Below are 45,865 nucleotides of genomic sequence, written 5' to 3'. Positions count from 1 at the left end.
GCCCGAGGAGCGCCCGGCCGCGGCCCTGGAGCTGGTCCGCGCCGCGGTAGCCGCCGTGCTCGGCCACACCGGCACCGAACACATCGACGCCACCCGCGCCTTCAAGGACCTCGGCTTCGACTCCCTCACCGCCGTCGAACTGCGCAACCGCCTCCAGACCGCCACCGGACAACGCCTCCCCGCCACCCTCGTCTTCGACTTCCCCACCCCGGCCGCGCTGGCCGCCCACCTTCTCGACCAGCGCTCCCCCACCCCGGCCCCGGCCGCGACCCGCCCCGCCGCCGACGAGCCGATCGCCATCATCGGCATGGCCTGCCGCTTCCCCGGCGGCATCCACACCCCGGACCAGCTCTGGCAACTCCTGGCCGAGGGCGGAGACGCCATCGGCGACTTCCCCACCGGCCGCGGCTGGAACCTCGACGACCTCCTCGACGGCGGCCGCTCGCTGGCCCGCCAGGGCGGCTTCATCCACGACGCCGACCAGTTCGACGCCGACTTCTTCGGCATCAGCCCGCGCGAGGCGGCCGCGATGGACCCGCAGCAGCGGATCCTGCTGGAGACCAGCTGGGAGACCTTCGAGCACGCCGGGATCGACCCGCACGGCCTGCACAACAGCCAAACGGGCGTCTTCCTCGGCGTCATGTACAACGACTACGGCAGCCGCCTGGTCCACGCCGACCGGCCACTGACCGAGTACGAGGGGTACCTCGGCAACGGCTCCTCCGGCAGCGTCGCGTCCGGCCGCATCGCCTACACCTACGGCCTCCAGGGCCCGGCCGTCACCGTCGACACGGCATGCTCGTCGTCGCTGACCGCGATCCACCTCGCCGCTCAGGCCCTCCGCAGCGGCGAATGCACCCTGGCCCTGGCCGGCGGCACCACCGTCATGGCCGCACCGACCGTCTTCACCGAGTTCACCCGCCAACAAGGCCTCGCCCCCGACGGCCGCTGCAAACCCTTCGCCGACGCCGCCGACGGCACCGGCTTCTCCGAAGGCACCGGCCTGCTCCTCCTGCAACGCCTGTCCGACGCCCGCCGGGCCGGCCGCACGATCCTGGCGGTGGTACGCGGGTCGGCCGTCAACCAGGACGGCGCCTCCAACGGCCTCACCGCCCCCAACGGCCCCTCCCAGCAACGCGTCATCAACCAGGCCCTCGCCAACGCCGGCCTCCGCCCATCCGACGTCGACGCCGTCGAGGCACACGGCACCGGCACCACCCTCGGCGACCCCATCGAGGCCCAAGCCCTCCTGGCCACCTACGGCCAGGACCGCACCGAACCACTCCACCTCGGCTCGATCAAGTCGAACATCGGCCACACCCAGGCCGCCGCGGGCGTGGCCGGGGTCATCAAGATGATCCTGGCCCTCAACCACGACCTGCTACCCAAGACCCTCCACGTCGACCAGCCCACCACCCACGTCGACTGGACCACCGGCAACATCGCGCTCCTGACCGAGCCCGCGCCCTGGCCCCGCACGGAACGCCCACGACGGGCCGGCATCTCATCCTTCGGCCTGTCGGGCACCAACGCCCACGTCGTCATCGAGCAGGCGCCCGAATCGGCAACGCCCGAGGCCTCGGCCGGCGGTCCCGTCTCCTGGCACCTCTCGGCCCGGACCCGCGGCGCGCTCCACGACCTCGGCCGGCGCCTGCTGGGGAGCCTGGACCACAACCCCGCCGACATCGCCGCGACGCTCGGCAGCCGGGCCGCGTTCGAGCACCACGCCACCGTCATCGGCCACACCACCGACGACCTCCGCAGTGGCCTCGAAGCCCTCGCGGCCGGGCAACCGGCGGCACATCTGGTCACCGCCCACACCCCCGAGCCCCACGGCAAGCTCGCATTCCTGCTGCCGGGTCAGGGCGCCCAGCACGCGGGCATGGGCCACGGCCTCTACACCACCTACCCGGACTTCGCGGCCGCGTTCGACACCATCGCCGGGCACCTCGACCTACCCATGCACGACATCATGTGGGGCAACCAAACCCACCTGCTCAACCAGACCCTCTACACCCAGACCAGCCTCTTCACCCTGCAAATCGCCCTGCACCACCTCCTGCGGGACACCTTCGGCATCACACCCGACTACCTCCTCGGACACTCCGTCGGCGAAATCGCGGGCGCACACCTCGCGGGCATCCTGACCCTGCCGGACGCCTGCCGACTCCTCCTCGCCCGGGCCCAGCTCATGCAAGACCTGCCCGCCGGCGGAGCGATGGCCGCCATCCAAGCCACCCCAGACGAAATCGACGACAACACCGTCAGCATCGCCGCAGTCAACAGCCCGACCAGCACCGTCATCTCCGGCGACCGGAACAACGTCGAGACAGTCGTCCAACGGTTCAAGGCCCAGGGACGCAAAGCCACCAACCTCGACGTCTCACACGCATTCCACTCCCACCGCATCGAACCCATCCTCGAACCACTCGACACCATCGCCTCCGCACTGCCACACCACGAACCGCACATACCACTCATCGCCAACCTCACCGACGAACGCATCGACGGGCACTACTGGGCACGGCACGCACGGCAAACCGTCCAGTTCCACGACGGCGTCCGGTACCTGCGGGAGCACGGCGTCACCCGGTACCTCGAACTCGGGCCCAGCACGACCCTCACCACCCACGTGGACGACGGGGTCACCGCCGCCACGCTCAACCCGAAACAGCCCGAAGACCTCGCCCTCCTCGGCGCGCTCGCCGGACTGGACCTGCGGCACCGGGTGAGCGGCCGGCACGTCGACCTGCCCACGTACCCGTTCCAGCGCCGCGCCTACTGGCTCAACCCGCCGGCCCGCCGGGCCGAGCCGCACCGGCTCGGGCAGCGGTCCACGGACCATCCGCTGCTGCCGACCGCCGTCGAGCTCGCCGACAACCGGACCGTGTTCACCGGGCGGATCGGCGCCGCCGACCCCGAATGGCTGGCCGACCACACGGTGCTCGGCACCACGCTGCTGCCCGGCACCGCGATGCTCGACATGGCCCTGCACGCGGGCCGGCAGGTGGGCTGCGACCGGGTCGACGAGCTGACGCTGCGGGCGCCGATGGTCCTGCCGGCCGAGGGCGGCCTGGCGATCAGGGTCGCGGTCGATGCCCCCGACGAGGACGGCCGCCGCGCGATCGCCGTGCACGCCCGCCCCGACGGCGCCGAGGAGTGGGCGCGGCACGCGGAAGGCACCCTCGGCCCGGGCGATCCCACCGGCGCCGGCCCGGGGCTGACGAGCTGGCCGCCGCCGGGCGCCGAGGCGGTGCCGGTGGAGGGGCTGTACGAGGCGTTCGCGGGACGGGGGTACCAGTACGGGCCGCTGTTCCGGGGCCTGCGCGCGGCCTGGCGGGATGGGGCGGGCCTCTACGCCGAGGTGCGGCTGCCCGACGGGACCGGCGCCGACGGCTTCGGGCTCCACCCGGCGCTGTTCGACGCCGCGCTGCACGCGATGGCGGTGGACGCGACCGGCGACACCGTGCGGGTGCCGTTCGCCTGGCGGGGCGTGTCCCTCGTAGGTACCGGAGCGACCTCGCTGCGGGTCCGCCTGACCACCGCCGAGGACGGGACCGTGGCCCTGACGTTGGCGGACGGCGCCGGGGCACCGGTCGCGACCGTGGAGGCGCTCGTCGCCCGCGAGATCGACGCCGACCAGCTCCGGGCCGCCGACTCCCGCCCGCAGCCGCTGTACGCCGTCGACTGGATCCCGGCCCCCGCCGGATCGTCCGCGCCCGATCCCGTCTTTGCCCCGATCACGACCGGCGACGGGGACCCGATGACCGAGCTGGACGCCGCGGCGGAACGCACCCTGGCGCTGCTGCAGGAGTGGCTTGCGGACGACCGCTCGACCGCCGGCCCGCTCGTCCTCGTCACCCGGCGCGCGGTGGCCACCGGACCGGGCGAGGCCGTCGACATCGCGGCCGCGCCGGTCTGGGGTCTGGTCCGCTCCGCCCAGGCCGAGCACCCCGGCCAGTTCGTGCTGCTCGATCTCGACACCGATCCTGCGCGGATGCCGGCGTTGCCCCCGGGAGAGACGCAGGTGGCCGTGCGGGACGGGCGGGTCCTGGTGCCGCGGCTGGTCAAGGCCCGGGTGCCCGATGAGGCGCCGCCCGCCTTCGACCCCGGCGGCACCGTGCTCGTCACCGGCGGGACCGGGGCGCTCGGCGCGCTGGTGGCCCGGCATCTCGTCACCGCGCACCGGGCGCGGCGGCTGCTGCTGGTCAGCCGGAGGGGGCCGGACGCGCCCGGGGCGGCCGGGCTGCGCGACGAGCTGCGAGCGCTCGGAGCCGAGGTCACGATCGCGGGCTGCGACGTCGGGGACCGGCTCGACCTGCAGCGGCTGCTCACCACCGTGCCGACCCAGCACCCGCTGACCGCGATCGTGCACACGGCCGGGGTGCTCGACGACGGCACGATCGCCGGGCTCACCCCCGAGCGGCTGCGGGCCGTGGCGCGGGCCAAGACGCGCGGCGCGTGGCTGCTGCACGAGCTGACCCAGCACATGGCACTGGACGCGTTCGTGCTGTTCTCCTCGGCGGCGGGGACGCTCGGCGGGCCGGGGCAGGGCAACTACGCGGCGGCCAACGCGGGGCTCGACGCGATCGCGCAGCATCGGCGCCACCTCGGGCGGCCCGCCGTGTCCCTGGCCTGGGGGATGTGGGCGCAGGACAGCGGGATGGCCGGGGCACTCGACCGGCAGGACACGGCCCGGCTCGGGCGCAGCGGCCTCGTGGCGCTGAGCGCGGCCCAGGGGCTGGCGCTCTTCGACGCGGCGCTGCGGCTGGACCGGCCGGCCTCGGTGCCGGCCCGGCTCGACCCGGCGGTGCTGCGCGACCTGGCCGCGACCGGCGCCCTGCCGCCGCTGCTGCGCGGCCTCGTCCCCGCGGCGACCGCCGGCAACACGAACGGGGCGGCGGCGGACTTCGCCGCGATGCCCGAACCGCAGCGGCGCGAGGCGCTGCTCGACCTGGTGCGCGCGAACGTCGCGATCGTGCTCGGCGGGGACCGGCCGGCCGCCGTCGAGCCCGGCCGGGCGTTCAAGGAGCTCGGCTTCGACTCGCTCACCGCGGTCGAGCTGCGCAACCGGCTCAACGCCGCGACCGGGCTGCGGCTGTCGGCCACCGTGCTGTTCGACCACCCGAGCGCCGCGGCGCTGGCCGGCCACCTGGCCGGCGAGTTCGCCGCCCAGGAGGGCCCGGCGGACGGCGCGGAGGCAGCGGTGCGCGAGGCCCTCGCCGGCATCCCGTTGCGGCGCCTGCGCGAGGCCGGGCTCCTCGACGGGCTGCTGCGTCTCGCCGGGCTGCCCGCCGAGACGGCCGGGGCACCGGAAGCGCAGGCCGCCGCGGCGCAGGACATCGACACCATGGACGCCGGCGACCTGATCCGGCTCGCTCTCGAAGGCAGTGACCGATGACCGCTTCACAGCAGGAAACGCAGGACGTCGTCCAGGCGCTCAGGGCGTCGCTCAAGGAGACCGAGCGGCTGCGCCGGCAGAACCGGGAGCTGGCCGCCGCGGCCGCCGAGCCGATCGCGATCGTGTCGATGGCGTGCCGGTTCCCGGGCGGGGTGGCCACGCCCGAGCAGCTGTGGGACCTGCTGGCCGAGGGGCGCGACGCGGTCACCGAGTTCCCGGCCGACCGCGGCTGGGACCTCGACGCGCTGTTCGACCCGGACCCGGACCGGGTCGGCTGCTCGTACACCAGGGAGGGCGGCTTCCTCACCGACGCGGGCGCCTTCGACGCGGCGTTCTTCGGCATCAGCCCGCGGGAGGCGCTCGCCATCGACCCGCAGCAGCGGCTCCTGCTGCAGGTGGCGTGGGAGGCCCTCGAGCGGGCCGGGATCGACCCCGAGACCCTGCGGGGCAGCCCGACCGGGATCTACGCCGGCGTGATGTACAACGACTACGGCGGCCGCCTGATCGACCGGATCCCCGAAGGGTTCGAGGGCTACATCGGCAACGGCAGCGCCGGCAGCATCGCCACCGGCCGCGTCGCCTACACCCTCGGCCTGGAAGGGCCGGCGGTCACCATCGACACCGCGTGCTCGTCCTCGCTCGTCGCGCTGCACCTGGCGGCCGAGGCGCTGCGCCGCGGCGACTGCACGCTCGCGCTGGCCGGCGGCGTCACGGTGCTGGCCACCCCGAGCACGTTCGTCGAGTTCAGCCGGCAGCGCGGCCTGGCGCCGGACGGGCGGTGCAAGGCCTTCGCGGGCGCGGCCGACGGGGTCGGCTGGGCCGAGGGCGTCGGCCTGGCGCTGGTCGAGCGGCTCGCCGACGCCCGCCGCCTCGGCCACCCCGTCCTCGCGGTCATCCGCGGGTCGGCGGTCAACTCCGACGGCGCCTCCAACGGCCTGACCGCCCCCAACGGCCCGTCGCAGCAGCGGGTCATCCGCCGGGCGCTGGCCAGCGCCGGCCTGCGCCCGTCCGACGTCGACGCCGTCGAGGGCCACGGCACCGGCACGACGCTGGGCGACCCGATCGAGGCGCAGGCCCTGCTGGCCACCTATGGGCAGGACCGCGCCGCCCCGCTGCACCTGGGCTCCGTCAAGTCCAACCTCGGGCACACCCAGGCCGCGGCCGGGATCGCCGGGGTCATGAAGCTGGTCCTCGCCCTGCGCCACGAGCGGCTGCCGAGGACCCTGCACGTCGACGCGCCCAGCCCGCACGTCGACTGGGAGAGCGGCAACGTCCGGCTGCTGACGCAGGCCGTGCCGTGGCCGCGCAACGGCCGCCCGCGCCGGGCCGGCGTCTCCTCGTTCGGCGTGAGCGGCACCAACGCCCACCTGATCATCGAGGAGCCGCCCGCCGCCGAAGACCACCCGGCGCCCGCGCCCCAGACGCCATGGATCGTCAGCGCGCGCACCCCGGAGGCGCTTCGCCGGTACGCGGGAAGACTCGCCGAGCACGCCGGCGCGGACCCCGGGGACGTCGCGTACACCCTGGCCGGGCGGACCTCGTTCGCGCACCGGGCCGTCATCCTCGACGACCACCGGCGCGGCCTCGCCGCCCTCGCCGCGAGCGAGCCCCACACCGTGCTGCCCGACACCGTCGTCACCAACGCGAACGCCGCCGCGCCGGGCAAGCTCACCTTCGTCTTCCCCGGCCAGGGGTCGCAGTGGCCCGGGATGGCGGTCGACCTGGCCGCCGCCGACCCGGCGTTCGCCGCCCACCTCGACGCCTGCGCCGCCGCCCTCGCCCCGCACATCGACTGGGACTTCGCCGCGGCCCTGCGCGACCCCGCCATGCAGGAGCGCACCGAGGTCGTCCAGCCGGTGACGTTCGCCGTCGTCGTGGCGCTCGCCCGCCGCTGGCTCGACTTCGGCGTGCGGCCCGACGCGGTCATCGGCCACTCCCAGGGCGAGCTCGCCGCCGCCCACGTCGCCGGGATGCTGAGCCTGGCCGACGCGGCGAAGATCGTGGCGGTCCGGGCCAAGGCGCTCGCCCGGCTCTCCGGCATCGGCGGCATGGCCTCCATCCCGCTGCCGGCCGACGAGATCGAGCTGCCGGAGGGCGCGGTGATCTCGGCGCTCAACAGCCCGTCCACCACGGTCGTGTCCGGGTTGGCGGCCGTCGTCGACGCGCTGCTGGCCACCTATCCGCGGGCCCGGCGGGTCAACATCGACTACCCGTCGCACAGCCCGCACGTCGAGGCGCTGCGCGAGCAGGTGCTCACCGACCTCGCCGGGGTCACCGCCGCACCCGGGGACATCCCGTTCGTCTCCACCGTCACCGGCGAGCCCGTCGACCACCGGCGGCTGGGCGCCGAGTACTGGTACGACAACCTCAGACGCCCGGTCCGCTTCCACCCGACGCTGCGCGCGCTGGCCGACCGCGGCCACAACGCCTTCATCGAGGTGAGCCCCCACCCGGTGCTCACCATCGGGATCACCGAGACCCTCCCCGACGCGCACGTGCTGCCCACCCTGCACCGCAACCGGCCCGGCCCGGAGCAGTTCCGCGCCGCGCTGGCCCGCGCGCACGCCGCCGGCCTGCCGGTGCGCTGGCCGCGGGCCGGGCGGCTCGTGGACCTGCCGACGTACCCGTTCGAGGAGCGCTCCTTCTGGCTGGCCGCCAGGCCCGTCGCCGGGCTCGGCGGCACCGGGCACCCGCTGCTGACGGCGGCGGTCACCACCCCCGAGCCGGAGCTGACCGTCCACACCGGGCGGCTGTCCACGGCCACCCACCCGTGGCTGTCCCAGCACGCCGTGGGCGGGACCGCGCTGCTGCCCGGCACCGGCCTGATCGAGCTGGCCCTGCACGCCACCCCGCCCACCCACTCGCTGCGGGAGCTGGTGCTGGAGGCCCCGCTGCGGCTGCCGCCCGGCGGGGTGCAGGTGCAGGTGACCGCGGACGGGAAGGGCGCCGTGGCCGTGTACTCCCGCGCCACCGACGACGACCCGTGGACCAGGCACGCGGCCGGCTCGACGGTGCCGCAGGAGGAAGCGGTTCCCCCGCGACATCAGGAAAAGGGGCAGCCGCTCGACCTCGACGGGCTCTACGAGCGCTTCGCCGAGCACGGGTACGACTACGGCCCCGTCTTCCGCGGCCTGCGCGCCGCCTGGCGCAGCGGAGAGGACATCGTCGCCGAGGTCGCGCTCCCGGCCGACCAGCAGGCCGACGCCTACGGCATCCATCCGGCCCTGCTCGACGCCGCCCTGCACGCGCTGGCCGTGGACACGCGGACGGCCGAGGTGGCGGTGCCGTTCCTGTGGGAGGGGGTCACGCTGCACGCCCGCGGGGCCGGCGCCCTCAGGGTCCGGCTGACCCGGCTCGGCCCGGACCGGCTCGCCCTGGAGGCCACCGATGCCACCGGCGCGCCCGTCCTATCCGTGCGCTCGCTCTCCGTCCGCCCCATCGACCCCGCCCAGCTGGCGGCGCCGGCCATCGACCGGGAGGCGCTGTTCCACCTGGAGTGGGTGCCCGCGGCGGACGAGCGGCGGGACGCATCCGGGGCCGAACTGCTGACGGGAAACACCGTCACGGACGTCCTCGACCGGCTCCAGCGGTGGCTGAGGGACCCGCCGGCCGGCACCCGGCTGGCCGTCGTCACCACCGGCGCGGTCGCCACCCACCCCGGCGAGCACGTGCCGGACCTGGCCGGCGCCGCCGTCTGGGGCCTCGTCCGCAGCGCACAGGCTGAGCACCCCGGGCAGTTCGTCCTGCTCGACCACGACGGGGCCGGCGAGGAGGCGGTCCGGGCCGCGCTGGCCCGCCCCGAGCCGCAGCTGGCCATCCGGCAGGGCGTCGCGCTCGCGCCGCGGCTGGCCCGGGCCGACCGGCTGCTGAGCCCGCCGGACGGGCCGTGGGAGCTCGGGATGCGCGGCGGCGGGACCATCGAGTCGGTCGACCTGCTGCCGGTCGAGGCGCGCCCGGGCGGGCCGGGGCCGGGCGAGGTCACCGTCGCGCTGCGGGCCGCCGGCCTCAACTTCCGCGACGTACTGATCTGCCTCGGGATGTACCCCGGGAAGGCCACCATCGGCGGCGAGGGCGCCGGCGTCGTGCTGGCGGTCGGCGAGGGCGTGACCCGCTTCGCGCCCGGCGACCGGGTGATGGGCATGTTCCCCGAGGCCGGCCCGCGGGCCACCACCGACGAGCGGCTGCTCGCCCCCGTCCCCGACGGCTGGAGCTTCGCCGAGGGCGCCTCCGTGCCGGTCGCGTTCCTCACCGCCTACTACGGCCTGGTCGACCTGGCCGGCCTGCGCCCGGGCGAGACGCTGCTGCTGCACGCGGTGACCGGCGGGGTCGGGATGGCCGCCACCCAGCTGGCCCGGCACTGGGGCGTGGAGGTCTACGGCACGGCGAGCGCGGGCAAGCGCGCGGTCGCGCTCGCGCAGGGCTACGACGACGCCCACCTCGGCAACTCCCGGACGCTGGACTTCGCCGGGCAGTTCCTCGCCGCCACCGGCGGCCGGGGCGTCGACGTGGTGCTCAACTCACTGGCCCGCGACTACGTCGACGCCTCGCTGCGCCTGCTGCCGCGCGGGGGCCGGTTCGTCGAGATGGGCAAGACCGACGTGCGCGACCCGGACCGCGTCGCCGCCGACCACCCGGGCGTGCGCTACCGGGCCTTCGACGTCACCGATCCCGGCCCGGACCGGCTCGCCGAGATCTTCGCCGAGCTGACGCCGCTCTTCGCCGCCGGGGCGCTGCGGCCGCTGCCGGTGACCGCGTGGGACATCCGGCGGGCCCCGGAGGCGCTGCGGTACCTCAGCCAGGCCCGCCACACCGGCAAGCTCGTCCTGACCATCCCCTGCCCGCCCGACCCGGACGGCACGGTCCTCATCACCGGCGGCACCGGCGTGCTCGGCACCCTGATCGCCCGGGACCTCGTCGAGCGGCACGGGATGCGCCACGTGCTGCTCGCGAGCCGAAGCGGCGGCACGACAGAGCTCGGCCCGGAGGTCACCGTGGCCGCCTGCGACGCCGCCGACCGGGAGGCCCTCGCCGCGCTGCTCGCCGGCATCCCGGCCGAGCACCCGCTGACCACGGTCATCCACGCGGCGGGCGTGCTGGCCGACGCCACCGTGGACGCCCTCACCGCCGAGCAGGTGGATGCGGTACTGCGCCCCAAGGCCGACGCCGCCCGGCACCTGCACGAGCTGACGCGCGACCTGGACCTGGCCGAGTTCGTGCTGTTCTCGTCGGCGACGGGCACCTGGGGCGCGCCCGGCCAGGCCAACTACGCCGCCGCCAACGCGGTGCTGGACGCCCTCGCCCAGGACCGTCGGGCGCACGGCCGACCGGCGGTCTCGATGGGCTGGGGCCTGTGGGCGCCGGCCAGCGGGATGACCGGCCACCTGGGCCGGGCCGACCTGGCCCGGCTGCGCCGCAGCGGCGTGCGGGCGCTGTCCGCCGAGGAGGGGGTGGCCCTCTTCGCCGCGGCCCGCGGCGCCGACCGGGCGGCGGTCCTGCCGCAGCGCATCGACCTGGCCGCGATCCGCGCCGCGGCCGGCGAGGGCGAGGTCCCGCACCTGCTGCGCGGGCTGATCGGCAGGCCCCAGCGGCGGGCGGCCGCCGCCGCGCCCGTCGAGTCGATGGCCCGGTCGCTGGCCGCGCTGGCCGGGCCGCAGCGCCGGGCCGCGCTGCTGGACCTGGTGCGCGGCCACGTCGGGGCGGTCCTCGGCTACGGCGACGCCGACCCGGTCGAGCCCGCCAAGACCTTCAAGGAGCTGGGGTTCGACTCGCTGGCCGCGATCGAGCTGCGCAACCGGCTGGGCGGGGCGACCGGCCTGCGCCTGCCCGGCTCGCTCGTGTTCGACCACCCGACGGTGGAGGCTCTCGCCGTACACCTGGCGGATGAACTCGGCGGGGCACCGCAGGCCGCCGAGGCGCCCGCCGTCCTGACCGACCTGGACCGGGTCGCGGCCGCGCTCGCCGCCGGCGTCGTCGACGAGGCGGTGCGGGCCGGGGTGACCGAGCGCCTGCGGGCGATCTGGCGGTCCTGGAACGCGGCCGAGCCCGGGGCCGGGCGGCCCGACCTCGACGACGTCACCGACGACGAACTGTTCAGCGCCCTCGACGACGAGCTGGGGATGGACCGATGAGCAACGAGGAGCGGCTCCGCGACTACCTCAAGCGCACCACGGCCGAGCTGCGGCAGGTCCGGCAGCGGCTGCACGACGTGGAGGCCCGCGAGCACGAGCCGATCGCGATCGTGTCGATGGCGTGCCGCTTCCCGGGCGGGGTGCACACCCCGGAGGAGCTGTGGGAGCTGCTGGCCGCCGGGCGGGACGCGATCGCCGGCTTCCCGGCCGACCGCGGCTGGGACCTCGACGCACTCTACGACCCCGACCCGGGCCGGTCCGGCTGCAGCTACGTGCGCGACGGCGGGTTCCTGCCCGACGCCGGCGACTTCGACCCGGCGTTCTTCGGCATCAGCCCGCGCGAGGCCCTCGCCACCGACCCGCAGCAGCGGCTGCTGCTGGAGGGGGCGTGGGAGGCGCTGGAGCGGGCCGGGATCGATCCCGGGACCCTGAAGGGCAGCGCCACCGGGGTCTTCGCCGGGGTGATGTTCGCCGACTACGCGCACGAGGCCGAGGACTTCGACGGGTACCTCATGACCGGCTCGCTCACCTCGGTGGCGTCCGGCCGGGTGGCCTTCACCCTCGGCCTGGAAGGTCCCGCGGTCACGGTCGACACGGCCTGCTCCTCGTCGCTGGTCGCCCTGCACCAGGCGGTGCAGTCGCTGCGGCGCGGCGAGTGCGACCTGGCGCTGGCCGGCGGGGTCACGGTGATCGCCCAGCCGCACCTGTTCGTCGAGTTCAGCCGCCAGCGCGGGCTCTCGCCCGACGGGCGGTGCAAGGCCTTCGCGGCCGCCGCCGACGGCACCGGCTTCTCCGAGGGCATGGGCCTGGTCGTGGTCGAGCGGCTCGGCGACGCCAGCCGTCTGGGCCACCCGGTCCTCGCCCTCATCCGCGGCTCCGCGGTCAACCAGGACGGGGCCAGCAACGGCCTCACCGCCCCGCACGGCCCGTCCCAGCGCAAGGTGATCCGCCAGGCCCTCGCCGACGCCCGGCTGCAGCCCGCCGACGTGGACGCCGTCGAGGCGCACGGCACCGGCACCACGCTCGGCGACCCGATCGAGGCCCAAGCGTTGCTGGCCACCTACGGGCAGGACCGGGACGAGCCCTTCCGCCTCGGCTCGATCAAGTCCAACCTCGGGCACACGCAGGCCGCGGCCGGCATCGCCGGGGTCATGAAGATGGTGCTGGCGATGGGCCACGGGGTGTTGCCGCCGACCCTGCACGTGGACGCGCCCAGCCCACACGTGGACTGGACGGCCGGCCGGGCCGCGCTGCTGACCGAGGCCGTGCCGTGGCCGGCCGGCGAGCGGGTGCGCCGGGCCGGCGTCTCCTCGTTCGGGGTGAGCGGCACCAACGCGCACATGGTGCTGGAGGAGCCGCCGCGGGACCTCGAGGCGCCGCGGCCCGGACCACGGCTGCCCTGGATCCTCAGCGCCCGTACCCCGGAGGCGCTGCGCGAGCAGGCCCGCCGGCTCGCCGGGCACCTCGACGCCCACCCCGGCCTCGACCCCGCCGACGTCGCCCGCACCCTGGCCAACCGGGCCACCTTCGAGCACCGGGCGATCGTCCTCGACGACCTGCGGGCCGGCCTCGGCCTGATCGCGGAGGCAGAGCCGGGCGCGGCGCTGCCGGAGACGATCGTGCGCAACGCCTCCACCGCCCTGCCGGGCAAGGTGGTGCTGGTTTTCCCCGGGCAGGGCTCGCAGTGGCCGGGAATGGCGGTCGAGCTGGCCGAGCGGGACCCGGCCTTCGCCGCGCATCTCGACGCCTGCGCGGCCGCCCTCGCCCCGCACGTCGACTGGGCGCTGGCCGACGCGCTGCGCGACCCGGCGCTGCAGGAGCGGGTCGACGTGGTGCAGCCCGCGCTCTTCGCCGTCGTCGTGGCCCTCGCCCGGCGCTGGCTCGACCTGGGCATCCGGCCCGACGCCGTCATCGGCCACTCCCAGGGCGAGATCGCCGCCGCCCACATCGCGGGCGCGTTGAGCCTGGAGGACGCCGCCCGGGTGGTCGCCCTGCGGGCCCGCGCGCTGACCCTCGTCGCGGGCACCGGCGGCATGCAGTCCGTCCAGCTCCCGGCCGACCGGATCGAGCTGCCCGAGGGGGCGTGGATCGCCGCGCACAACAGCCCGGCCACGACCGTGGTCGCGGGCGCCGTCGAGGCCCTGGACCGGCTGCCGGGCAAGCGGATCCCGGTGAACTACGCCAGCCATACGCCGCACATGGAGCCGCTGCGGGAGCGGATCCTGGCCGACCTCGCCGGGATCGAGCCGAAGCCTGCCGAGATCCCGTTCTACTCGACCGTCACCGGGGAACTCGCCGACACCACGACGCTGGACGCGCAGTACTGGGCCGACAACCTCAGCCGCCCGGTCCAGTTCCGGCAGACGTTGGAGCGGCTGGCGGGGCTGGGGCACTGGACCTATCTGGAGGCGAGCCCCCACCCGGTGCTCACCGCCGTGATCCAGGAGACCCTGCCCCGGGCCGCCGCCATCGGCACCCTGCGCCGCGACGCCGGCGGCCCGGACCAGCTCGTCGCCGCGGCCGCGCAGGCCCACGCGCGCGGGGTCGTGCCGGACTGGGCCGCGCTCGGGCCGGGCGGGCGGCAGCTGGACCTGCCGACGTACCCCTTCGAGCGGGCCACCTACTGGCTGGCCGCGCGGCCCGGCGCCGACCCGGCCGGGCTGGGCCTGCGGCCGACCGGCCACCCGCTGCTGGGCGCCGCCGTGGCCACCGCCGAGCCCCCGCTGACCATCTACACGGGACGGCTGTCGCTGGCCACCCACCCGTGGCTGTCCCAGCACGGGGTCAACGGCACGACCATCGTTCCCGGCGCCGCGCTCGTCGAGCTGGCCTTGCACGCCGGTCACCGGCTGGACGAGCTGACCCTGCAGCAGCCACTGGTCGTGCCGGAGCGCGGCGACGTGCGGCTGCAGATGGTCATCGGCGCCCCCGACCCGCAGACCGGCCGCCGCACGGTCGAGATCTACTCGCAGACTGACATCTCCTCGCAGACCGGCGAGGACGAGCCATGGACCCGGCACGCCACCGGGCTCATCGGCCCTTCGTCCGAGGAGCCGGCGGAGGACCTGGCCGCCTGGCCGCCGCCCGGAGCCGTACCCCTGGACGTCACCGACCTCTACGACTCCCTCGCGGCCGCCGGATATGACTACGGGCCGCTGTTCCAGGGCGTGCAGGCGGCCTGGTCGGCCGGCGACGCCCGGTACGCCGAGGTCCGCCTGCCGGACGACACCCCGGCCCGGGGCTTCGCCCTCCATCCGGCCCTGCTGGACGCCGCCCTGCACGTGGCCGCCGCCGACAGTCCCAGCGACGACAAGGTGCGCCTGCCGTTCTCCTGGACCGGGGTGACGCTGCACCGCAGCGGCACCGACGCCACCGCGGTACGGGTCCGGCTCGACATGCGGCAGCACCGGGTGCGCATCGCCGACGCGCTCGGCGAGCCGATCCTCTCCATCGACGGGATCGTCCTGCGCGCGATGGCGGCCGAGCGGCCCGACGCCCTGTTCCGCGTGCACTGGACCGCCGTCCAGCCCGCCGAGGCGGCGCGAGCACCGGAGCTGCTCCACTGTCCACAAGGGGCCGACGCGCCCGCCTGGGCGCTGGAGGCGCTGCAGACCTCCACGGCCGAGCGGCTGGTCGTCGTCACCCGGGGCGCGGTCAACACCCGGCCCGGCGAGGACGTGCCCGGCCTCGACCAGGCGCCCGTCTGGGGCCTGGTGCGCACCGCCATGACCGAGCAGCCGGGCCGGTTCGCCCTGCTCGACCTCGACGGCGGGCCCGACCCGGATCCCGGGCTGATCGGGGCCGCGCTGGCCGCGGGCGAGGACCAGCTGGCCTGGCGGGACGGGGTGCTCCTCGCGCCGCGGCTCACCCGGGCCGCCGAGCAGCCCGCGCTCACCCCGCCCGACACGCCCGCCTGGCGGCTCGAGACCACCGGGACCGGGACCCTCGACAAGCTCGAGCTCGTGCCGTTCGAGGCCGCCACCGGGCCGCTCGGGACGGGGCAGGTGCGCATCGCGCTGCGGGCCGCCGGGCTCAACTTCCGCGATGTGCTCATCTGCCTCGGCATGTACCCGGGCCAGGCCCTCGTCGGCGCGGAGGGCGCGGGCGTCGTCACCGAGGTCGGGACCGGCGTCACCGGGTACGCACCCGGCGACCGGGTCATGGGCCTCATCTCCGGTGGCATCGGGCCGGTCGCCGTCGCCGACCACCGGCTGCTCGCCCGCATCCCCGACGGCTGGACGTTCGCCCAGGCGGCAGCCGTGCCGGTCGCGTTCGTCACCGCGTACTACGGGCTGGTCGACCTGGCCGACCTGCGGCCCGGCGAGTCCCTGCTCGTCCACGCGGCGGCCGGTGGCGTCGGCATGGCCGCCGTGCAGCTTGGCCGGCACCTGGGCGCCGAGGTCTTCGGCACGGCGAGCGCCCGCAAGTGGCCGGCGCTGCGCCGGCTCGGCCTGCCCGACGAGCGGATCGCCAACTCCCGCGACCTCGCCTTCGCCGAGCGATTCCCCACCGTCGACGTGGTCCTCAACTCGCTCACCGGGGACTTCATCGACGCCTCGCTCGGGATGCTCGGACCGGGCGGCCGGTTCATCGAGATGGGCAAGACCGACGTCCGCGCCGGCCTCGGCCCCGGCTACCACCCGTTCGACCTCAGCGCCGTCTCCCCCGACCGGGTGCGGGAGATCCTGGCCGAGCTGACGGGGCTCTTCGCCGCGGGCGAGCTGGCCCCGCTGCCCATCGCAGCGTGGGACGTGCGCGAGGCGCCGGAGGCGATGCGGTACTTCAGCCAGGCCCGTCACACCGGCAAGCTCGTCCTGACCGTCCCCCGCCCGCTCGACCCGGACGGCACGGTCCTCATCACCGGCGGCACCGGCGTCCTCGGCACCCTGCTCGCCGGGCACCTGGTCGACCACCACGGCATGCGCCACGTGCTGCTGGCGAGCCGCAGCGGCGGCGCATCGCCCGCGCGTCCCGAGATCACGGTGGCGGCCTGCGACGTCGCCGACCGGGAGGCGCTGGCCGAGCTGCTGGCCGCCATCCCGCCCGAGCGCCCGCTCACCGCCGTCGTCCACGCCGCCGGGGCGCTCGACGACGGTCTGATCGGCGACCTGAACCCGGAACGTCTCCGAACGGCGCTGCGGCCCAAGGCTCTCGCCGCCGCCCACCTCGACGAGCTGACCCGCGACCTCGACCTCGCCGCGTTCGTCTCCTACGGCTCGGTGTCCGGCGTGCTCGGCTCCCCCGGTCAGGGCAACTACGCCGCCGCCAACGCCTACCTCGACGCCCTCGCCCACCACCGCCGGGCCCAGGGCCGGCCGGCCACCTCCCTCGCCTGGGGATTCTGGGCCGAGGCGACCGGGCTGACCGGGCACCTCGACGAGGCGGACCGGCGGCGGATGGCCCGCGGCGGCATCGCGCCGCTGAGCACCGAGGCGGGGCTGGCCCTCTTCGACGCGGCGTACGGCGGGGCGCGGGCCGCGGTGGTCCCGGCCCAGCTGGACGCGGCGGCGCTGCGGGCCCGCGCCGGCGAGCTGCCCGCCATCCTCAGTGGCCTGGTGCGCGCGCCGGCCGCCCGCCGCCCCACCACAAGCTCCTCGCTGCCGCGGCGGCTGCGCGGGCTGGACCCGGGCGAGCAGCGCAAGGCGGTGCTGGAGCTGGTCCGGGCCAACATCGCGGCGGTGCTCGGGCACGCCTCCCCGGACACCGTCGACGCCGAGCGGCCGTTCAAGGACCTCGGCTTCGACTCGCTGACCGCGGTCGAGCTGCGCAACCGGCTCAACGCGGCGACCGGGCTGCTGCTGCCGGCGACGCTGGCGTTCGACTACCCGACGCCGGGCGCGCTGGCCGGCTTCGTCCGCGACGAGCTGCTCGGGACGGTGGCGGACTCCGGTGGTACCGCCAAAGCCACCACGGAAACCGACGAGCCCCTCGCCATCGTCGGCATGGCGTGCCGGTTCCCCGGCGGCGTGCGCTCCCCCGACGACCTGTGGCGGCTGCTGGACGCCGGCGCCGACGGCATCACCGGCTTCCCGGCCGACCGCGGCTGGGACCCCGAGGCCCTCTACCACCCCGACCCGGACCACGCCCGCACCAGCTACGTGTGGGAGGGCGGGTTCGTGCACGACGCCGGCGACTTCGACGCGGCGTTCTTCGGCATCTCCCCGCGCGAGGCCGCGGCCACCGACCCGCAGCAGCGGCTGCTGCTGGAGACCGCGTGGGAGGCGGTGGAGCGGGCCGGCATCGACCCGCTGAGCCTGCGCGGCAGCCGCACCGGGGTGTTCGCCGGGCTCATCGCGCAGGAGTACACCTCCTCGCGGCACGAGACGGCGGAGGAGCTCGAGGGCTACTTCATGGCCGGCAACACGGCCAGCGTCGCCTCCGGCCGCATCGCCTACGTGCTCGGGCTGGAGGGCCCGGCCATCACCGTCGACACCGCCTGCTCGTCGTCGCTGGTCGCGCTGCACCTGGCCGGCCAGGCGCTGCGCCGCGGCGAGTGCGACCTGGCGCTGGCCGGCGGGGCCACCGTGATGGCCCAGCCCAGCGTGTTCGTCGAGTTCAGCCGGCAGCGGGGGCTGGCGCCGGACGCGCGGTGCAAGCCCTTCGGCGCGGGCGCGGACGGCACCGCGTTCGCCGAGGGGGCCGGGCTGGTCGTGGTCGAGCGGCTCAGCGACGCGCGGCGGCTCGGGCACCCCGTCCTCGCCGTTGTGCGCGGCTCGGCGGTCAACTCCGACGGCGCCTCCAACGGCCTCACCGCCCCCAACGGCCCCTCCCAGCAGCGGGTCATCCGCCAGGCCCTGGCCAACGCCGGCCTGCGCCCGTCCGACGTCGACGCCGTCGAGGCGCACGGCACCGGCACCACCCTCGGCGACCCGATCGAGGCGCAGGCCCTGCTGGCCACCTACGGGCAGGAGCGCGCCGAGCCGCTGTACCTGGGCTCCATCAAGTCGAACATCGGGCACAGCCAGGCCGCGGCCGGCATCGCCGGGGTCATGAAGATGGTGCTCGCGCTGCGGCACGCGCGCCTGCCGCGGACGCTTCGGGCCGAGGCGCCCAGCCCGCACGTCGACTGGACCGCCGGCCGCGTGGCGCTGCTCGCCGAGGCCGTCGACTGGCCCGATCCGGGCCGCCCCCGGCGGGCCGGGGTCTCCGCCTTCGGCATCAGCGGCACCAACGCGCACCTCATCCTGGAGCAGGCCCCGCCCGCGGACGCCGCACCGGAGCCGGTGCCGGGCCCGCCGGTGATCCCGTGGGTGCTGTCCGCCCGCGACTACGACGCCCTGCGCGAACAGGCCGACCGGCTGCGCGCGGCGGCCGCGCGGGCCGACCCGCTCGACGTCGCCTTCTCGCTGGTGCACCACCGGTCCGCCTTCGCCCGCCGCGCGGTGGTGCTGGGCACGGACCGCGACGAGCTGCTGGCCGGGCTCTCCGGCGCCGGCGGCGGCGCGGTCGCCGAGCCGGGGCGGCTGGCGGTGCTGTTCACGGGGCAGGGCAGCCAGCGGCCGGGGATGGGCCGGGAGCTGTACGCCCACCACCCCGCCTTCGCCGCCGCCCACGACGAGGTCTGCGCCCGCCTCGACGTGGACGTCAGGGCCATCCCCGACGACGAGCTGCACCTGACCGGCAACGCCCAGGCGGCGCTGTTCGCGCTGCAGGTCGCGCTGTTCCGGCTGGTGGAGTCGTTCGGCGTGCGCCCGGACCTGCTCCTCGGCCACTCCGTCGGCGAGCTGGCCGCCGCGCACCTGGCCGGCGCGATGTCGCTGGACGACGCCTGCCGGCTGGTGAGCGCGCGGGGCCGGCTGATGCAGCGGCTGCCGGCCGGGGGCGCGATGGTCGCCCTGGAGGGCACCGAGGAGGACGTGCGGCCGTACCTGGGCGAGAAGGTCGCCCTCGCCGCGGTCAACGGGCCGCGCGCGGTCGTCGTCTCCGGCGACGAGGACGCGGTGCTGGCCCTCGCCGAAGGGTGGCCCGGGCGGACCCGGCGGCTGCGGGTCAGCCACGCCTTCCACTCCCACCGCATGGACGGCATGCTGGCCGACTTCCGCAAGGTCGCCGAGGGCCTCGCCTACCACCCGCCCGCGATCCCCGTCGTGTCGAACGTGACCGGACGGCCGGTCGAGGAGTTCTCCGCCGACTACTGGGTGCGCCAGGTGCGCGAGCCGGTGCGCTTCCTCGACGGGGTGCGGCACCTGCACGCCGAGGACGCGCGGCTGTACCTGGAGCTGGGGCCGGACGCGGTGCTGTCGGCGCTCGGGCGGGACTGCGTCGACGGCGCGGCCTTCGTGCCGGCGCTGCGGGCCGACCGGCCGGAGACGCGCACGCTGCTGACCGCCCTCGGGGAGCTCTTCCGCGCCGGGGTACCCGTCGACTGGGCCCCGGCGGTGCGCGGCGGGCGGGCGGTGGAGCTGCCGACGTACGCCTTCCAGCGCAAGCGCTTCTGGCTCACCGCCGCCGGCCGCCCCGACGCCGCCGGGCTCGGCCTCGACGCCGCCGCCCACCCGCTGCTCGGCGCCGCGCTCGACAACGCGGCCCGCGACGAGGTGGTGCTCACCGGGCGGCTCGGCCGGCGGGAGCAGCCGTGGCTGGCCGACCACACCGTCGGCGGCACCACGCTGCTGCCCGCGACCGCGTTCGTGGAGCTGGCCCTGGCCGCGGGCCGCCGGACCGGCCTGGAGCGGATCGAGGAGCTCACCCTGGAGGCCCCGCTGGCCCTGCCGGCCCGCGGCGGCGTGCGGGTGCAGGTCACCGCCGGGCCGGACGGCATCGCCGTGCACTCCCGGGCCGACGAGGCCGCGGCCTGGACCCGGCACGCCACCGGCCGCCTCGGGCCGTGGGCCGAGCCTTCCGCCGGACCGTCCGCCCAGTGGCCGCCGCCCGGCGCCGAGCCGGTGCCCGTCGAGGACCTCTACGACCGGATGGCGGACGGCGGCTTCGGCTACGGCCCGGCGTTCCGCGGGGTGCGGGCGGCCTGGCGGCACGGCGAGGACGTCTACGCCGAGGTCGTCCTGCCCGACGGGCTCGACGCGGCCGGCTACGGCATCCACCCGGCCCTGCTCGACGCGGCCCTGCACCCGGTCGCCCTGCTCGGGTCCGGGCCGTCCTCGTTGCGGCTCCCCTTCGCCTGGACGGGCGTCGCGTGGCACGGCGGCGGCGCCACCGCCCTGCGGGTCCGGCTGTCCCCGCGCGGCGGGGAGTCCCTGAGCCTCGCCGTCGCCGACGAGACCGGCGCCCCGGTGCTGAGCGTCGAGTCCGTCCTGCTGCGGCCGGTCTCCCCCGGGCGGCTGGCCGCCGCCCGCACCGCCGCGATGTACGTCCTGAACTGGGTCGAGGCCCCCGCCTCGGGCCACGCCGCCGACGTGACCGTGGTGCGGCCGGGCACCCCGCACGAGGCCCTGGCGCAGGCCCAGGCCTGGTTGGCCGGCGACCGGGAGGGCCGCCTGGCCTTCGTGACCCGGGGCGCGCAGACGGACATGGCGCAGGCCGCCGTCTGGGGGCTGATCCGCTCGGCCCAGTCGGAGCACCCGGGCCGGTTCGTCCTGGCCGATCTCGATGCGAACGCCCCCTTGCCGGACACCGCCCCCTTGCCGGACACCGCCTCCTTGCCTGACACCGACGAGCCGCAGTTCCGGCTTCGGGGCGGGCGTCTCCTGGTGCCCCGCCTGGCCCCGGCCGGGCCCTCGGAAGGCTCGACGCCCCTGGACCCGGACGGAACGGTCCTGATCGTGGGCGGCACGGGCGCGCTGGGCACCCTGCTCGCCCGGCACCTGGTCGACCGGCACGGGATGCGGCACGTGCTGCTCGCCAGCCGCAGCGGCAAGGCGCCGGACCTCGGGCCCGAGATCACCGCGGCCGCCTGCGACGCCGCCGACCGCGACGCCCTCGCCGGGCTGCTGGCCACGGTGCGACGTCCGCTCACCGCGGTCATCCACCTGGCCGCCGTGCTCGACGACGGGATCGTGACCGCGCTGACGCCCGAGCGCCTCGACGCCGTGCTGCGCCCGAAGGTCGAGGCCGCCCGGAACCTGCACGAGCTGACGCACGACCTGCGCGCGTTCGTGCTGTACTCCTCCCTCGCCGGCACGGTCGGCAGCCCCGGGCAGGCGAGCTACGCGGCGGCCAACGCGGCGCTGGACGCCCTGGCCGCGCACCGGCGCGCGCTCGGCCTGCCCGCCACCGCGCTCGCCTGGGGCGCCTGGGCGAGCGGGGGCCTCGCCGCCGAGCTGAGCAACGCCGACCGGGCCCGGCTGCGCCGCGGCGGGCTCGTCCCGCTGGACCCCGAGGAGGGCCTCGCGCTCTTCGACGCGGCGCTGGCCGACCCGCGCCCGGCGCTCGTACCGGCCCGGCTGGACCTCGCCGCCCTGCGCGCCCAGGCCGACGCCGGGACGCTCAACCCGGTGCTGCGCGGCCTGGTCCGGCCCGGCCGCCGCCCGGCCGCCGGGAGCCCGAGCCTGGCCCGGCGCCTCGCCGGGCTGTCCGGTCCGGAGGCCGACCGGCTGGTCGCCGACCTCATCCGCGGGCACGTGGCCGTGGTGCTCGGCCACGCCGGCGCCGGCGCGGTCGACCCCGAGCGACCCTTCACCGAGCTGGGCATGGACTCCCTCGCCGCGGTCGAGCTGCGCGACCGGCTCACCGCCGCGACCGGGCTGCGGCTGCCGGCCACCCTGGTCTTCGACTACCCGACGCCGGCCGCGCTGGCCGGCTACGTGCGCGAGCACGTCGCCGCCGAGGCGCCCGGCGGTGCGGCCGAGCTCATGGCCGAGCTGGACCGGCTGGAGGCCGCGCTGGCGAGGGCGAGCGTCGCCGGCGGCGGCCGGGCCGAGGTCGGGCGGCGCCTGCGGGCCGTGCTGGCGGCCTGGGACGAGCCGGCCGCCGCGGCGCAGGACGACGTCGAGGCGCGCATCCAGGAGTCCAGCGCCGACGAGATCTTCGCCTTCATCGACCAGCAGCTGGGCCGCGGCGGGGAGGAGACCCGATGAGCGAGGAGAAGCTGACCGAGTACCTCAAGTGGGTCACCACCGACCTGCACAAGACCCGCCACCGCCTGCAGGAGGTGGAGGACCAGGCCCGGGAGCCGATCGCCATCGTCGGCATGGCCTGCCGCTACCCGGGCGGGGTCGCCACCCCCGAGCAGCTGTGGGACCTCGTCGCCGCCGGCACCGACGCGGTCACCGGCTTCCCGCAGCGGCGCGGCTGGAACGCCGAGGCCCTCTACGACCCCGATCCCGAGCGGCTCGGCGCCACCTACTGCCGCGAGGGCGGCTTCCTGCACGACGCCGACGAGTTCGACGCCGGCTTCTTCGGGATGAGCCCGCGCGAGGCCCTCGCCACCGACCCGCAGCAGCGGATCCTGCTGGAGATCGCCTGGGAGGCGGTGGAGCGGGCCGGCATCGACCCGCTGAGCCTGCGCGGCAGCCCGACCGGGGTGTTCGTGGGGCTGATGTACACCGACTACGCCGCCCGCCTGCGCCACATCCCCGAGGAGCTGGAGGGCTTCCTCGGCAGCGGCAGCGCCGGCAGCGTGGCCTCCGGGCGGGTCGCCTACGCGCTCGGCCTGGAAGGCCCGGTGCTGACCGTGGACACCGCCTGCTCGTCGTCGCTCGTCGCGCTGCACCAGGCGGCCCAGGCGCTGCGCCGCGGCGAGTGCTCGCTCGCGCTGGCCGGCGGGGTCACGGTGCTGTCCACCCCGGCGGTGTACATCGAGTTCAGCCGCCAGCGCGGGCTGGCACCCGACGGGCGCTGCAAGTCCTTCGCCGCCGCGGCGGACGGCACCGGCTGGGCCGAGGGGGCCGGCATGGTGCTCGTCGAGCGCCTACGCGACGCGCGGCGGCTCGGCCACCCGGTGCTCGCCGTCATCCGCGGCTCCGCGGTCAACTCCGACGGCGCCTCCAACGGCCTGACCGCCCCCAACGGCCCCTCCCAGCAGCGGGTCATCCGGGCCGCCCTGGACGGCGCGGGGCTGCGCCCGAGCGACGTCGACGCCGTCGAGGCCCACGGCACCGGCACCACCCTCGGCGACCCCATCGAGGCCCAGGCCCTCCTGGCCACCTACGGCCAGCGCTCGGGCAACGAACCCCTCCGGCTCGGCTCGCTCAAGTCCAACCTCGGACACACGCAGGCCGCCGCCGGCGTCGGCGGCGTCATCAAGATGGTCATGGCGCTGCGCCACGAGAGCCTGCCGCCGACCCTGCACGTCGACGCGCCCACCCCGCACGTCGACTGGGCCGCGGGCGACGTGCGGCTGCTCACCGAGGCCGTGCCGTGGCCGGCCGGCGAGCGGGTCCGGCGGGCCGGCGTCTCGTCGTTCGGCATCAGCGGCACCAACGCCCACCTGGTGCTGGAGGAGGCCCCGCCGCCGGAGGCGCCCGAGCCGCCCGCGGACGCGAGGCCGCCGGTGCTCGCGTGGGTGCTCTCGGCCCGCGACGTTGGCGCGCTGCGCGAGCAGGCGGCCCGGCTGGACGCAGCGGTGGCCGGCGAGGATCCGGTCGACGTCGGGCATGCGCTGGCCACCACCCGGTCCGCGCTCGAGCAGCGGGCGGTGGTCCTCGGCGACGGCCGCGACGGGCTGCGGGCCGGGCTGCGGGCGCTGTCGCGCGGCGAGCCGTCGCCCGACGTCGTGCAGGGAAGCGTCCAGCGGGGCGGGCTGACCGCGTTCCTGTTCACCGGCCAGGGCAGCCAGCGGCCGGGCATGGGCCGCCGGCTGGCCGCCGCCCACCCCGCGTTCGCCGACGCCCTCGACGAGACGCTGGCCCTCCTCGACCCGCGGGTGCGGGAGGCGATGGACACGGAGGCGGTGCACCGGACCGAGTTCGCGCAGCCCGCGCTGTTTGCCGTCGAGGTCGCGCTGTTCCGGCTGCTGACCGGCTGGGGGCTGCGGCCCGACCTGCTCATCGGGCACTCCGTCGGCGAGCTGGCCGCCGCCTGCGCCGCCGGGGTGCTGTCGCTGCCGGACGCGTGCGCGCTGGTGACCGCCCGGGGCCGGCTCATGCAGGGGGTCGAGCGCGAGGGGGCGATGGTGTCGATCCGCGCCGCCGAGGCGGAGGTCGCCGAGAGCCTGATCCCCTTCGCCGGCCGGGTCGGGATCGCGGCCGTCAACGGGCCCGAGTCGACCGTCGTGTCCGGGGACGCCGACGCCGTCGCCGAGGTCGCGGCGCTGTGGTCGGAGCGGGGACGGCGGGCGCGGCGGCTGCGGGTCAGCCACGCGTTCCACTCGCCGCACATGGACGAGGTCCTCGACGAGTTCCGGCGGGTCGCGGGCGGGTTGACGTACAACTCCCCGGAAATCCCGATCGTGGCCAATCTGACCGGGCAGCCCGGCCGGCTCGACGACCCGGAGGCGTGGGTCCGGCACGTCCGCGGCACGGTCCGGTTCCACGACGGGATGCGCTTCCTCGCCGGGCAGGGGGTCACGCGGTACGTCGAACTCGGCCCCGACGGCGTGCTGTGCGCGATGGGCCGCGACTGCCTCGCCGGGACCGAAGCCCGGACGGCCCTGCTGGTGCCGGCGCTGCGGGCGGACCGCCCCGAGCCCGTCGCGGTGCTCGCCGCCGTCGCGCAGGCCCACGCGCACGGCGCCACGGTCGACTGGCCAGCGGTCCTCGGCGGCGGCCCGCGCCGGCCGGTCGCCCTGCCCACGTACCCGTTCCAGCACCGCCGCTTCTGGCTGGAAGACTCCGGGCCCGCGGATGACGACACCCGCCTCTGGGACGCCGTCGAGCAGGGCGACCTCCCCGCCGTCGGCGCGCTGCTGGACCTCACCGGCGAGCCGGGCCTGGCGGGGGTCGTGCGAGCTCTGGCCGGCTGGCGGCGGCAGCGGCGCTGGTTCCACCGGATCGACTGGGTGCCGGCCACCGCCCCGGCCGGCGCGGCGCTCGCGGGCGCCTGGCTGGTGCTGGCGGGCGAGGACGACCGCGAGGACGCCGAGACGCTGCGCCGGGTCCTGGCCGGGCGCGGGGCCGGCGAGAGCGAGGCGCCGGCCGGGGTGATCGTGCTGCTGCCACGCGGCGAGGGGCTCGCGCCCGGACGGGCCGGCACCGGGGCCGCGCTGGCGGCCGCGCTGGACGCGCTGGAGCGCCACGGCGGGGTGCCGCTGTGGCTGTGCACCCGGGGCGCGGTCGCGGCCGGGCCCGCCGACCCGCCCGCCGGGCCCGTCCAGGCCCAGGTTTGGGGGCTCGGCCGCGTGGGCCTGGCCGACCTGCCGCCCGCTTTGGACAGCACCGCCGCCGAGCGGCTCGCCGATGCGGTGGCCGCGGGCGAGGACCGCATCGCGATCCGGGGAGGGGCGGCGCTCGTGCGGCGGCTGCTGCCCGCGGCGGCCGGCGAGGCGACCTGGCGGCCGAAGGGCACCGCGCTCGTCGTCGGCGAGGGCGTCCTGGCCGACGCGGCCGCGGCCTGGCTGGCGGGCAACGGCGCCGAGGAGGTCATCCGCGGCCTCGAACCCGGCTCCCCGCTGATGATCACACCCGCCGCCGACGCCGCCTCCCCGCCGGGCATCGCACCCGCCACCGACGCCGCCTCCGACTCCGCCTCCCCGCCGGGCATCGCACCCGCCACCGACGCCGCCTCCGACTCCGCCTCCCCGGCGGGGATCGCACTCGCCGCCGCCGAGGCCGGCTTCCCGTCGGTGATCGTGCTGGCCGCCGAGGCCGGGGGCGAGGTCGGGGCGCCCGACGCCGAGCGGATCGAGGCCGGCCTGGCCGAGGCGGCGACGCGGGCCGAGGCCGTCCGGGAGCTCGTGCGCGAGCTGCGGGTCCCGCTCATCGTGCTGTCCTCAGCGGCCGGAGTAGTGCCCGCGCCCGGGCTCGCCAACGTCGGCCCGGCCCACGCCTACCTCGACGCGTTCGCGCGCCGGATGCGGGCCGAGGGGCACGCCGTGACCTCGGCGGCGGGCGGCCCATGGCTCGGCGAGGCAACCCCCGTGGCGACCCGGCTGGTCGAGCACGGGCTGCGGCCGGTCGACCCGCGACCGGCCATCGCCGGGCTGGCCCGGCACGAGGTCCCGCTGTTCGTGGCCGACCTCCAGCCGGAGGCGCCGCGGGACGCGGCAGCGGACGCCGGGGCGGACGCGGCCTGGCGCGACCGGTTCGCCGCGGCCGCGCCCGGGGAGCGCGAGGGGCTGCTGCTGGAGCTGATCCTGCGCCACTCGGCGGCCGCGCTCGGGCACGCCGACCCGGCCGCGATCGACCCCGGGCGCAACTTCATGGAGCTGGGCTTCACGTCGTACGTGGCGCTGGAGCTCTACAACCGGATGGCCGCGGCGACCGGGCGGGACGACATCCCGCCGTCGGCGATCTACGACCAGCCCACGCCGTCGGCGTTGGCGCGATTCCTGAAGGAGAAGACCGATGAGTGACCCAGTCGTCATCGCCGGGGGTGGGCCCGCGGGGATGCTGCTGGCCTGCGAGCTGGGGCTCGCCGGGGTGGACACCGTCGTGCTGGAACGCGACACGGAGATCTGCACCGACGAGACGTCGAAGGCGCACGCGCTGCACGCGCGGGCGGTCGAGGCGCTGGACCTGCGCGGGCTCATGGAGGAGATCCGCAATGAGAAGTACCCGATCTGGCCGATGATCCACTACGCCAACTTCTGGCTCGACCTCAGCGAGATCCTCGACGAGGAGTACTCGCTGCTCGCCCCGCAGGCCAAGACCCAGCGCGTGCTCGAGGACCGGGCGGTCGAGCTGGGCGTCGACGTGCGGCGCGGGCACCGGCTCGTCGGGCTCGCGCAGGACGAGGACGGCGTGACGGTCACGGTGCTGGGCGGCGACGGGGAGTACACCCTGCGCGGCTCCTATCTCGTGGGCTGCGACGGCGCGCACAGCACCGTGCGGGAGCTGGCCGGCTTCTCCGCCCCGGCCGCCGGCATGAGCTGGTACGCGGTCTTCGCCGACTTCGACGCGTTCGAGACCGAGTTCGAGTCGCCGACCTATCCGGAGGGGATCGTCGCGGTGGTACCGCACCCCAGCGGCCCGGTCCGGATGATGACCATGGAGTTCGGGGCCGAGGCGCCGGGCGACGACGTCCCGGTGACGGTCGAGGAGCTGCGGGCCCGGGCCGCGCACATCACCGGGCAGGAGTTCGACACGCCGCAGCCGCGCTGGATGGGCCGGGCGGGCAACGTGACCCGGCTGGCCGAGCGCTACCGCGTCGGGCGCGTCCTGCTCGCCGGCGACGCCGCCCACGTGCACTACTTCGGGGCCGGGCACGGGCTCAACACCAGCATGCAGGACGCGATGAACCTGGGCTGGAAGCTCGCCGGGGTGGTGCATGGCTGGGCGCCCGGGCACCTGTTGGACACCTACCACAAGGAGCGGCACCCGGTCGGCGAACGGGCCTGCGTCAGCTCGCAGGCGCAGCTGGCGTTGCAGTACCCGCCGGACCGGGTCGAGCCGCTGCGCGAGATCTTCGGCGAGCTGGTGAAGTTCCCGGACGTCAACAAATACCTCGTTCGGGTGGTGACCGACGTGGCCTACCCGTTCAAGTATTTGGGGCGGCGCCGGGCCGACGCGCACCCGCTGCAGGGTCGGCCGGTCCCCCACGTGAGCGTCGAGACCGCCGCCGGGCCGGTCGAGGTGGCCTCGACCCTGCACACCGGGCGCGGGGTCGTGCTGGACCTCACCGGCGGGAAGGCCCCGTTCGGCGACCTCTCGGGCTGGGCCGGCCGCGTGGACGTCGTCACCGCCCGGCCCTCGGACGAGCTCGGCGCCGCCGTCGTTCTCGTCCGCCCGGACGGCTTCGTCGCCTGGGCGGACGCGACCGGCGACGACGCCGAGGGGCTCCGCCTCGCCATCACACATTGGTTCGGTACCGCTGAGAAGGAGATCGCATGAGCGTCGACGGCAACTGGGACCTGGAGATCGACAGCCCCCGGGGCAAGCAGCAGGTGCGGCTGGCGGTGCGGGCCGAGGGCGGCCGCCTCACCGGCACGATGAGCAACCCCGAGGCCGACATCAGCACGGACCTGCTCGACGGCACCATCGACGGCGACGACCTGGCCTGGAAGGTCAAGATGAAGATGTTCCCGGTGACCCTGACCTTCACCATGACCGTCGACGAGGACACCATGGAAGGCAAGGTCAAGGCCGGGATGTTCGGCAAGTTCGACACCTCCGGGCAGCGCGTTCCGAGTTAGTCGCGCTTTAGCCGGGCTGCCGAGAATCGGGCCATGACCGCGCCGAGCGTCTATCTCCGATCGATCGGCACCGCCCTGCCCGGGCCGCCCGTCGACAACGCCGCCCTGGCCGCCCGCTTCGGCCTCAACCGGCTGTGGGAGCAGTGGGTCGACACGTTCGTGGGCACGAAGGCCCGGCACCTCGCCGTCGACCTCGCGACCGGCGAGGTCCGCTACAGCCTGGCGGACCTCGCCGAGACCGCGGGCCGCCGGGCCCTGGCCAACGCCGGGCTCACCGCGGCCGACGTGGACCTCGTGGTCATGGGCACCGCGATGCCCGACGCACTGATGCCGGCGACGGTGAACGTGGTCGCCGACCGGCTCGGCATCGACCAGGTCCCGGCCTACCAGCTGCAGTCCGGCTGCACCGGCGCGTTCCAGGCCCTCGACGTGGCCCACCAGATGCTGCTGACCGGCCGGCACCACACCGCGCTGGTGCTCGGTGGCGACGTGTGCGCCAAGCACTTCGACATGACCCGCAACCCGGCCGACCTGCCGCCCGGCGAGCAGGTCAACGGCGTGCTGTTCGGCGACGGGGCCGGGGCCGTGGTGCTCAGCTCGCGGGCGGCCCCGGGCGCCGCGCGGGTCCGCCACGTCTTCGTCCGGCTCACCGGGCTGGGCCGCGCGCCTGGCCAGACCCTCGAGTGGTACGGCATGGCCGAGCGCGACTCGCCGAAGCCGCCCGCCGTCGAGGACTACAAGGCGATCGAGGAGTCGGTGCCGCGGATGGCCGCCGAGATCCTCGACGAGGTCCTCGACAACCTCGGCTGGAAGCGGGCCGACCTGGACTTCGTGCTGCCGCCGCAGCTGTCCGGCCGGATGACCGCCCGCATCGCCGAGGTCCTCGACGTCCCGGACGCGGTGGAGGTCAGCTGCGTCGCCGAGACCGGCAACAACGGCAACGCGCTGCCCTTCCTGCAGCTCGAACGGGCCCTGCCCCAGCTGTCCTACGGCGACCGCGCGGTGGCGATCGCCGTGGAGTCCAGCAAGTGGATCAAGGCTGGGCTCGCCCTCGAGGTCGTCTAACCGCGTCAGGTCGGGTGCTGCCCGAGCAGGTCGGTCAGGGCCTCGACCACGGGCGCCAGGCCCGGCAGCCGGTCCGGCACGTTGGTGGTGAACGTGCGGCGCCGGAGGGTGATGTCGTACTGGTAGTAGTCGCGCACCTGGTCGTCCATGAGCCGCGGCGGCCAGGCGTCGACCTCGGCCGCGTCCAGCCGGGCCTTCAGGTCGGCCAGGCGCCCGGCCGGCAGGCGGTCCCGGTCCCGGCCGCCGACGCGCACGCCGCCGTCGTCGCCGACCGAGACGGTTTGCACGACCCCGCGCAGGCCGCCCGACCGGGTCATGGTGACCAGCTCGCCGCCGCCGGCCCGCCGCCAGAGCGCGTATCCGCCGGCGGCGGCGACCGCCGCGAGCACGCACCCCGCGATGAGCAGGCGGCGGACCATCTACGACGTGATTTCGGGCGCGTCCCAGGCCCACACCCGTCGCGCCGAGCGCTGGGCGAGCGACTGCGGGGTGAGCCGGAGCAGGAACGTGGTCAGCGCGTAGGGCATGCCGGCGGTCGACATGGTGATGTCGCACTTGCGCCGGGCCTCGCGCTGGATCTTGTGGGTCCGCGGCAGGCGGCGCGCGTTGTACCCGGCCAGCGCCGCGTCCAGGTCGCCCGCCCCGCCGACCGCGGCCGCGAGCTCGACCGCGTCCTCGATCGCCTGGCAGGCGCCCTGCCCGAGGTCCGGGGCCATCGCGTGGGCGGCGTCGCCGAGCAGCGCGACGCGGCCCTTGACGTAGGCGGGCAGCGGGTCGAGGTCGTGGATGTCGTGGCGCAGCACGTGGTCCGGGCGGGTGGCGACGAGCACCTTGGGGATCGGGTCGTGCCAGTCCTCGGTGCGCTCCCGCACCACGGCGTGCTCGCTGGGCGAGGGCCTGGACGGCTCCTCGGCGCGGGCCCCGAGCGCCCAGTAGAGGCGGTCGCCGCGCAACGGGTGGATGAGGAAGTAGCAGCCGCGGCCGATGGTGACGCTGCCCTCGATCGGGCCGGTGGAGCCGGGCTCGGTGACGCCGCGCCAGACCGTGCAGTGGCGGAAGGGCGGCTCCGGGGCCTCGGGCCAGCCCTGCCGGCGCAGGGCGCTGTGCACGCCGTCGGCGCCGACGATCAGGTCGGCGGCCAGGCTTCCGCCCTTGTAGTGCACCTCGGCGCCGTTCACCCCGACGACTTCCGCGTCCAGGCGGACCACTTCGGGCGGCAGCGCGGACTGGAGTACCTCGTGCAGGTCCGCCCGGTGCAGCGCGGCGACCGGGGTGTCCTTGCCGGGCCGGTAGCGCATGAGGTACCGGCCGTCGGGGGTACGCAGGTTGGCCGTGGCGCCGGACGGGTGGGTGACGGACCGGACCCGCTCGCCGACGCCGAGCGCGTCGAGGGCCTCGAGGGCGTTCGGCGCCAGGGACAGGCCGGAGCCCACCTCGCCCAGCGCCTTCTCGCGCTCGAGGACCGTCACCGACCAGCCGGCCAGGCGGAGGCCGATGGCGGCGGCGAGCCCGCCGATGCCGCCACCGACAACTACCGCTTTCCTGCCGTCGCTCATTTAGCTGACGTCCCGGCGCCGGAAGCCGGCGAGGCCGGCCGCGGCGAGGACGATCGCGATGACCACCAGGACCGTCACCGGCAGCGCCTGGAACTCGCCGCCCGGCAGCCGGGGCAGGTGGGTGAACGGGGAGATGTCGCGCACGCCCTGGCTCAGGTCCAGCGCCGAGCCGAACTGGCCGAACAGCAGGGCCAGGCCGACCCCGGCCCAGCTCACCGCGACCAGCCGCGGCGCGAGGCCGAACAGCGCCACGGCGATGCCGGCGAGCACCCAGACCGCGGGCAGCTGGACCAGCGCGGCGCCGAGGATCCGGCCGGTCTGGCCGCCGACGTCGCCGACCCGGGCGCCGTGCACCAGGCCCATGGTCAGGCCGGCCGCGGCCAGCGGCACGGCCGCACCGATGAACGCGAAGGCGAGGTGGCCGGCCATCCAGCCGCCGCGGGTGACCGACCCGGCGAGCAGCGGCTCGATCCGGTGGTCGTTCTCCTCGGCGCGCAGCCGCAGCGCGGAGGAGACCGCGTAGGCGGCGGCCGCCAGCCCGAGCAGGGCGATCATCGCGGCCAGGAACGCGTCCACGAGCGCCGTGCGGCCGCCCATCTTCTCCAGGGCGTCCTGCACCTTGGCGCTGCCGTTGACCACCTTGCCGACGTCCTTGGCGGCGCTGCCGATGACGACGCCGACCACCGCGAAGCCGAACGTCCAGCCCAGCAACGAGCCCCGCTGCAGGCGCCAGGCCAGGGCGAAGGTGCCCATCCGCTCGCCCGTGGCCGAGCCCGGCCGGTCGGCGAGCAGGCCCGCGCCCATGTCCCGGCGGGCCGAGAGCGTCCAGGCGGCCAGGGCGAGGACCACCGCGGCGGCGAGCATCAGCAGCAGTACCCACCAGCGCTCCGTGGCGAACGGCCGCAGCTGCTGGCCCCAGCCGATCGGGGAGAGCCAGCTCAGCCAGTGCGCGCCGCCGTCGCCGGAGGCGTCGCCGAGGCCGCGGAGGATGAAGAACCCGCCGAGCAGGGCGATGGAGATGCCGTTCGCGCTGCGCGAGGAGGTGGTGAGCTGGGCGACGACGGCGGCGATCGCGGCGAAGACCAGGCCGCAGAGGGCCAGGCCGAGGCCGAGGGCGAGCGCGCCGGTCGGGTCCTGCTCTCGGGCCTTCAGGCCGAGCGTGCAGATCAGCGCGATCAGCAGGTCGGCGATGACCGCCATCACGAACGCGGCGGCCAGCGGCGCCTGCCGCCCCACCGCACCGGCGCCGAGCAGCTCCCGGCGGCCGGCCTGCTCCTCGGCCCGGGTGTGCCGGATGATGAGCAGGATGTTCATGAGGCCGGTCAGCGCGGCCCCGATCGCGCCGATGCGCATGGCGGTGAGGCCGCCGATGGTGTCCGGCGAGAAGGCGTGGCCGTACAGCGCCGCGGTCGCCGGGTTGGACTCCAGGCCGGACGCGTAGTCGATGCGGGACTGGACCGTCGGGTACAGCTTGGTGAGGCTGCCGGCGAGCGCGCTGGGTATGCCGCCGAGGATGAGGACCCAGATGGGCAGGCTGATCCGGTCCCGCCGCAGCGCCAGCCGGACCAGGGGCCAGGTGCCGACGTAGTTCACGAGCGCACCGCCTGCGGCTCCGGGCGGTCCTGCGCGGTGCTGTAGTACCGCAGGAACAGCTCCTCGAGCGTGGGCGCGGTGCTGCTGAGGCTGCGCAGCCCGGCGGCGGCGAGGCGGCCGACCGCGTCGGAGAGCTGGCCGTTGTCCGCCTGGAAGCGCACCGTGTTGCCCTCGACCGTGACGTCGTGCACGCCGGGCAGCGCGCCCAGCCCGTCCGGCACCGCGTCGACCTCGGCCACGACCGTGGTCCGCCCGAGGTGGCGCAGGCTGGACAGCGCGCCGCTCTCGACGGTCCGGCCGGAGCGGATGATGGTCACCTGCTCGCAGAGCGCCTCGACCTCGCTGAGGATGTGGCTGGACAGCAGCACCGTGCGGCCCTCGGCGGCGACCTCGGCGACGCACTGCCGGAAGATCTCCTCCATGAGCGGGTCCAGGCCGGACGTCGGCTCGTCGAGGATCAGCAGCTCGGCCTTGGAGGCGAAGGCGGCGACCAGGGCGACCTTCTGCCGGTTGCCCTTGGAGTAGGTGCGGGCCTTCTTGGTCGGGTCGAGCTCGTAGCGCTCCAGCAGCGACTTGCGCCGGTCGGGGTCGAGCCCGCTGCCGAGCCGGCCGAGCAGGTCGATGACCTCGCCGCCGGTCAGCTGCGGCCAGAGCGTCACGTCGCCCGGCACGTACGCGATGCGCCGGTGCAGCGCGGTGGCGTCCTTCCACGGATCGCCGCCGAGCAGGGAGACCGAGCCACCGTCGGCGCGCAACAGCCCGAGCAGGACCCGGATGGTGGTGGACTTGCCGGCCCCGTTGGGACCGAGGAAGCCGTGGACCTGTCCCGCCTCGACATTGAGGTTGAGTCCGTCCAGTGCCCGAGTTCGGCCGAACGACTTGATCAGGCCCTGCGCCGCGACCATCGTTGTCATAGTTCGGAAGGTACACTAGATTCACGAGATAGTGAAACTTAGATACCTCCAAAAGCGTGTAAACTCGACCGATCCTCAGAAGGGACTGGGCGGAGGAGGAACGTGAGCTCAGACGTGAGCCGGACGTCCGCGGCTGCCGCGGCACGTGACGAGACTGCGGTCTCGCGCTTCGTCGAGCGGTTCGCCTCCACCCTGGCTCAGGCGGGCTTCCCGCCGATGGCGGCCCGGGTGTTCGTCGCCCTGCTCGCCGCCGACTCCGGGAGCCTTACGTCCGCCGAGCTCTCCGAGCAGCTGCGGATCAGCTCGGCCGCCGTGTCCGGGGCGGTGCGGTTCCTCATCCAGGTCAACGTGGTGCTCCGCGAGCGGGAGCCGGGGTCGCGCCGGGACGTGTACCGCGTCTACGAACACGTCTGGCAAGAGGTCCTGACCCGCCGCATGCAGATCCTCGACTTCTGGAAAGAGAGCCTGCGGGCCGGCATCGACGCCGTGGGGCCGGCCACGCCCGCGGGGCGGCGGCTCTCCGAGACCCTCGACTTCTTCACGTTCCTGGACCAGGAGGTCCCCGAGATGATGGCCCGCTGGCGCGAACGCCAGTCGGGCGGGGCCGGACGCTAGCTCCTGCGCGAAGCGCCGGGGCACAGACGCCGCCGGTCCGCGACCACGGCCACGGCCGCGGACGCCAGTCGTTGCGCGCCAGCGCCCTACTTATCGGACGAAAAGGCCCCCGGGGCAATCCACCCCGGGGGCCGAAGAGCGACGGGTCAGGCCGGCTCGCCTACGCGCAGGACGGCGCGCTCGTCGTCGGACAGGGGTGGGGCGCTCAGGGCCGGGCGCCCCTTGGCCCGTCGCAGCGCCGTGACGACCTGCGGCGACTCCAGGCTGCTGATCGGCTCCGAGAGCGTGGTCACCTTGGTCGCGGCCGCGCTCACCGCCGGGTCGCGCAGCGCCGTCGCGCCGATCAGGTCGGAGAAGCTGCGGCGCTGGGCCTGCACGCCCGGGGAGAGCCTCGGGTCGTTCACCTCGGCCCGGCAGTTCGGGTAGCACAGGTCCTGGGACGCGGCCAGCAGCCAGGCGTCGTCGGCCCGGGCGCCCACCGCCCGCTGGATGCGCCCGGTGGCGCCGGCGGTCAGGCCCGCCTCGGCCAGGCCCTCGTCCAGCGCGGCGGCGCTGTGCGCGGCCACGCTCATGCCGTGGCCGTAGACCGGGTTGAACGCGGCCACCGCGTCGCCCAGGGCGACCAGGCCCTCCGGCCAGGCGGGCAGGCGTTCGTAGTACAGCCTCCGGTTGGCACTGCTGCGCGAGCCCTGCACCGCCGTCAGCGGCTCGGCCACGGCGATCAGATCGGCGATGAGGGGGTCGCGCATGCTGCGGGCGAACTCGGCGAAGCCGTCCTCATCGGTCGGGGGCTCGGCGCCGCGCGTGCCCGAGAGGGTGACGATCCAGCGGCCGTCCTCGATCGGGGCGAGGGAGGCGTTGCGGCCCGGGCGCGGGACGCGGTGGTCGGCCAGGACGTTCACCAGGGGGAAGGCCCGGGCGCCTTCCGGGGCGCGGAAGATGCGGGTGGCGTAGGCGATGCCCGCGTCGACCGTGTCCTGCTCGACCGGGGGCAGGCCCAGGGCGGACAGCCAGCGCTTCAGCTGGGAGCCGCGGCCGGTGGCGTCGACGACCAGATCGGCCTCGAGGTCCACGGTCTCGCCGGTCCCGGCACCGCGCACGCGCACACCGGCGATCCGGTTGGCGTCGCCCAGCGGACCGAGGGCCTCGGTGGACGGCATCGTGGCGACGTGCGGGTGGCGGCGCAGCACCTCGTCGCGCACCACCCAGTCGAGCATGGGGCGGCCGGCGCTGATGATGAACTGGGTCTGCGGGAAGCGGTGCTGCCAGCCGTACGCCGTCAGCCACACCACCTGCTCCGGCACCCCGATCCGGTGGGCACCCTCGGCCAGCAGACGGTCGGTGACGCCGGGCAGCAGCCGCTCGATGACCCGCGCGCCGCCGGACATCAGCAGATGCGCGTGGCGGGCCTGGGGCACGCCCTTGCGGAACTCCGGGCCGTCGGGCAGCTTGTCGCGGTCGACCACCGTGACGGCGTCGACGTGGCGGGCCAGGACCGCGGCCGCCAGCATGCCGGCCAGGCCGCCGCCCAGGACTACGGCGTGGGTTGTCACTGCGCTCCTCTCCAGGGCCGCGGGCGTGGGCGGGCCGATCGGGCCGCCCACGCCCGGAGGCGGGTTACAGGTTCTCGGCCAGCGCCTTGATCGCGTCGAGGTGCGAGTTGCTCTCCTCCAGGCCCAGGCGGGTCTTGTCGCCCTCGGGGGCCAGCGTGAAGCGGATCAGCCGCGAGTTGGCGTCGGTCGGCTCCTCGTCGGTGACCTTGCTGATGACGCGGTACGAGAAGACACGCAGCGGCTCGACCTCGATGATCCGCGCGTAGAGCTCCGAGCCCTGCTTGAACTTGAAGGTCATCAGGCCGCCCGGGGCGAGCTTGTCGATGTCGTGCTCGGCCTCGCCGAACCACTTGGCGATCAGGTTGACGTCGGTGAGGACCGACCAGACGTTCTCGACCGGGGCCTCGACGATGATGTCGCGTGCGTCGCTCATTGCTTTCCTCCCGCTGATTCAAGCCATTTCTCGACTACCGATGCAGTGTACTTGACATTCTCATTCATCAATATACTGAAATGATTTCCGGGCACCTCCACGGCGTCGTCGGGAATCGCCGTGCCGCCCGGGCCGAGGGACTCGGCAGCGCGCACGGACAGGGTCGGCACCGCCGGTGGCGGGGCGCCCAGGTCGAGGTTGAAGTAGCGGGCCCGGGCGGTGACCCAGGCGTCGTCGCCGTCCGCTCCGCCCTGCTCGATCAGCACCTTGTGCAGGGCGGCCAGCCAGTCCTGGTCGTGCCCGCCCCACGCCGGGGTGTCCAGCAGCACCACCCCGGCGGGGTCGAGGCGGCGGGCCACCAGGCGGGCCAGGTACCCGCCCGAGGAATGCCCCACGAGGACCGCCGCGGACGGGTCGAAATCCCGCCGTACCGCATCCGCCAAAACGTCGCCAAGGGCGTCGGCGTCCCGGGGCAGGGCCTCGCCCGCGGCGAATCCGGGAAGCTGCACCGTCCACACGTCACGGGCCCCGGAGAATTGCGCCGCGAAACGCGTGTAATGGTGCGCCGAGGGTTTCCACACGAACGACGGGAAGCACAGCAGCACGGGACGCGACGGGCCCTTGGCCAGCCGGACCCAGCGCGGGCGGACGGGCACCTCGGCGGCGGCGCGGAACTGCGGGCGGAACTCGGCCAGCCGGGTGGACAGCTCGTGCGCCTCGGCGAACCGGCCCTCGCGGCACGCCTCCACGAACATCGCGCCGAGCGTCCCGCCCCCGGCCTCGGCCGCAGCGCCGCCCGACTGTTCGAGGTGGGCGGCCAGTGCCCGTACCGTCGGGTGGTCGAACATCAGGGTCGGCGGCAGCTCGACTCCCGTCGCCGATTGGAGGCGCCGGCCCAGCTCGACGGCGGCGAGGGAGTCGAAGCCCAGCTCCAGGAACTCGCGGTCGGGGTCGACCTCGTCGGCGGAACCGTACTCGAGCACCCCGGCGACCTGGGCCCGCACGAACGCGAACAGATCGGTCGGGGCCTCGGGCAGCGAGGCCGCCGGTTCGGGCAGCGAGGCCGCCGGTTCGGGCAGCGAGGCCGCCGGTTCGGGCAGCGGACTGGACCCCGAGAAGGAGGCCGACAGCCAGTAGCGGCGGCGCTGGAAGGGGTACGTCGGCAGGTCGACCGGCGCCGGCTCGTGCCCGGCGAAGAGCTCCTTCCAGGCGACGGGCGCCCCCGCGGCCCACAGCCGGCCGGCGGCGCCGAGCGCGGTGGCCGCCTCCGGGCGCTCGGCCCGCTGCGCCGCCACGACCACGGCCTCGCCGTCCCCGGCCAGGCAGCGCTCGGCCATCGAGGCCAGCACCGCGGACGGCCCGACCTCCAGGAACGCGTCCGCGCCCCCGGCCCGCAGCGCGGCCACGGCGTCGGCGAAGCGCACCGGCCGGCGGACCTGGCGCACCCAGTACTCGGCGGTGCCCAGCTCGGCCGCGCCGACCGGCTGCCCGCTGGACCCGCTGACCAGCCGCAGCGCCGGCTCCCGCACCGAGATCTTCGCGGCCACCTCGGCGAACTCGGCGAGCATCGGCTCCATGAGCGGCGAGTGGAAGGCGTGGGAGACGCTCAGCCGGCGGATCTTGCGGCCGGCATCGGCGAAGCCCTGGACCACCTCCAGGACGGCGGCCTCCTCCCCCGACACCACGACCGAGTCGGGCGCGTTGAGCGCGGCGACACCGGCCCGGTCCTCGCGGCCCTCCAGCGCGGCGAGGACCTCGGCCTCGGTGGCGTTCACCGCGACCATCGCGCCGCCCTCGGGCAGGGCCTGCATGAGCCGCCCCCGGGCGGAGACCAGCGCGGCCGCGTCGGGCAGGGACAGCGCCCCGGCCACGTGGGCGGCGGCGATCTCGCCGACCGAGTGCCCGGCCACCGCCTCGAACCGCAGGCCCCACGCGGTCAGCAGCCGGAACAGGGCGACCTCGACGGCGAAGAGGGCCGGCTGCGCGAACTCCGTCCGGTGCACCGCTTCCGCGGCCATCGCCTCCCGCACCCGCGGGTCGAGGAGGGCCAGCACCTCGTCGAACGCCTCGGCGAAGAGGGGGAAGGCGGCGTACAACTCGCGGCCCATGCCCGGCCGCTGGGCGCCCTGGCCGGAGAAGAGCGCGGCCACCCGCCGCCCCTTTCCGGCCACGCCGGTGACGAGCCCGGCCACGCCGGTGACGAGCCCGGCCACGCCGGTGACGAGCCCGGCCACGCCGGTGACGAGCCCGGGCGCGCGCAGGCCGCTGAGCAGCGCGTCGGCGTCGGCGGCCACGACCACGGCCCGGTGCTCGAAGGCCGGGCGGGTGGTGGCCAGCGCGTGGCCGAGGTCCGTGAGGTCCGCACCGGCGGCAACGCGGCCGGCCAGGCGCCCGGCCAGGGCGCGCAGGGCCGGCTCGGTGCGGGCGGAGAACACGAACGGCAGCGGGCCGGCCGCCGGGGCCGCGGGGCGCGGGGTCGGCCGGTCGGCCGGCGCCTCCTCCAGCACGACGTGCGCGTTGGTGCCGCTGATCCCGAACGACGAGACCGCGGCCCGCCGCGGGCGGTCGCCCGCCGGCCACGGCTCCGCCTCGCTCAGCAGCCGGACCGCCCCGGCGGACCAGTCGATGTGCGGCGAGGGCGCGTCCACGTGCAGGGTCTTGGGCGCGAGCCCGTGCCGCATCGCCTCGATCATCTTGAGCACGCCGGCCACCCCGGCCGCGCCCTGGGTGTGCCCGAGGTTGGACTTGACGGAGCCGAGGCGGAACGGCTCCGTCCGGTCCTGGCCGTAGGTGGCCATGAGCGCGTGGGCCTCGATCGGGTCGCCGAGCGTGGTGCCGGTGCCGTGCGCCTCAATGACGTCCACGTCGGACGCCCGCAGGCCGGCGTTGGCCAGCGCCTGGCGGATCACGCGCTGCTGGGACGGGCCGTTCGGGGCGGTGAGGCCGTTGGAGGCGCCGTCGGAGTTGACCGCCGAGCCGCGGATCACGGCCAGGATGCGCCGGCCGTTGCGGCGGGCGTCGGCCAGCCGCTCCAGCAGCAGCACGCCCACGCCCTCGGAGAACCCGGCGCCGTCGGCCGCGGCCGCGAACGACTTGCACCGCCCGTCTCCGGCCAGCCCGCGCTGCCGGCTGAACTCCACGAAGACCGCCGGGTTGGACATCACGGTGACCCCGCCGGCCAGTGCCATGGTGCACTCGCCGGCTCGAATGGCCTGGACCGCCAGGTGTACCGCCACCAGCGACGACGAGCACGCGGTGTCCACGGTGAGGACGGGCCCCTCCAGGCCGAGCGTGTAGGCGACGCGGCCGGACACCACGCTGCTCGCGCTGCCGGTGCCCAGGTAGCCGGCGACGCTCGGCGGGACGTCGGTGAGCCGGGCGCCGTAGTCGTGGTACATCACCCCGGCGAAGACCCCGGTCCGGCTGCCGCGGACGCCGCGCGGGTCGATGCCGGCCCGCTCGAACGCCTCCCACGCGGCCTCCAGCAGCACCCGCTGCTGCGGGTCCATGGCCGGGGCCTCGCGCGGCGAGATGCCGAAGAACACCGGGTCGAAGCCGCCCGCGTCGGCGAGGAAGCCGCCCTCGAGGGTGATGTCGCCGTCCAGCGCCGCCAGGTCCCAGCCCCGGTCGTCCGGAAAGCCGCCGACCGCGTCGCCGCCGGTGCGCAGCAGCTCCCACAGGTCCTCGGGCGAGTTGACCCCGCCGGGGAACCGGCAGGCGGTCCCGATCACCGCGATCGGCTCGCCGCCGGCCGCGGTCAGCCGCCGGTTCTCCTTGCGCAGGCGCTCGTTCTCGGTCATCGCCGCGCGCAACGCCTCGACGACGCGGGCCTCGGTCGGACTCATTCCTGGCTCCACTCGTTCAGCGCCAGGCTGACGAGATCGTCCACGTCCATCGTGGCGATCTCGCTCGCCTCTTCCGGCTCCGGTTCGCCGGCCCCGGCCAGGCGCAGCAGCGGCTCCAGCAACCCGTGCTCGCGCAGCCGGTCCAGGGGGATCTCCGCGAGCAGGCGGCGGGTCTGCGCGTCCCCGTCGGGCTCGTCGCCGCCGAGCTGCTCGAAGATGTGCCCGGCCACCAGGGCCGGGGTCGGGAAGTCGAAGACCAGGCCGGCCGGCAGCCGCAGCCCGGTGGCGCCGCCCAGCCGGTTGCGCAGGGCGAGCGAGGTGAGCGAGTCGAAGCCCAGCTCGCCGAACGCGGTCTCGGGCGCGACCTCGGCGGCCGAGCCGTGGCCGAGGACGGCGGCGACGTGCCCGCGGACGAACTCGACCAGCTCGCGCCGGCGCTCGTCCGGGCCGAGGCCGCGCAGGCGGGCCTGCAGGCCGTCCGCTCCCCCGCCCGCGTCGGCGATGCGGCGCACGGGGGCGCGGACCAGGCCGCGCAGCACGCCCGGGAGCGGGCCGTTGGCGGCCACCGCGCGCAGCGCCGGCAGGTCGAAGCGGACCGGCACGAGGAGCGGGGCGCCGAAGGAGCCGACCCGGTCGAGGACGCTCAGGCCGTCTTCGGCGCTCAGCGGTACCGTGCTGCCCCGGTTCATCCGCCGCCGCTGCGCCTCGCCGAGGTGGCCGGTCAGCTCGCTGGCCTCCTCCCACAGGCCCCAGGCGAGCGAGACGGCGGGCAGCCCGGCCGCCCGCCGGTGGTGGGCCATCGCGTCCAGGAACGCGTTGGCGGCGGCGTAGTTGGCCTGGCCCGGGTTGCCGAGCACGCCGGCGACCGAGGAGAAGAGCACGAACGTCGACAGTGGACTGTCGCGGGTGGCCGCGTGGAGGTTGACCACGGCGTCGACCTTGGGCCGCAGCACGTGCTCGAGGCGCTGCGGGGTGAGCGAGCCGATGATGCCGTCGTCCATGGTGCCGGCGGTGTGGATCACGCCGGTGAGCCGGACGCCGTCCAGCGCGGCGTCGAGCTGGGCGCGGTCGGCGACGTCGGCGGCCACCACTGCCACCTCGGCGCCGGCCGCCTCGAGCTCGCCGGCCAGCGCGGCCGCGCCGGGTGCCTCGGGTCCGCGCCGGCTGAGCAGCAGCAGACTCCGCACGCCGCGCTCGTGGACGAGGTGCCGGGCCAGCAGCGCGCCCAGCGCGCCGGTGCCACCCGTGACGAGCACGGTGCCGTCGCCGAGGTCCGGCGGTTCGGTCGCGTCCGGTTCGGTCCGGACCAGGCGGGCCGCCAGGGGCGTGCCGTTGCGGATGGCCACCTGCGGCTCGTCGGTGTCGAGGATCGCGGGCAGCGTGGCCAGGGACTCGGGCGTGCCGTCGTGGTCGACCAGCAGGAACCGGTCCGGGTTCTCGGCCTGGGCGGCGCGCAGCAGGCCCCAGAGCGGGGCGGCGGCCAGGTCCGGCACGTCCTCGCCGGGGCCGGCCGCGACCGCGCCGCGGGTCACCACGACCAGCTTGGCGTCCGCGCAGCGCTCGTCGGCCAGCCAGCGCTGCACGGTGCCGAGCGCCGCCACCGCCGTGGCCCGCGCGGACGCCGCGAGGTCGTCGCCCGGCGCGCTGCTGACGTGCAGTCCCACGAACGGCGGCACGGGGTCGGGCAGCGCTTCCAGGTCGGGCAGGGGCCGCGGCGAGCCGAGGGCGATCGGGTGCCACTCGACGCGGAACAGCGAGCCGTCGCCGTTGGCCTGCCGCAGCTGCTCGGTGGAGACCGGGCGCAGGACGAGGGACTCGACGAGGGCGACCGGGCGGCCGGCGGCGTCGGCGACGTCCATGCGGACCGCGCCGTGTCGCTCGCCGGGAGCGCCGGACGGGGACAGCCGCACCCGCAGGGCGGTCGCGCCGGCCGCGAACAGCCGTACGCCGGTCCAGGCGAACGGAAGCCGCAGCCGCTCCTGGTCAGGTGCGTCGAGCAGGCCGATGGCGTGCTGGGCCGAGTCAAGCAGGGCGGGGTGCAGCCCGAAACGGGCCGCCTCGTCGCGGCGGTCCTCCGGGAGGGCGATCTCGGCGTAGACGTCGTCGCCGAGGCGCCACGCGGCGCGCAGGCCCTGGAAGACCGGGCCGTAGCCGTACCCGGACTCGAAGGTGTTGCGGTAGAAGCCGTCGAGCGGCACGGCCCGGGCGCCGGTCGGCGGCCACGGCGCGGGCGGGCCGCCGGGGGCGTCGGGCGCGCCGGGCGCCAGCTCGCCGACCGCGTGCCGGGTCCACCCGTCGTCCTCTTCCCGGCGCGAGTGGACGGTGAGCGCCCGCCGCCCGTCCCCGTCCGGCTCACCGATCCAGACCTGCAGCTGTACGGCACCCGCCCCGCCCAGCGTCAGCGGCGTCTCGAGGGTCAGCTCGGTCAGCTCAGCGCAGCCGGTCTCCTGGCCGGCCCGCAGCGCGAGCTCGACGAAGCCGGTGCCGGGCAGCAGCACGGTGTCGGCGACCGCGTGGTCGGCCAGCCACGGGTGGGTGCGCAGCGTCAGCCGCCCGGTCAGCAGGTACTCGTCCCGGTGCGCCACCGCGATGGCCGCCCCGAGCAGCGGGTGGCCCGCGCCGGCCAGCCCAGCGCCGGTCACGTCGGCGCCGCCCGCGCCGTTCTCCAGCCAGAAGCGGCGGCGCTGGAACGGGTACGCCGGCAGCTCCACCCGCTCGCCACCGCTCGCCGTGAGCCGGGCCCAGTCGACCGGCACGCCCCGGACGAACGCCTCGGCGAAGGAGGCCAGCAGCCGCGCCCGGCCCCCGTCGTCACGGCGCAGCGTCCCGGTGACGGCCGCGTCGACGCCCAGCGCCTCACAGGTCGCCTGCACCCCGCCGGTGAGCACCGGGTGCGGGCTGACCTCGACGAAGGCGCGGTGCCCGGCGCCGATCGCGCGGCGCACGGCGGCGTCGAAGCGCACGGTACGGCGGAGGTTGGCGAACCAGTACCCCGCGTCCATGCCGGCCGTGTCGAGCGGCTCGCCGTCGACGGACGAGATCAGCGCGACGTCCCCGGCCCGGGGTGCGAGCTCCTTGAGCGCGGCCAGCACGTCCTCGCGGATCGCGTCGACCTGCGCGGAGTGGGAGGCGTAGTCGACCGGGATGCGCTTGGCCCGAAGCCCCGCCGCCTCGCATCGGGCCAGCAGCTCGTCGAGCGCGTCGGCGTCGCCTGAGACCACGGTCGCCTCGGGCCCGTTGACGGCGGCCAGCGAGAGCCGCTCGCCCCAGGCGGCGATCCGCGCGGTGGCCGCGTCGGCCGGCTCGGGCAGGGACACCATGCCGCCCTTGCCGGACAGTGCGGTCAGCGCCCGGCTGCGCAGCGCCACCGCCCGCGCCCCGTCGGCCAGCGAGAGCCCGCCGGCCACGACCGCGGCGGCGATCTCGCCCTGCGAGTGCCCGACGACGGCCGCGGGCCGCACCCCGGCCTCCCGCCACACGTGGGCGAGGGAGACCATGACCGCCCACAGCGCGGGCTGGACCACGTCGACCCGGTCGAGCCCGGGCGCGCCGGGCCGCTGCCGCAGCACGTCGTCGAGCGACCAGTCCACGAAGGGCGCCAGGGCCGCGGCGCACTCCGCGATGCGGGCGGCGAAGCCGGGCTCGGCGTCGAGCAGCTCCGCGGCCATGGCGGGCCACTGGGAGCCCTGGCCGGGGAAGACCAGCACGGGGGCGAGCGGGCCGGCGGCGACGCCCTGCACGAGCTGGGCGGCCGGCTCGCCGGACGCGAGGGCGGCCAGGCCGGCCAGCAGCTCGTCCCGGCCGGCGGCGAGCACCACGGCCCGGTGGTCGAAGAGCGCCCGCCCGGCGGCGAGCGTCGGCGCGACCGCGGCCGGCGTCAGGTCCGGGTGGGCGAGCAGGTGGGCCCGCAGCTGGGCGGCCCGGTCCCGCAGCGCCGCCGCCGACCGCGCCGACAGCACGCACGGGGCGAGGCCCGCACGGGAGCCGCGCTCGGCAGCGGGGACCGACTCGAGAATGACGTGGGCGTTGGTGCCGCTCATGCCGAACGCGGAGACGGCGGCGCGGCGCGGCGCGTCGCCGACCGGCCACGGGCGCGCCTCCTGCAGCAGGCGCACCGCGCCGCTCGACCAGTCGACCTGCTCCGAGGGCCGCTCGGCGTGCAGGGTGCGGGGCAGCACGCCGTGGCGCAGCGCCTCGACCATCTTCATGACGCCCGCGATGCCGGCGGCGGCCTGGGTGTGCCCGATGTTCGACTTCACCGAGCCGAGCCACAGCGGGCGGTCCCGATCCCGGCCGTAGGTGGCCAGCAGCGCCTGGGCCTCGATCGGGTCGCCCAGCGCCGTGCCGGTGCCGTGCGCCTCGACGGCGTCGACCTGCTCGGCGTTGAGCCTGGCGTCGGCCAGCGCGGCCCGGATCACGTCCTGCTGGGCCGGCCCGCGCGGGGCGGTCAGGCCGTTGGAGGCGCCGTCCTGGTTCACCGCGGAGCCGCGCACGACGGCCAGCACGGGGTGCCCGGCCCGGCGGGCGTCGGCCAGCCGCTCGACGAGCATCATGGCGACGCCCTCGCCGAAGCCGAAGCCGTCCGCGTCGGCCGAGAACGGCTTGCACCGCCCGTCGCCGGCCAGGCCGCGCTGCCGGCTGAACTCGATGAACCCCGCCGGGGTGGGCAGGATCGTGGCCCCGCCGACCAGCGCGAGCGACGACTCGCCGAGGCGCAGCGAGCGGACCGCCAGGTGCAGCGCGACGAGCGACGAGGAGCAGGCGGTGTCGACGGTGACCGCCGGGCCCTCCAGGCCCAGGACGTAGGAGATCCGTCCGGAGGCGACGCTGGCCGAGACGCCGGTGCCGACATACCCCTCCACCCCCTCCGGCAGGTCGTCCAGGCCGGCGCCGTACCCGGAGGCCAGCGCGCCGACGAACACCCCGGTCCGGCTGCCCTTCACGCCGGCCGGGTCGATGCCGGCGTGCTCGAAGGCCTCCCAGGCGGTCTCCAGCAGGAGGCGCTGCTGCGGGTCCATGGCCAGGGCCTCGCGCGGGGAGATGCCGAAGAACGCGTTGTCGAACTCGCTGGCGTCGTAGAGGAAGCCGCCCTCGCGGGTGTAGACCGAGCCGGGACGGTCGGGGTCGGGGTCGTACAGCGCCTCCAGGTCCCAGCCTCGGTCCTCGGGGAAGCCGCCGATGGCGTCGCGGCCGGCGGACACCAGCGCCCACAGGTCGGCGGCGGAGCGCACCCCGCCCGGGAAGCGGCAGGCCATGCCGACGACGGCGATCGGCTCGGCGCCGGCCGACTCCAGGTCGAGCATCCGCTGCCTGGTCTCGGCCAGCTCTACCGTGACCAGCCGCAGGTACTCGCGCAGCTCCTGCTCAGTGGCCATCGCCGGTCCCCCCGCGGCGTCCAACGGTTCCCACGTCACGACCTCCCGAGCTGGGTGCGGATGAAGGCGAACATCTCGTCGTCGCTGGCGTCCTGCAGGCGCTCGGAGACACTGTCCGAGGCGGCGCCGGCGGCCTGCCAGCGGGCCAGGATCGCTTGCAGGCGGCGGGTGATCTCGGCCCGCTCCTCCTCGGCGACGGTGGCCGAGCCGAGGCTGGCCTCGACGCGGTTGAGGTCGGCCCGCAGCGAGGAGGCGACCGGCT

14 protein-coding genes and 3 pseudogenes are annotated in these 45,865 nt (G+C 76.0%); 8 read left to right on the top strand and 9 right to left on the bottom strand.

All coding sequences use genetic code 11. The features are described 5' to 3' along the window. From ABD352_RS49985 to ABD352_RS49955, 7 genes and pseudogenes are all read left to right on the top strand, one after another. Window positions 1-5,401 (top strand): SDR family NAD(P)-dependent oxidoreductase (locus ABD352_RS49985; protein WP_344619715.1); only part of this gene is annotated, 5,401 nt, incomplete at its 5' end. Continuing rightward, on the top strand, window positions 5,398-11,529 hold the full coding sequence (locus ABD352_RS49980) for an SDR family NAD(P)-dependent oxidoreductase (protein WP_344619714.1): 6,132 nt from the start codon (window positions 5,398-5,400) through the stop codon (window positions 11,527-11,529). The genes ABD352_RS49985 and ABD352_RS49980, both read left to right, overlap by 4 nt. Window positions 11,530-11,537: 8 nt before the next feature. Beyond that, window positions 11,538-22,502, top strand: a pseudogene (locus ABD352_RS49975) (beta-ketoacyl synthase N-terminal-like domain-containing protein); the annotation flags it as partial. Further along, window positions 22,499-26,875, top strand: a complete 4,377-nt coding sequence (locus ABD352_RS49970) for a type I polyketide synthase (protein WP_344619712.1) — start codon at window positions 22,499-22,501, stop codon at window positions 26,873-26,875. The pseudogene ABD352_RS49975 and the gene ABD352_RS49970, both read left to right, overlap by 4 nt. Next, window positions 26,868-28,352: an FAD-dependent monooxygenase gene (locus tag ABD352_RS49965; RefSeq protein ID WP_344619711.1), complete on the top strand. Its 1,485-nt coding sequence runs from the start codon at window positions 26,868-26,870 to the stop codon at window positions 28,350-28,352. The genes ABD352_RS49970 and ABD352_RS49965 overlap by 8 nt, the downstream gene beginning before the upstream one ends. Then, window positions 28,349-28,654 carry a hypothetical protein gene (locus ABD352_RS49960; protein ID WP_344619710.1) on the top strand — a complete coding sequence of 102 codons (306 nt, stop codon included), beginning with the start codon at window positions 28,349-28,351 and terminating at the stop codon, window positions 28,652-28,654. Before ABD352_RS49965 ends, ABD352_RS49960 begins: the two co-directional genes overlap by 4 nt. 33 nt (window positions 28,655-28,687) lie before the next feature. After that, window positions 28,688-29,719: a 3-oxoacyl-ACP synthase III family protein gene (locus ABD352_RS49955; protein WP_344619709.1), complete on the top strand. Its 1,032-nt coding sequence runs from the start codon at window positions 28,688-28,690 to the stop codon at window positions 29,717-29,719. 5 nt (window positions 29,720-29,724) lie between these two features. Here ABD352_RS49955 and ABD352_RS49950 read toward each other — a convergent pair whose 3' ends face one another. Genes ABD352_RS49950 through ABD352_RS49935 form a run of 4 tightly spaced genes read right to left on the bottom strand, consistent with a single transcriptional unit; the run spans window position 29,725 to window position 33,782 of the window. Further along, window positions 29,725-30,138 (bottom strand): hypothetical protein, encoded by a 414-nt coding sequence (locus ABD352_RS49950; RefSeq protein ID WP_344619708.1) that lies wholly within the window; start codon window positions 30,136-30,138, stop codon window positions 29,725-29,727. Next, a complete protein-coding gene (locus ABD352_RS49945; RefSeq protein ID WP_344619707.1) occupies window positions 30,139-31,275 on the bottom strand; it encodes an FAD-dependent monooxygenase in 1,137 nt (378 codons plus the stop codon). It abuts the gene before it with no gap. Next, window positions 31,276-32,868, bottom strand: coding sequence for an ABC transporter permease (locus ABD352_RS49940; protein WP_344619706.1), 1,593 nt, complete (start codon window positions 32,866-32,868; stop codon window positions 31,276-31,278). It abuts the gene before it with no gap. After that, window positions 32,865-33,782, bottom strand: a complete 918-nt coding sequence (locus ABD352_RS49935; protein ID WP_344619705.1) for an ABC transporter ATP-binding protein — start codon at window positions 33,780-33,782, stop codon at window positions 32,865-32,867. The genes ABD352_RS49940 and ABD352_RS49935 overlap by 4 nt, the downstream gene beginning before the upstream one ends. A 102-nt stretch (window positions 33,783-33,884) precedes the next feature. On the opposite strand from ABD352_RS49935, the gene ABD352_RS49930 reads away from it, so the two are divergent. Next, complete coding sequence (locus ABD352_RS49930) at window positions 33,885-34,397, top strand: GbsR/MarR family transcriptional regulator (RefSeq protein WP_344619704.1); 513 nt, start codon at window positions 33,885-33,887, stop codon at window positions 34,395-34,397. Window positions 34,398-34,543: 146 nt separating this feature from the next. Here the strand turns inward: ABD352_RS49930 and ABD352_RS49925 are convergent, their stop codons facing one another. The 5 genes and pseudogenes from ABD352_RS49925 to ABD352_RS49905 form a co-directional block, all read right to left on the bottom strand. Continuing rightward, complete coding sequence (locus ABD352_RS49925; RefSeq protein ID WP_344619703.1) at window positions 34,544-35,950, bottom strand: FAD-dependent oxidoreductase; 1,407 nt, start codon at window positions 35,948-35,950, stop codon at window positions 34,544-34,546. Between the two features lie 64 nt (window positions 35,951-36,014). Next, window positions 36,015-36,383 carry an SRPBCC domain-containing protein gene (locus tag ABD352_RS49920; protein WP_344619702.1) on the bottom strand — a complete coding sequence of 123 codons (369 nt, stop codon included), beginning with the start codon at window positions 36,381-36,383 and terminating at the stop codon, window positions 36,015-36,017. Then, window positions 36,380-40,222 (bottom strand): annotated as a pseudogene (locus ABD352_RS49915) (type I polyketide synthase); the annotation flags it as partial. The gene ABD352_RS49920 and the pseudogene ABD352_RS49915, both read right to left, overlap by 4 nt. Before the next feature lie 233 nt (window positions 40,223-40,455). Further along, window positions 40,456-45,642: pseudogene (locus tag ABD352_RS49910) on the bottom strand (type I polyketide synthase); the annotation flags it as partial. Beyond that, window positions 45,639-45,865 (bottom strand): hypothetical protein (locus tag ABD352_RS49905; RefSeq protein WP_344619699.1); only part of this gene is annotated, 227 nt, incomplete at its 5' end. The pseudogene ABD352_RS49910 and the gene ABD352_RS49905, both read right to left, overlap by 4 nt.

Source organism: Dactylosporangium salmoneum, assembly GCF_039532525.1.
In the GTDB taxonomy this organism is placed as follows: Bacteria; Actinomycetota; Actinomycetes; order Mycobacteriales; family Micromonosporaceae; genus Dactylosporangium; species Dactylosporangium salmoneum.
The sequence above is the reverse complement of the archived record's forward strand: the minus strand, read 5'-3'. Positions and strand labels throughout refer to the sequence as shown.

Excerpts from the sequence above, each read along its gene's own strand:
- ABD352_RS49920 (WP_344619702.1), bottom strand. The coding sequence starts at position 36,383 with ATGAGCGACGCACGCGACATCATCGTCGAGGCCCCGGTCGAGAACGTC.
- ABD352_RS49950 (WP_344619708.1), bottom strand. The coding sequence starts at position 30,138 with ATGGTCCGCCGCCTGCTCATCGCGGGGTGCGTGCTCGCGGCGGTCGCC.
- ABD352_RS49970 (WP_344619712.1), top strand. The coding sequence starts at position 22,499 with ATGAGCGAGGAGAAGCTGACCGAGTACCTCAAGTGGGTCACCACCGAC.
- ABD352_RS49955 (WP_344619709.1), top strand. The coding sequence starts at position 28,688 with ATGACCGCGCCGAGCGTCTATCTCCGATCGATCGGCACCGCCCTGCCC.
- ABD352_RS49935 (WP_344619705.1), bottom strand. The coding sequence starts at position 33,782 with ATGACAACGATGGTCGCGGCGCAGGGCCTGATCAAGTCGTTCGGCCGA.
- ABD352_RS49945 (WP_344619707.1), bottom strand. The coding sequence starts at position 31,275 with ATGAGCGACGGCAGGAAAGCGGTAGTTGTCGGTGGCGGCATCGGCGGG.
- ABD352_RS49980 (WP_344619714.1), top strand. The coding sequence starts at position 5,398 with ATGACCGCTTCACAGCAGGAAACGCAGGACGTCGTCCAGGCGCTCAGG.
- ABD352_RS49965 (WP_344619711.1), top strand. The coding sequence starts at position 26,868 with ATGAGTGACCCAGTCGTCATCGCCGGGGGTGGGCCCGCGGGGATGCTG.
- ABD352_RS49960 (WP_344619710.1), top strand. The coding sequence starts at position 28,349 with ATGAGCGTCGACGGCAACTGGGACCTGGAGATCGACAGCCCCCGGGGC.